The organism is Klebsiella sp. RCJ4 (assembly GCF_009025755.1).
In the GTDB taxonomy this organism is placed as follows: domain Bacteria; phylum Pseudomonadota; class Gammaproteobacteria; order Enterobacterales; family Enterobacteriaceae; genus Klebsiella; species Klebsiella michiganensis.
Genome location: NZ_WCIN01000042.1, coordinates 355,665 through 412,454, shown reverse-complemented (window position 1 = coordinate 412,454; position 56,790 = coordinate 355,665). Strand labels below are relative to the sequence as shown.

The following is a 56,790-nucleotide window of genomic DNA, read 5'->3' as shown; positions in this document are numbered from 1 at the left end:
CTGGGCTTTTTGGCAATCGGCGATGACCAGCGCCTGGGCCTGTTTCAGCGATGCGGCGGCTTCGTTAAACGTCGCGCGATAGCTTGATGGGTCGATTTGGTACAGCGCCTGTCCGGCTTTGACCATATCGCCCTCGGTAAACAGGCGTTTTTGCACGATCCCGCCGACCTGCGGGCGCACTTCGGCGCTAAGCGAGGCGGTGGTGCGTCCGGTCAGGCTGCTCACCACCGGGACAGGCTGGCCGTGCAGGGTAACGACACCCACTTCCTGCGTCATCTGCTGCGGGGAAGCGTTTTGCGCATTATCGCACCCGCTAAGGAGAAATAATGCTGCTGCGATGGGGGCTAAAGTATATTTCATTATATTTTCTCAGGATGAACGACGTCCGCCCCGCAAATTCAGTGGCGGGGTGATGGGCCGGGCGATGATGCATCTCCGGGCAAGCACAAATAACCCAATGGGAAATAAATATTCCTGTTTGCAGTAAATAACTCGGTGAATACCGCTATTGATTAAGCGGTTTTTCCGAGATTTTCCCGTGCGGCGAATACGGCATCAGACGGCGGTTACAGGCTCTGAACCGAGCGATAACGCCTGCTACAGGGCATTACTTGTGGGGTTCTCCATGGTTTTTGGTTTTGAGAATGATCGTTCTCATTTTTCCCCATTATACGTCTGTACCGAATGATGGGAAGGTTTTTTACACAAAATTTAGTGCAGGGAATTTAGTCAGGAAATAATGGAGAAAAAAAGGATATTTTGTGAAAGTAGGGTGGTGAATGGTCTGTGAAAAATAAAAGATGGAGATAATCAATGACATTAATAATAACAGAGAACATTAATCCCGCCGATCAAGAAGAGCTGCTGGCGGGACTGCGGGAATACAATCTGCGCTTTCTGGACCCGGCTCAGTTCGGCGAGCTGGGCGTTTATTCACGCGATGACGCTGGCGCGATGCGCGGCGGATTGATCGGTAAACGCAAGGGCAGCTGGCTGTGTATTGAATATCTGTGGGTCAGCGAAGCCTCGCGCGGCAGCGGCCTTGGCAGCGAGCTGATGCATGAAGCGGAAAACCAGGCGCGGGCGCGCGGCTGCAGCCACGTGCTGGTGGATACGTTCAGCTTTCAGGCGCTGCCGTTTTATCAGAAGCTGGGCTATCAGCTGCAGATGTCGCTGCCGGGTTTTCCGCACGTGGGCATGCAGCGCCACTATTTATCGAAAGCATTGTAAACCTGGCCTCAGGAGACCCTCCCGGAGGCGGCGCTGTGCGCCTGTCCGGGCTACCCGAACGCAGGCGGCTGTGAAGCGGATTGAATCCCCCGGATGGCGGCTGTCGCCTTATCCGGGCTACCCGATCGCAGGCGGTTGTGAACCGGATTGTATTCCCCGGATTGCAGACGGCTGTGAACCTGTAGCCCGGCTAAGCGCAGCGCGAGCCGGGGGAATTAGCCGCCGATCCCCCGGCCTGTCAGCGCCAGGGCGTGGCTGACAATCATCTTCCGGTCTACCGATTGCAACCGCGGATCGGTGTGGGTGCGGGAAAACGGCACCAGCACCAGGCTTATCAGGGTGGTAAACAGCAGCTCCGGGGAGAGCGCCGGATTAAGCTTGCCCTCCCGCTGCCAGCGGCGCACCGTCTCCAGCATCTTGTGGTACTTCTCATCGCCAAAACGCGCGTGCATATGCTGGCGCAGCACCGGCATCTCGCCGATGATCTCCTGCATCCACAGCGGCGCGAACCACGCGTTTTTCTCCGCCATGGCCGCCAGGGTTTCAATAAGCAGCGTAAAAGCGGTGACCGGATCGTCGCCGTGCGCGACAAAAATTTGTCCGATCTCGCTGCGTAGCGGCATAAAGCGCTCTTCGACCAGCTTTTCCACCAGCGCTTCGCGCGAGCTGAAGTAGTAGTGCAGCATCGCGGGCGTTACCCCCGCCTCTTTGGCGATGGCGTTCAGCGAAATGCGGGCGATCCCGTGGCGGGCAAACAGCGCCAGGGCAATATCCATCAGCTGTTCGCGGTTGGCGGAGCCGGATTTCTGCCCGCGCGGGCGACCGGGACGACGCGGGGCTTCGTTGTCTTTTTGTGCTGACATCCTGTGGCGATCCCTTGACCAGATTCATCATTTCCCTAAATATTAATTATGCATTTAATTAATTTCAAGCGAGTGATGCTATGACATCTGAAATCGCCAGCCAACCGGCGGTGCCCTCGATCCGCCTGCTCTTCAGCGCCCTGCTGCTGGTGATGCTGCTCTCGGCGCTGGATCAGACTATCGTCTCCACCGCGCTACCGACCATCGTCGGCGAGCTCGGCGGGCTGGATAAGCTCTCCTGGGTGGTCACCGCCTACATCCTGAGTTCGACCATCGCGGTGCCGCTGTACGGCAAATTCGGCGATCTGTTCGGGCGCAAAATCGTTCTGCAGGTGGCGATTGTGCTGTTTCTTGCCGGTTCCGCCCTCTGCGGGCTGGCGCAAAATATGGCCCAGCTGGTGCTGATGCGCGGCCTGCAGGGGCTGGGCGGCGGCGGCCTGATGGTGATCAGCATGGCGGCGGTGGCTGACGTCATCCCGCCGGCGAATCGCGGCCGCTATCAGGGTCTGTTCGGCGGCGTCTTTGGCCTGGCGACGGTAATCGGGCCGTTAATCGGCGGCTTCCTGGTGCAGCACGCCTCCTGGCGTTGGATTTTTTACATCAACCTGCCGCTGGGGCTGTTTGCGCTGCTGGTGATCGGCGCGGTTTTTCACAGCAGCAACAAGCGCAGCCAGCACCAGATCGACTGGCTGGGGGCGATTTACCTCAGCATGGCGCTGCTGTGCATCATCCTGTTTACCTCAGAGGGCGGCAGCGTCCGCGCGTGGAGCGACCCGCAGCTGTGGTGCATCCTGGCGTTTGGCCTGGTCGGGATTGTCGGCTTTATTCATGAAGAGCGGCTGGCCAGCGAGCCGATTATTCCGCTCTCCTTATTCCGCAACCGCAGCTTTTTGCTGTGCAGCCTGATTGGCTTTGTTATCGGCATGGCGCTGTTCGGCTCGGTGACCTTCCTGCCGCTCTATTTGCAGGTGGTCAAAGAGGCGACGCCGACCGAGGCGGGCCTGCAGCTGATCCCGCTAATGGGCGGCCTGCTGCTAACCTCGATCGTCAGCGGGCGCATTATCAGCCGCACCGGCAAGTATCGCGTATTTCCGATTATCGGCACCCTGCTGGGGGTCGTCGGCATGGTGCTGCTGACGCGCATCACCATCCACTCCGCGATGTGGCAGCTGTACCTGTTTACCGGCGTGCTGGGGGCGGGCCTGGGGTTGGTGATGCAGGTGCTGGTGCTGGCGGTACAGAACGCGATGCCCGCGCAGATGTACGGCGTGGCGACCTCCGGGGTTACGCTGTTTCGATCGATTGGCGGCTCCATCGGCGTGGCGCTGTTTGGGGCGGTGTTTACTCACGTGCTGCAAAGCAATCTCCAGCGCCTGCTGCCGGAAGGGGCGCAGCTGCCGAGGGCGCTGAACCCGGCGGCGGTGCAGAATCTCCCGGCGGAGATCCGCCTCGATTATCTGGACGCCTTCGGGTCCGCTATCCATGCGGCGTTTCTGATGGCGGCCTGCATTATGGCGGTGGCATTTGCCCTCTCCTGGCTACTGAAAGAAGCGCCGCTGAAAACCGGCACACGCTAGACGGCGGCGGCAATACGCCGCAGCGCCCGACGCAGAGCCGGCGCGGCGAAATCGATAAATTTACGCAGCTTAAGCGGAGCCAGATCCCGCGAGGTGTACAGCAGGTGCACCGGTGCAGGCTCTGGTTCCATCGCCTGCAGGAGCAGCTTCAGCTCGCCGCGGGCCAGGCCGTCGATCGCCTGGTAATGCAGCAGGCGCGCCACGCCGGCCCCCAGACGGGCGGCGTCGGCGGCGCTCTCCGGCGTGGTCAGCGACAGCACCGGCTGCAGCGCCACCAGCCGGTCCTCCGCCTCTTCGGCGTTAAAGCGCCAGCCGCGATAAGGCATTGGCGATTCAATACGAATGATCGGTAGCGCGGCCAGCTCGCGCGGGCGTTCGGGTATGCCGTGTTTTTCCAGCAAAGCCGGGTGCGCGCAGGTCACAATACGCATCTCGCCAAGCCGGGTGGCCACCATCCCGCTGTCCGGCAGCGTACCGATACGCACCGCTAAATCAATATGATCGCCCACCAGATCGGCGTTGCGGTCGCTAAGCAGTAAACGGACGCGAATCTGCGGGTAGCGGGCGAGAAAATCCGTCACCACCGGCAAAACATGCTGACGACCGAACATGGTGGGGGCTGAGAGAACCAGTTCGCCTTTTGGCTCCTGATATTCGCCCGCCGCCTGGCGCTCTGCGTTCTCCACCTCTTCGAGAATGCGCCGCGCGGCGGCGACATAATCGACGCCGGCATCGGTCAGCGTCAGCTTGCGGGTGGTGCGGATCATCAGGCGCACGCCGAGGGTATTTTCCAGTTCGCCAATCTGGCGGCTAACGGTGGTCAGGGGCATATTCAGCGCCCGCGCCGCCGCCGACATGCTGCCGAGTTCGGCCACTTTCACCAGCAGCGCCATCGCGCTGAGTCGGTCCATAATTATCCCGTTTTACGGAAAGATGATTGTCATATTGCCACTATTATCTTTTCTGCCAGCACAGTCCATGATGAGTTATGCCGCAACGCATCGGGAGGACCTATGCCAGCAGAATTTCTTGATATCGCCATGACGCCGGACGTGATGGATGTCCAGCATGAAATGGGCAGCGATGAGCTGTGGCAGTCGCCGCATCGCCAGCGCCGGGGTGAGCGCTTCGGCGCCAGCGAGGAGGCGATGATTGCCACCCGCGACAGCTTCTATCTGGCCACCCTTTCGCAAACCGGCTGGCCCTATATTCAGCATCGCGGCGGCCCGGTGGGCTTTCTGCATCTGCTGGATGAAACCACCCTTGGGATGGCGGATTTTTCCGGTAATCGCCAGTACATCACCACCGGCAACCTGCGCGGCAGCGATCGGGCCTGTCTGTTTTTGATGGATTACCCGCGCCGTGCCAGGCTGAAAATCTACGCCACCGTAGAGGTTGTAGCGGTGGATGCCGACCCGCAGCTGCTGGCGCAGGTCGCGCCGGAGAACTATCGGGCCCGGATTGAGCGCATCTACCGTTTCCACTTACAGGCTTTTGACTGGAACTGCCCGCAGCATATTATCCCCCGCTACACCGCCCGGCAGGTGGCGGAGTATAGCCAGACGCTGCAACAGCGTATTGACGAACTGGAGCGGGAAAATCAGCGCCTGCAGCAGCTTATATACCCAAAATAATTCGAGTTGCTTAAAGGCGGCAAGGGAGTGAGTCCCCAGGAGCATAGATAACTATGTGACTGGGGTGAACGAGTGTAGCCAACACATAAGCAACTTGAAGTATGAAGGGTATTCATACAGGAGATTCATGATGACCGAACAACGTCCGCCTCTGCCGCCGTTCACCCGCGAGAGCGCCGCGCAAAAAGTCCGAGCCGCTGAAGATGGCTGGAACAGCCGCGATGCCGCTAAGGTCGCGCTGGCCTATACCGTCGAGAGCGAATGGCGTAACCGCAGCGAATTTGTTCACGGCAGAACGCAGATTATCGACTTCCTGCAGCGCAAATGGCGTAAAGAGCAGGAGTACCGGTTGATTAAGGAACTGTGGGCGTGGAGCGATAACCGTATTGCGGTACGCTTTGCCTATGAGTGGCACGACGACAGCGGCAACTGGTTTCGTTCATACGGCAACGAGAACTGGGAATTCGACGAGCACGGACTGATGCAGACGCGCTACGCCTGCATCAACGATCTGCCCATTACGGAGAGCGAGCGTCTGTTTCACTGGCCCCAGGGCCGTCGCCCGGACGATCACCCGGGGCTGAGTGAGCTGGGGCTGTAAGGCGCCGTTCTGCGGAACGAGCCTCACCGTTGAAGAGATCCCCGGAGGCGGCGCTGCGCACCTGTCCGGGCTACTCGATCGCAGCCGACGGTGAACCCGTAGCCCGGGCAGGCGCATCGCGCCGCCCCCGGGAGAAAGGGGGAAGATGATTTTATTTCCGGTTGCGGTTTTTGCGTTTAAAACCCCAGCACAAAGTCGTTATAGTTTCAGACGAAAAAATAATAACGATTTCTATGGACTGACGGGGTGATAACAATGAAATTGCGTTTACGGACAGCCGCCGCCGTGGTGCTGGCGGGCCTGCTGCTGGCGGGCTGCGACCAGAAGGGCAGCGATGCGAAACACATTAAAGTCGGCGTCATTAACGGCGCGGAACAGGATGTGGCGGAAGTGGCGAAGAAAGTGGCTAAAGAGAAATATGGCCTCGACGTGGAGCTGGTGGGCTTTAGCGGCTCGCTGCTGCCGAATGAGTCCACCAACGCCGGCGATCTGGACGCCAACGTCTTTCAGCATCGCCCGTTCCTCGAACAGGATAATAAAGCCCACAACTATCGCCTGGTGGCGGTGGGCAACACCTTCGTCTTCCCGATGGCGGGCTACTCGCGCAAAATAAAATCCGTCGCCGAGCTGAAAGACGGCGCGACCATCGCCATTCCGAACGACCCGACCAACCTGGGCCGCGCGCTGCTTCTGCTCCAGCAGGAAAAGCTGATTACCCTCAAAGCGGGGACCGGCCTGCTGCCGACGGCGGTTGATATCATTGATAACCCGCATCACCTGAAAATTATGGAGCTGGAAGGAGCGCAGCTGCCGCGCGTCATCGACGACCCGAAGGTCGACGTGGCGATCATCAGCACTACCTACCTGCAGCAGACCGGCCTTTCCCCGGTGCGCGACGGTATCTTTATTGAAGATAAAAACTCGCCCTATGTGAACATCATCGTGACCCGCGAAGACAACAAAGACGCGGAAAACGTCAAAGCGTTTATCCACTCCTACCAGTCGCCTGAGGTGGCGAAGGCGGCGGAGACGATCTTCAACGGCGGCGCGGTGCCCGGCTGGTAATCACTCACACAAGGAGACGTGGCGATGACCCGGCAACGCCAGGCTGATTTGCTGCTCATAGCCGCGACGGTTATCGCCGCCTGCGGATGGATTTTTTCCCATGAAGCGATTGCCGGCATGCCGGTTTTCGCTTTCCTCGGCCTGCGTTTTTTCTTCGCCGCGCTGCTGCTGCTGCCTTTCTGCCGCGGCCTTCGCGTCGAGAGGCAGCAGTGGCCGCGCATGATTATCAGCGGCCTGTGGTTTGCGCTAAACCTGTGCCTGTGGATCTACTCGGTATCAACGACCCCATCGCTGGGCGAAGGGGCGTTTATCATGAGCCTGTCGATGCTGTTCGTGCCGCTTACCGCATGGGTGATGATGAAGGCGCGGCCGGCGCGGGCCTACTGGGAGTGCCTGCCGATTGCGGTTGTCGGTCTCGGCTTACTCAGCCTGCATATGCCGATTGCGTTTCACCCCAGCCAGGGCTGGTTCCTGTTGACCGCGCTGGTGCAATCGATCTGGTTTTGCTACACCAGCAAAAGCGCCCGCGAGGTGCCGCTGATCCCGCTGACCACCGTGCAGCTCGGCATTACCGGCATTGTCGGACTGGGGATCTCCGCCGCCGTTGAAAGCTGGACTCAGCCGTTTACCCTGCCGACCTTCGGCTGGCTGCTCGCCAGCATCGTTATCGCCACCAGCCTGCGCTTCGGCCTGCAAATGAAGGGGCAGAAGTACGCGGCGGTCGCCAGCGCGGCGATTATTATGGTGCTGGAACCGCTGCTCACGGTGATTGCCGCCGCGCTGTGGTACGGCGAACAGCTACCGCTGCAGAAAATTATCGGCGGCCTGCTGATCCTCGTCGCTCAGCTGTGGTTCCGCTGGCGGATGCTGAAGCCGCTACGCTAAACCGGTGCGCCGCTGCGCCATCAGATGCAGCAGCGGCACCAGCGATAGCCCGTCCGGCATCTCGCCGCGGGCGATCAGCTGGCCTATCTCTTCGAGGGTAAACCAGCCCGTTTCCATCACTTCGTCCTGATCTTCATCCATTCCCACCCAGGTCAAATCGTGGGCCAGCCAGGTAATAAACAGCTGGTCGCTGCTGCCGTAGGAGGGGTTATAGCGGATAATTTCGTCGGCGCGCTGCGCCTGCCAGCCGGTTTCTTCCCGCAGCTCGCGCAGGGCCGCCTCGCGCGGGTCTTCGCCTTCATCGACGCCGCCGGAAGGAATCGCCCACACCACCCGATCGATCAGGTAACGGTAGTGGCGAATCAGCAGCACTTTGTCATCCTGCATCGCCACAATTCCCACCGCCGGGCGAGGATAGTGAATGGAGAAAAAATCCCGCCGATCGCCGGGGGCCATATCAATTCCGACCTTGCGCATGCTGAACCATGGGGTGTCTGCCAGAACCTCGACATCGTGCATATCGGCGGAGGTGAGTTTCTTTTTCATCGTAGCCACTGTTCCTCAAAGTTGAGCGTTCAGCACACCATAGCCGGGAGCCGATGGCAACCGTCGCAGATTGGCCCGATTTCATCGTTCATTGCCCAAACGCCCATATTGCGCCAGGCTTGTGGGACGTACGATGTTCAGCAGATAACCGCGAAGAGGAATGAACATCATGAAAATCACCCATGTGCGTAATGCTACCCAGCTTATTGAATATGCGGGTAAAAAGTTTCTCATTGACCCGATGCTTTCTGACAAAGGCGCCTGTGCGGGCTTTGCCGGTACCGCGCGCAGCGAGTTGCGTAACCCGCTGGTGGAACTGCCTTTTTCCATCGAAACGATCGTTGACGTGGATGCCGTTATCGTCACTCACACTCATCAGGATCACTGGGACGAGGCGGCGATCGCCGCGATCCCCAAAACCCTGCCGGTTTATGTCCAGCATGACGCCGACGCCCAGCTGCTGCGTGGCCAGGGCTTTCGCGATATTCGTCTGCTCTCTGAGGACAGCGCGTTTGCTGACGTTGCGCTGGTGAAAACCACCTCGGGCCAGCACGGCAGCGACCGCACCTATGCGGTGCCGGCAATGGCCGAGCGCCTGGGCGAAGCCTGCGGCGTGGTGCTGCGCCATCCGCAGGAGAAAACCCTGTGGCTGGTGGGGGACACTATCTGGCGCGATGAAGTGGAAGCCGACATGCTCAGGCTGCGCCCTGACGTGGTGGTACTGAATGCCGGGTATGCGCACGTCATCGGTTTTGGGCCGATCATCATGGGCAAAGAGGATGTGCTGAAGGCGCACTTCGTCCTGCCGGAAGCCAAAATTGTCGCCAGCCATATGGAAGCGGTGAACCACTGTCTGCTGAGCCGCGATGAGCTGCGCCAGTACGTGGCTGACAATCAGATTGCCGAAGCGGTCAGCATCCCGCAGGATGGGGAAAGCATGGTCTTTTAGAAGCGGAGCGGGCGATGAAACTCACGGAAGTGGCGATTGTGGCGGTGGACGGGTTTAGCCCGTTTCACTACTCGGTGCCCTGTATGCTGTTTGGCGATACGGTCTCGGAAACCAAACGCTTTAACCTGCATATTTGCGCCGAACGGCCGGGGCTGCTCAGCGCCCGCGACGGCTTCGCGCTGAACGCCAGCGGCGATTTTTCCCTCCTGGCGCAGGCGGATATCGTGGTGGTGCCTTACTGGGGGGCGGTGAATCAGCGCCCATCGCAGCCGCTGCTTGACGGCCTGGTTCGCGCGCGCAATAACGGCGCGCAGATCGTCGGCCTGTGCCTCGGGGCGTTTGTACTCGGCTACGCCGGGCTGCTGGACGACAGGCGCGCGGCGACCCACTGGGAGTTCGAGCAGGATTTTCAGCGCCAGTTTCCGCAGGTGCGGCTGGATATCAACGCGCTGTACGTTGACGATGAGGGGATTATCACCTCGGCGGGCACCGCGGCGGCGCTCGACTGCTGCCTGTATCTCATTCGCCAGCGTTTTGGCAGCCTTGTCGCCAATCAGATCGCCCGGCGGATGATCGTCCCGCCGCACCGTGAGGGCGGCCAGGCGCAGTTTATCGCCCAGCCGGTACCCAAAAACACCCGCGACGCGCGGATAAACGGCCTGCTTGAGTATCTCCAGCAGCACATCCGCGAACCGCATAATCTCGACTCGCTGGCGCAGGTCGCGGCGATGAGCCGCCGGACCCTGACCCGCCATTTCGCCAAAGCGACCGGCATGGGCATCGCCGACTGGCTGGCCGCCGAGCGCCTGCGGCGCAGCCAGATCCTGCTGGAGGCCGGGGATTTACCGGTCGGGCAGGTGGCGGAGGAAGTGGGCTATCGCTCCGCCGTAACCTGGCGCCAGCAGTTTAAAGCGCGCTTTGGCGTCAGCCCGGCGGAGTGGCGGCGCACTTTTCGTCGCGGGGCTTAGCCGCCGAGCGTGGCGCTGTCGATGACGAAGCGGTATTTCACGTCGCCTTTAATCATCCGCTCCCAGGCCTCGTTAATCTGGTCGCCGCGTATCAGCTCTATATCGGCGACGATACCGTGCTCGGCGCAGAAATCGAGCATCTCCTGGGTTTCCGGGATGCCGCCGATCATCGACCCGGCAATTGACCGGCGGCGGAAGATCAGATTAAACACTTCCGGCGAGGGATGCGGCGTGGCGGGCGCGCCCACCAGCGTCATGGTGCCGTCGCGCTTGAGCAGGGTGGTGAAGGCATCGAGGTTATGCGGCGCAGCCACGGTGTTGAGAATAAAGTCGAAGCTCTTCAGGTGGGCGGCCATTTCGTTTTCGTTGCGCGAGACCACCACTTCGTCCGCGCCCAGCTCCCGCGCCGCGTCACGCTTGGATTCCGAGGTGGTAAAGGCCACCACGTGGGCGCCCATGGCGTGGGCCAACTTGATGCCCATATGCCCCAGCCCGCCAATGCCCACGATGCCGACTTTTTTGCCCGGTCCGACGTTCCAGTGGCGTAGCGGCGAGTAAGTTGTGATGCCCGCGCACAGCAGCGGCGCGACGGCGGCCAGCTGCTCTTTGGGATGGCGGACGCGCAGCACGTAGCGCTGATGCACAACGATCTGCTGGGAGTAACCGCCGAGCGTGTGGCCGGGCGCGTCCTGCGTCGGGCCGTTATAGGTGAGCACCATACGATCGCAATAGTTTTCCAGCCCGTCCCGGCACTCCTCGCACTCTTTACAGCTGTCGACCATACAGCCGACGCCCACCAGATCGCCAACGGCGTGGCCGGAGACCCGGCTGCCTACGGCGGTCACCCGGCCGACGATTTCATGGCCCGGCACGCAGGGATAGAGCGTCCCTGCCCACTCGGAGCGGGCCTGGTGTACATCCGAGTGGCAGACGCCGCAATAATCAATGGCGATCTGCACATCGTCCGGCCCCGGTTCGCGGCGGGTGATGGCCATAGACCCCAACGGCTGGCTGGCCGAGTTCGTTCCAATAGCGTTGATCTGCATAGCAAAACCTCTTCTACATAACGGCGTTGAATAAAACGGAGGGGGGAGAGCGTTTTTTGAGCGGCAGGATCAAGCGTAGCCTGGTTGAGGCGCGATGGGTGGGGGAGAGCTCAAAGGGTTAAAGATAGGCTCACCCCCGCAAATGGAATGTAGAAAATATCAGGGCGCGACGGGTGTCAGATAATCCAGCCGCAGCGGCCCGGCAAGCAGGCTATCCATCTGCGCAATAAAATCCTGGAAGTGCGGCAGGGCGATATGCGCGTCCAGCGCTTCCTGATTGCGCCAGGATTCGCGCATATAGAACGTATCCGGCGCATCGCGCAGCTGAAACAGGGCGTAATCGAGGTTGCCTGGCTCCTGACGCGTCGGCAGCAGCAGCGCCCGCAGGGCCTGACGCAGCGCGTCGCTGTGACCCGGTTTCGCCGTCAGCACCGCGAGAAGTGAAATCGCCTCGCCGCTCATCTTAAAAGCCCTCCAGCACGATTTTGCCCACCGAACGCCCGGTTTCCAGCTGCGCGTGCGCTTTTTGCAGGTTGGCGGCGGTGATGGCGCCGTAGTGCTCGCCGAGGGTGGTCTTAATGGTGTTGTCGTCAATCAGCGCGGCCACGCGGGTCAGCAGCTGATGCTGGGCGATCATGTCCGGCGTTGCGAACATCGAGCGGGTAAACATAAATTCCCAGTGCAGAGAGATGCTTTTCGCCTTCAGCGGCACCACGTCGAGGGTTTCCGGGTCGTCAATGAGCGCCAGCTTGCCCTGCGGTGCGAGAGCGGCGATCAGCTGCGGATAGTGCTGGTCGGTATTGGTCAGGCTGGCGACGTGGGTCACCGCTTTGACGTCAATCCGCGCCAGCTCTTCGGCGAGCGGTTTGCTGTGATCGATAACATGATGCGCGCCCGCTTCCCGTACCCATTTCTGGCTTTCCGGACGCGAGGCGGTACCAATGACCGTCATACCGGTGAGCTTGCTGGCGAGCTGGGTCAGTATCGAACCGACGCCGCCCGCCGCGCCGACGATCAGCAGCGTGTCGCCCGCGTTGCCGCCTTCCTCTACGCCAAGACGGTGGAACAGCAGCTCCCAGGCGGTAATGGCGGTGAGCGGCAGCGCGGCGGCGGCGGCATTATCCAGCGAACGTGGTTTGCGGGCGACGATGCGCTCATCCACTAACTGAAACTCGCTGTTGCTGCCCGGACGGCCCAGCGCGCCGGCGTACCACACTTCATCTCCTGCGGCGAACAGCGTCACCGCGCTGCCGACGGCTTTCACCACGCCCACCGCGTCCCAGCCCAGCACGCGCGGGGTATCGGCGTTAAACCCGGCGCGGACTTTGGTATCCACCGGGTTGACGGAAATAGCCTTCACTTCAACCAGCAGGTCATGCCCCTCGGCAACCGGCTGCGGCAGCTCGATGTCGGTTAAAAAAGGAATATTGCTGCCTTCTGCCGCCGCGCGGGTAATGGCGATCGCTTTCATACACTCTCCGGTTTTGAATAAGGTTCATCGTTTGAATGTATTGAGGATAGACCGCGGCACGCGGGGGAAAAATGGCCCGACGGCGATAACAGTTATATTGAAAACGTGAAAATCAGCGGACGCGATAAAAATCGAGAATCACGCCGTCCTGCGTGCGGCCGCCGGAACAGATAAACAGCGAGGTGGTCAGCCAGCGCAGCGCTGACGCATCCACTTCAAAAGTCGGTACGGTACGAAAATAGATATCTTCCGGCGGAATATCGCTAAAAAAGCGCATATCGTCGCCGAAAAGATGCTCTATGTACTCTTCGGGTAGGCGGCGAATGCCGTTGTTTTCGATGTATACCGTGCCTTCTTCCACGTGTAATGCATAGCGGGCGGAGAGGCGGCAGGTGCCGTCAGGTTCGACGATCTGGCTGTCGACGCCGCCGGGTAAGACGTGGCCGTTAAGCTCACCGCGTACGGTTCCGCTGAGGATTGGGATCAGCTGACGTTTCCCGCTCTGCGGGCTGCGGGAGACGATGACCGGTTTGTCGACCTGAATGGTGATAGAGAAGCTGTGTTCGAGTTCGGGTGTCATCATTGGTCTCCTTTCTAAGCCACGTTATCCCGTTAGTGTAAGGATTTAAAGGTGAAGGGAATAACGCAAACATTGGATGGAAATGATTGGCTGGGGAGATGGAAGTGAACAAAAAACGGCCGCGATCGCGGCATTATTTGGCGTATTCTGCTGACATAATGCTTTCACACGGACGCGAGGAATAAAGATGAATACGCTATTTCTGATTGGCCCCGGCGGGGTGGGAAAAAGCACGGTTGGAGCGCTGCTCGCGCAGGCGATGAGCTACCGGTTTATCGATCTCGATAGCGAATTTTGCGAGCAGATTTTAAATATTCGCCAATATATTCAGCGCAATGGATACGAGCGCTATGTGCGTGAGAACGCCGCACTATGCTCTCGCCTGCTGGCGGAGAATCCGCATGAAAAACGAGTGGTGGTGCTCTCCTCGGGATTTCTTGCCACCGATGTCTGCCCGGAGATTGTCGCCGGGAATCGACAGCTTGTGCGGCAGTCCGGGTACTCCATCCTGCTACTGCCTTCAGAGGATATCGATATCGCGACGCGCATAGTGGTCGCGCGCCAGCTGATGCGCGGCTTTGGTCTGGTCAGAGAAAAAGAAGAGATGAAGTTCCGTCAGCGCTTTAGGGAATATTGTGCATTAGACGATTGCCGGGTGGTTTCGTCTGAGGAGCCGGAGAGGGTGGCGGAGCTGGTGCGGGAGAAGGTGGCTGCGGAACAGCGGAAACAAAAAAGCCTGGCGGCGATGCGTGAACTGAGCGAGCTGTCACAGAAGCTGGGATTGTATAACTAAACGCCATGCAGAGCAGCTCTGTGGGTATTACACAGGCCCAAAGATAATCCCGGATCGCGTAGGCCGGGCAAGGCGCCGCCCGGCAGAAAGGTGAGCACAGCAGATAAAACAGGTTTAGCCAAATGATTTTATTCGTGAGAATCGGAATCCTCAGTGCTACTTTTTAGGCTCTGTTTTCCACTGTAGCAAAGCAGCAATATCCTTCTCACCCTCGGCTTCCTTTAAACGCCGCTGTTGCTCGGAAAACTGACTATATTCCGCCTGTGCTTTTTCATCTGCCATTTGCTTACTCACTTTACCTGCACCTTGCAGAACCTCGCGCTCGTTAAATTGCAGAAACTGATCCAGCTTATCCTGCCAGTCGCGTAAAAAGACCTGACGACGACGACGGGCCTGATCCTCAGCAAAATCCAGCCACATGTTAACCACGCGATTAAGTTCGCTGACCTCATCCTGAGTCAGATAATTTTTTGCCACCGTCACGTCACCCTTATGCACCTCTTCACCTTTATAGCTGGACAGTCCCATATGCGGTTGGCTGGCGTCAGCACGCTGATGAATGAGTTCAGCCGCGGTATGTCCGGTACAGGCAAAATGCAACTTGTTCTGGATGGTTTGAAAAAACTGCGTGGTTTCTTTTAGCGATGGTTGATAGTCAGCCGCTAATGCAAAAATCTCCCGCACTCGCAAATAAACCCGGCGTTCGCTGGCGCGAATATCTCGGATGCGCTCCAGCATCTCATCGAAATAATCGGGTACAGCCGATGTACCAACAGGCGGATTTTTCAGCCGCTCATCGTCCATCACAAAGCCTTTGATCAGATACTCCTGGAGCGTCTGGGTTGCCCACTGGCGGAACTGAGTGCCGCGAGGGGAGCGAACGCGATAGCCAACGGCAAGTATCAGAGGCAAACTAAAGTGTTGAACCTGATAATTTTTTCCATCACTGGCAGTTGTTCGATAAAACCGAACAACTGAATTTTCCTCAAGTTCGCCTTCTTCAAATATATGCTTTATATGCTCGCTGATGGTGGCTTTCGCTTTACCATAGAGTTTGCAGATCATTGCCTGCGAGAGCCAAAGCGTATCGCTTTCAAAGCGGCATTCAACACGTACTTTCCCATCACCGCTGGCAAACATAACGAACTCGCCTATGGGGGACGACGTTAAGTGTTCATTTGCCATATAGCCTCCGGGTGAACCTGCTTTGGCTCGCATAGTATGTCAGAAGAGCATAAATTTCATTAGACGGACGATTAACCCGGCGTCATTTGGCAGCGGCTATCCAGAAGGTGAAGATTTCCGGGCGTCAGACGAGATGAAGCGTATTGTTGACGCTTTTAAAGGATTGCTGAATTTGCAGTAGCTCCGCTTTAAGCATTTCTTCCTTATCGCTCTGCGGCAGCAGAACAATACAGCCATCCATTACCTTAACCGTGAAGCGCTTTCCGGTATCGAACCCCGCTGCGCGTAACCACTTGCCGGAAAGGGTAAGACTTACGAGCTGGTTTAAAGGCGCTGGCGAGAAGCGCGCTAAAAGCGAAAGGCATTGAATCGAAAGGCTGATTTTCTGGATAAGTTCACATGGGTGATCACAGGAGTAATATTATTGTCGTATCTTTTTGTTTTTATTTGAATTTATAAATATAAAATTATTTTTTATACATATACTTATACGCATTTGCTTGACTGACAAGCTATCTTATAGATAAAGCACCAGTGACCGTTCTTATCAAAAAATTTTTTTTAGAAAAACTGTTCACACTGTTCACTACGCATTTTTATCTTTATTATTCATATGGTTACGTGGTGAATAGTTGGTGAACAGTGAACACTTTACTGTTCACCTCCACAGGTTATAGGTACAAGTGTTGTAATCTACTATGAGCGTGAAGCCTACAATTTTCACATCTGTGTTATCCTACTTTGTAAGAACTGGTCATACTGGTATGGTATCTAATCAAATGTATCACTTATAATCATTCGATTATAAAAGGTGTTAGCTATGCTATATAAAAATAATGTTATAAATCTGTTTGCGAAGATGGTTTCTTTTTTCTTAAAAAAACCTCAGCTTTCTCTTTCATTAATATTGTTTTCAATCGGTACACTGATGCTTAATACTAAATTCAGTACATTGGCAGGAGCTGCATTCGGTGCGGGTGCTTCTTTTTTAGGTGCTTGGGTGACTGAATTAAATACGAAGAATGCAAAAAAAGAAGAAAATGAACGAAAAGAATTTGAAGCTAAAAACTTTCTTGCTCCTGAATTAAATCGAATAATAGAACGGGTGCTTTACATTCACTCTCGCTCAATTACAAATTTTAGTGCGGCATCTGTTGAATATTTTAAATCTCCAATAACCCATTCCATTAAACCTAACGACTTACAACAAGATTTTCTACCATATCTCCCAGTTCTATATCCGAATGTGGAGCAGTTTAAATATCTTAAAGGAGAGGATGCTGTTGCTTTGGTAATGTTTTATGACTCTCTACATCACTTAGAACATTCTGTAAGAGATTGGTGGGGGCGTGAAGGACAGCTTCCCGTAAATATTTTTTTGGATTTCATGAGTAATACTGAAAAAAGCCTTGAGTTAGCTGAAGTCTGTATTGAGTGTTTTGATATGGATAAGAGATTTCCGCCTCGATATTCCTCTAGCGGTACTTTGTCATCTCGAGTTAGCAACTCTAGAAAAAATTCAGCACTTAATTTAGATGCGCATATAGAAAGAGCAAGTAGAAAATAATTTTTGGATACTAGCTTTTATTACGTACTCCATACTTTGTCAGGGTTAATGTTTTTCGATAGTTGTAGTGTCAAACTTTCTGGTACGCAATAAGCGATTGGAGGAATTTACTTATACGTAACCATATATAAAATATTATTAATAACTAGTACGCTCGCCAATTTTTTAGGGTTTTGTCTTTATATCTAATTTATCAAAGACCTTACTTAATACCTCAACTAAACGTGAATCAATCTTTTCGACATCAAGATGTGATAAATCTGATGAACCAGAGGTATTCCAGTGTTGAAATACTTCCTTTATTTCTGTTTGTGAGATTTGTGTGGAAAATACACGCATATAAAATTTCCCGAAAGAAATGGCATGAAGACGATCAGCATTCTTAAGTGCTTCCAACTGATGGGTTTTTGCAAGTAAAAATGAATATCTGGCAAGTCCCAAAAGTAATGCAACAATCGTTACACCTTTTATTGCATCGAATACTATTCTATTGGTTTCTAATGAAGGTTGTGTAAATGAATTATCGACACTCACCCAAAGAATAAATACGAAAATGACAGACAATACCAACGCTGAATATCCAGCAAGGTGCCATCGTGAAGCAAGTCGTCGGCTAGTTTTTTCTCGTGTTTTTAGGTCATCAATTGTTTCATTGATGTAGTCGGTTGACTCATCCTCAAGAACCTTACCTCTAGACGCATTTATCTCTTCTTGAGCAAGTCTAACCCCCTCAAAACGACCAATGATATTTTCTATTTCGTGCACAAGTTTTTCAAAATCATCAGTTCGTCCAAATAATGCCTGGAATGCAGTAAGGTCACTATTACTGATTGATTCTTTATCCAAAACCACAGGTAAAATCAATTTTTCCCGATTGCTATGCGATAGATATGAAACGGCTGAAGAAACTTCATTATTAAAGATGTGGGAATTGTCGCTGTTTTTAGTAACCAATGCGAGAAATACATCCACATTTTTGAGTTTGTTTCTGATATCTTGCTGGAAAGGATCGCCAAGTTTAATAGATTGTTGATCCAAATAAACATCATGATTACCCTTAGTTATCTCTGCAATCAGTCTTTGTACAATTGAAAAGTCTTCTCTTGCGTAAGATATCAATATTTTAGCCATAATATAATTTCTTTTATTTATAGAGCCACGACGATGTGGCTGATTGTCATGACAATGTTTACCTCAATATACGTACTAAATCAAGAAGATAATATCATGTAAATAAAAGAGAATGTTATGAGGTTTTCTCATAAGTTAACGTAGCCAACATACAAGTACTTTCAGCTTTTGGAGCTCAGCGGCCAGATAGCTTTTGATGGTAAAAACTTTTTTTCTGGAAAAACTGTTCACACTGTTCACACTGTTCACACTGTTCACACTGTTCACACTGTTCACACTGTTCACACTGTTCACACTGTTCACACTGTTCACTCGGTATTTTTGTTGTTTATTTTCATAATATTAGCTGGTGAATACTCGGTGAACAGTGAACACTTTACTGTTCACTTTGCCTGGTGTGCAGGTAAAAAAAGACCGGCAATGCCGGTCCGGGTAGGTTATGTTGCGGTGGGTTCATCGCACTTCGGCAGCCAGTCGGCGTTGCTTTCCTCCCTGAGGGCGAGATTGGTCTGCATGCCCTGATTTGTGCGGCGCTTCTCATAATTCAGACCGTATTCTTTCAGCATGGCTGAGAGCCCCTTGCCGAACATGGTCAGGCTGAGCGCATTCCTGTAGCCGTGGGCCTCCATGTACACCAGATAAGCGTGATACAGATACAGGCGAGGCTGGCGCGGGATAATATTGGCGTTCCCCATATACATTCCGTCCGGCTCCGGCAATGCCTCCAGATAGCCGCAAAAATCAAACGTCGGGTCAGCGTCTCGTTTGATGCTGAGCGCCTCGTCGGAGTTCTGCTGCGACTGGAGCAGAGCGCGGGCGCTCATCGGGTCGCTGAACTGCTGCATTAACTGGCGGACAATCACGGCCAGCTCGCGGGCGATTTTATCCCTGAGCTGCGGGTCGCGCTCCTCCGGGGCTATCTGCTCCGGGAAGTGGATGATTACCCGGCGACGTGACACGCCCCCGCTGCGGTCGGTGAAGCGCATCGGGTTATTATTCACGGCCAGAATGACCGCCGGAATGTGCGTCGAGTAGGGATTCTGGTATTTCGGGTCAACGGAGACCGCATCGCCGCCGGTGATGGCCTTGAGTCCGGCACCGTCACCGCTCCATTTTTCCTGGTCAGGCAGACGAATAAGTGAGAAGCCAATCAGGGAGGCACGCTTACGGGGGTCTTCCAGCGTGTCGATATCGGCTGACGTGGCGTTATCCTCTCCGGCCAGCATCGTGGCGATTTCGGCGAGGATACTTTTCCCGCTGCCGCCGGGGCCGGTCACTTCGAGAAAGAGCTGCCAGTCGTAGCGGTTCGCCAGCACCATAAACAGCGCGGCCAGAATCACGTTACGTTTTGTCGGGTTGCCACTGGCCGCCCGGTCGAGCCAGCGCCAGAAGTTCGGCGCGTGGGTTTCCAGCGTTTCGCCCTCCACCGGCGGGGTGAAATCCACGTCGCACAGGGTGCGCAGCCAGTGCGATTTGCTGTGCGGGCTGAACAGGCCGCTTTGGGTATCGAGTACCCCGTTGCGAAAACCAATCAGACGGCGTGCCGGTGCCTCCTGCTGGGGAATAATCAGTTTCAGGGTTTCCACCACCGACGCAATTCTCCCCGACGAGAACGGGGCGCGCAGGCGCTGGAACAGCCCGGCCACATCGCGGGCAAAATCAGACGGCGGAATTACCTTCCAGATGCCGCTTTCATAGCGGGACAGAAGCTGGCCGTTGGCGTCCACGGCCAGCGCTTCGCCGTAATGTTCATGCACCCGCATTGCCTTATCGCTGGCGCTCATGGCGGTAAATTCCGCCTCGCTCATGGTGTCAAACGGGCTTTGTGCCGCTGGCCGGATGGCGGCATAAATGGCTTTCCGCGTGGCGTCCTCACCTTTCAGCATCATCGCATCATTCCAGTCCCCAAATACCGGCGGCAGGGCGACAACGCCCTCACAGGCTTCTGCGGCCGCGGTGGCTTTGTTCTGGCCGTCGCCGTTCAGGTCACGGTCAGCGGCAAGCACAATCTGACAGGCCGGATGTTTCTGACGGGCCAGGCTCGCCAGAGAAAGAAGGTTCACGGACGACAGCGCCACCATGACGGTTTCCCCGGTCAGGTGATGCACGCTAAGGGCCGTTGCATAACCCTCCGCTATCCACAGGCGTTTCCCGGCCTGTTTCTGCCCGTCGATGAGATGACATGCCCCTTTGACCTGCCCGCCCTTCAGGGTGCGCTTGAGCCCCTCAGCATTTATAAGCTGGAGGTTAACCAGCGCGCCGGTTTCGTCATACAGCGGCACCACCACATCACCGGCACGGTAAGCCACGCCGCCGGTTTTGTGCGACGTGGTCAGCGTCAGACATTCCAGAGCGGCAAAGCCCTTGCGGGTCAGGTAGGCGTTGCCGGTGGCCGGGCGGGTTTTCTCCAGCAGCCCGACGGCCAGCGCGGCCGCTGCTTTGCGGTCGGCCTCCGTTCCGGCGTCTGCGGCTGCCATCACCTCCGGGGCCACCGGCGGCAGGTGGCCGGTGACGGCGTTCACCTTCCCGGCGGCCTCGGATGCCGATATGCCGAACACCTTCTCAACCAGTTTCAGGCCGTCACCGGCGCCGCACTGGTTACAGAACCATGTGCCGCGCCCCTCTTTATCGTCAAAGCGGAACCGGTCAGCGCCGCCACACACCGGGCAGGCCTGATGGCGGTTTTTTATCACTTTCATTCCCAGCGCCGGGAGAATGCGCGGCCAGTGACCGCACGCCTGTTTTACCGTGTCCGTTACGTTCATTTTCATGGTTTTTTTCTCCCTCAGTGCAGTACAGGCGATGTCAGATGGCGGGCGCAGAGTTCATCCATCACGGCGAGCCCGAGGAAGGACAGCGACGGGGCGGCTTTCAGCGGCCCGGCCTCCATCAAATCTTCCAGTAATGCACAGGCAATCAGACGGCCTTTCTCTTCGCCGTGCTGGCGCAGGTAGAAGCCCTCCAGCTCGGCGGCGATGGCGCTTTCCAGCGCGTCGAGGGTGAGGTGAGGATAGCGGTGCTGACGTTCGCACAGGGTCAGCCAGGCACAGGCCACAGCGCGGCGATACAGGGCGGCGCGTAATACAGGCGGTAAAGGCGTTTTCATACGTTGCCCTCCCCGGTGAACCAGCAGTGGTTGCAGCGCTCGACCACGCCGTCGAGCTGGGCGGTCATCAGGTAAATCACGGAAGTGAGCTGTAACTGCTGAGTCGGGTCACGACGCAGGGAAGTACAGTCCTGCACCTGCATCAGCTCGCCGACGAACTGGCCGACGTTACGCAGGTGCTCCAGGCATTCGAGGTCTTTGACGGTGATGGCGGGCTGTTTCATGCGCGCACCTCCGCCACCGGCAGGCGACCGGCAAACGAGAGGACGTAGTCGCGAACGAGGGAAAGGCGTGCGGCGTGTTCATCCCCGGCGACGGCGCGGAGCATACAGATACGGGGCTGACGGTCTGCGCGACGAACAGCGGCAAACACAAAGACAAACTGCGGGTGTGACGGAGTGAGGGTCGTAGCCATAGGGGCAACCTCCTGTGAATAGCGGTTATTGCCACCACCGGAGTTCCTACGCTCATGGGTGGTGACCCGGACGGGGGTAGGAATACCGGCTCCACAGAATACCGGCCAGCCCGAAAGCTGCCCCGCCCGGACCACCATTATCTTGCCGGAGCTGCGGTGTACGCATAAACACCACAGCCCGAAAAATGGGTGTGCCTGAGCTACGACGTAAAAAAAGACGCATGGCGCGTCTGGTGTCGCCTGTGAATTACACGGGTTCCTACGCCCGGCTGCCGATTTTGCGACAGCGATAAAACTATACCTGGAAACGGCGAAGGGAGGCAAGCCAGAAAAAGGGGCTTTTTGCGGAACGGGCATCATCATGCGTCATAGCCCCGGTTGCGTTCGGCGATACGGTCGGCCATCCACCCGGTGATTTCCGACTGCGCCCACGCCACATTTTTTCCGCCGAGGGAAATTTGTTTCGGGAAAGCCTCCCGGCTGATGAGGTCGTAAATCGTGGAGCGGGACAGCCCGCACAGATGCATCACTTCGGGCAGGCGAATAAAGCGCTCCTGAACGGCATCAGAAACCGGCATCAGCGGCGTGGCAGGGGCAGAAGACGGGGATGAAAAAGCGGTGTGCATCGGGCTACCTCATAAAGTCCATACAGTGCCGGTCGTGTCCGTCCGGCCTCGGGTAGCTCTCTATTTTGTGAATATTTTCCCTGAGGGCAACAAGTCTTTTTGTTGTGTCCGACCACACAACATATTGATTTTTCGAAAGTGGAAAACACTGGCAACTGTTGGCAATCGTTGGCAATTGATGGCAAACCGATGATTACTTTTATTTATATATATTTATTTTTTAATCGCAAAAAAGACTAAAAGAGCAGGGCTTCGTCAAAACAGAAAGGTGAACAGTAGTGAACAGTCGGTGAACACTTCCACCCTCAACTGTTCACCACTTAACTTACTGTATTAATTATCTTTTTATTTAAAGTGAACAGTAGTGAACAGTTATATGTAAAAAAACAAACGGTGAGTATGCTTTTCCTGAGACCTTTCTCTGGCAAGCCGGGTTTTGACGTCCTGTTTGTGCCAGCACTGCCACAACCGCAACAGGTCGTGTTGTTGTGTGTGCCCCGGCAGAATCACCTCAAGTTGAAACCACGAGGAAACCTGCCATGACCGACACCACCTTTATCCCTGATTACCTGAAACCGGCGCTGGAGCGACTGGCCGCCGCCAGAACGGCCCATCTTGAACAGGCCCGCCGGATGGAGGACACCCTGACGGCCATCACCCGCGCGGAGGAGCAGAGAGCAGAGCTGGAGCAGGACAACGGCAGCGACACCCGCACCTGGCGCGCCGCTTTCCGTGCCGGGGGTGCCATGCTGACCGATGAGCTGAAAAGCGGCCATATCGAACGCGTGGCCCGCCGGGAGCTGGCGCAGGAATGTGACAACCTGACCGAAGTGCTGGCCTTTGAACGTGACCTGCTGAAAGTCGCCTGCAACAGCACCGCGCGGGCATTCCGCCAGGCGCATCATGCCGTACTGTCTGAATATGCGAAGGAAGAGCTCGACCGCGCGCTGAACGACACCCTCGGGCCACTGGTCCGGGCGATGGTGCTGAAAGCGGATGTGATGGCAAACCCGCTCGCCAACACCATCGGCCATCAGGGCTACATCGAGCCGGAGAAAGAGGTCATGCATCAGGTGGTGACCTTCCTGACCAGGAAAGTGAGCGACTTCTCCGTCACGCCAGCGGATGAGCCGGTGCTCTCCCTGACCGGCTTCCCGGCCGTCACCCTCCCGCACATGGACCACGACGCCGCCAGCACGCCCGGCGAGCGCAAGGTCTGGCAGGAGAAAATCCGTCAGCGCAAGGCTGACCTGAAAGCGCGGGGGCTGCTGCCATGATGCACTGTCCGTTCTGCAAAAAGTCGGCGCATGCCCGCACCTCCCGCTATCTGTCGGAGAACGTCAAACAGCGCTATCACCAGTGCACCAATATTGAGTGCTCGGCGACGTTCCGCACCACTGAAGCCATCGACGAGGTTATCCGGCCCCCGGCGGAGAAAGCGCCGCCTGTCGCGGAGCCGGTCACACCCCCGGCGCCCCGTAAAGTGCAGGGCTGCTACAGCTCGCCATACCGCCATTAATCAGGGGAGAACTGACCATGACCACCCTCACGCTACAGCAGGCCTTTGAAGCCTGTCAGAAGAACGAAACCGACTGGCTGAACCGTAAAGCCGAACTCGCGGCCGCAGAGCAGGAATATCAGGAACAGGTGCTGGCCGGGGATGACCGTATACCGGGCAGAATGCAGACACTGCGCGATATTATCGATGTCAAAAAATGGGAGATAAATCAGGCTGCCGGGCGCTATATCCGCTCCCATGAAGCGGTGCAGCGCATCAGTATCCGCAACCGGCTGAATGACTTTATGCAGGCGCACGGGACAGAGCTCGCCGCCACGCTCGCCCCGGAGCTGATGGGACTCAGCCAGCAGCCCGCACTCCTGACCGGCCATGCGCTCGACCGTTCGGCGCATTACCTGCGCGAAGCGCTGTCCGTGTGGCTGAGTACCGGTGAAGAAATTAATTATTCGGCAGAAGACAGCGATATTTTAACGGCCATCGGATTCAGGCCTGACGCGGCTTCGCGGGTGGATAATCAGGAAAAATACACCCCCGCACAGAGCCTGATTTATGCCCGCCGACGCACGGAACTGGCCAGTAAGTAGCACCGCAAGAAATCCCCGAAAATACCGCTATTTTTCCCGAATTAAGCCATGCATCCACAGGGTGCATGGTTTTGCATGCGCTTTCCCGTCCCGTCACTCCATTCGCAGCCCTTTTCCGGCGCGGCCTGAGCCCTCCGATGCACCTGCATGAAAACCGACCCATGAAGCGGGCAGGCGAGGCGGGGAAAGCACTGCGCGCCAGCGGTAAAGTATTTATTTAATGATATTTAATTTCACGGCCTGAACGCGTCGCTGCGCTGCGCGGGTTCGCGGGAGTGTCGGTGGATGGTGCGGTGCTGTTCGGGGGCGTGGTGAGCCTCTGAGGCGGTCAGGATAAGTGCAGGAAAAGGCCGCCCGGCGGATGAGGAAAATCAGTTATTTCGGCGTTGATACTGTTGCCTCTTAAAGCACTCACCTCCTGCCCATGCATTCATCTGATGCATTCGGGCCTGTTGCAGCTTGAGCCTCGCTATGCACCTGCATGAGAACAGACCCATGAAGCGTGTAGGCGAGGCGGGGAAAGCACTGCGCGCAAATACAGCTAAGAGCATTTATTACTTATTTTCAGACTCAGTCTGGGATTCAGGTTGTGGAATTGACATAATTTCCGTTTGCACCCCATTCACCCCATCTTCTTCCGCCTCTAAAGTCGCCTGTGCCTGTGCCTGTGCCTGTGCTTGTGCTTGTGCCTGTGCCTGTGCCTGTGCCTGTGCCTGTGCTTGTGCTTGTGCCTGTGCTTGTGCCTGTGCTTCAGCTTCAGCTTCCTTCGATTGAATATCCTCTTCACTTATCGTTACATTGATAGTTTCGTCCTTACCAAAGAGTTCATCATAAAGATCTTTAAATTCATCACTATTTTTGAAATGAATAAATAATGGCCATTGTTCAATATGTTCTTTCTTAAGAACACCCATCTGATACGCCTGCTTCATATATACTGCAGACTTTTTGTAATCCTCTTTAAGAATTCTTTCAGCCATTTGTAAAATTGGACTTGACGCAGACCAATCATAACTATCAAGAAGGTTGTCGGAGGCCTGTTTCTGGCCTCTTTCTCTTAATGCGATACAGTGATTTACCAATAGTGCTCGTCTTGTAACTTCACCTATTGAACTGAAAGGCTTTGATAAAAATAGAGTGGTCAGTGAGTTTAATAGCTCATATTTTTTTCTAGATAAAAGCTCATAAGATATATCATGAATGCTATCACCTATTTTCTCTGAGCTCTCTTTAAAAACTTTGTTCCAAAGTACATGTGTAAGTTTGATTGCCAATTCAGAAAATACATCTATTGCTTGGAAGATATAGCTATTTGTTGCATATAGCTTATTGCCAATCTTTAAATCATTGAGTTTTACACCGTTTTCAGTGCAGTTTTTTATATATTGCGATGAAACTATACCTTTGCAATGCACAAATAAGTTGCGTCGCTCGGTTATCTCAATGAAATTAGGAAGTAAGGATAAGTCTTTCGTAAGATCTATACTAAATTTTCGTTCTAGAGCGGTTAACTGCTCAAGATGACTTTTTCTCAATGTAGTTTCAATATCTTTTTCAATTACAAACTCCTTGATAGATTCCATGCTTCCAAATTCAATTATTTCCTTAAATGTAAATTCCTTCTCTAAACTATTAACTTTTTCTGGTTTATTCTTGTAGATCTCTCGAATAAGATCTCCAAGAAAAGCATCATACTCACTTACGATTGCTACCAAAAAATTACTCGGGATAACAAGGAGTAACTTTCTTGATTTATCTCTTTCTTTACGAAGTTTCCTTAACTCTGGTGTTTTGCTCCTGTGCATTAAAAAACTTACTATTTTCCCATCGTCCTTTCTTTCGATTTCTTTAGCATGAACCTCAATGAAGTTTTCATATGCAATGTTCTTATTATTATATTCTTCGACCAGATTCTTTTTTAAGGATGGTAAGGCATCCTCAATACTTTCAAGAATTTCTAAAAAATAGACAAGCTTTCCGTTGATTTCAAAGTCGCTCATTTATTATTCCTAGGGTATAAGTAATCGCTGTATGATTGCATCATTTTTTTTCTTTGTTCAAAATATTGCGCATGATTATAAATGCCTCTAATAGAGTTTTTATCAACATGTGCCAACTGCATTTCTATCCATGCGCTATCAAAACCTTGTTCATGTAAAATTGTGGACATGGTATGTCTAAAACCATGACCTGTAGCACGCCCTTTGTAACCTAGTAACTCAATCACTTGAGTCACACTTTCTTTGCAAATTGGCTTACTGCGGTTATTCCTGCCGATAAAAATGTAAGAATAATGACCGGTAATGGGCTTGAGCTGCTTAAAGAGTTCAATCACTTGAGTAGATAAAGGGACAATGTGAGGCCTACGCATTTTCATCCGTTCTGCTGGGATTTCCCAAATTGCCTTTTCTAAATCAATTTCATCCCACGTAGCAAAGCGCATTTCCTGCGTCCTCACACCAGTTAACATGACTATTTTAGTCGCATTTTTGGTGATGATGCTACCGGTATACGCTTCGAGATCCCGAATAAAATGAGGTAATTCTTCGGCAGATAGAAATGGATGATGTTTTTGCTTAGGAACGGCCAAAGCGATAGCTAAATCAGGTGCCGGATTATATTCAGCGCGGCCAGTTATGATTGCATAGCGATAGACCTCTCCGCATCTTTGGCGCACTTTTCTGGTCTTCTCTAGTGCTCCACGCTTCTCTATTCGTCGCAATACTTCAAGCAGTTCTAACGGTTTGATTTCACTGATAGGGCGTTTACCAATGAACGGGAACACATCTTGCTCAAATGTCTTAATGATTTCTTCGCGATAGGCCACTGTCCAGCGGTCAGCTTTGTTGGTGTGCCATTCTCGACATATAGCTTCGAATGAGTTTTCAGTGGAGAGTTGCTGAGCCAGTTTCTGCGCTTTGCGCTCCTCAACCGGATCAATGCTATTAGCAACTTGCTTACGGGTGATCTCGCGCTTTTCACGAGCTTCAGCGAGGCTTATCAAGTCGTAGCTGCCAAATGACATTAACCGCGCTTTTCCAGCGAGACGAAAACGGAACCGCCAGCCCTTCGAACCATCGGGATTGATAAGCAATGACAGGCCTTGCCCATCGTTCAAGGTGTATGGTTTGTCCTGGGGTTTTGCTCGTTTGATTTGTATGTCTGTCAGTGCCATGTGTATAAGCCAAAAATGTGTATAAAAAATCTATACACATCACTATACATATTTTTCACGGATTCAGGGAGAACTTGTCGGACGATTATGGATGAGAGATTAACTATGTATATTGAAAATTAAGGGATTTTTATACTTTCTCGGATGGCGGCGGAGCAATTTTGGCGGAAGATCACAGGAGTTGAACCTGCCCGGGACCGCTGGCGGCCCCAACTGGATTTGAAGTCCAGCCACCTCACCGGAGATGACGATCTTCCGCGCCTCGATTGCTACATGGAGGCGGGGCGCATTATAGCTACTTTCCTGCATTAACCACATCCCCCAACGCACTTTTTTACTGTTAAAACTGGACTTTACAGAACCTTCTTAAACAATTCCTTGCAAAATCCGTGGCTTACACTTTTACACACTCTTTCAGGCTACCGGGATCACATAAAACAAGAAACGTAATTTGAATATGAGATATCGCAATTCATCTTACTGCGCGGATGGTTTACAAAGCATGTAACCGGTACCAACCCGCGGCAGCGCTGAGAGAAGAGTGTGCGATGAAAGATCATATTTTGTCCGTCAAAGAGAAGATTGGCTACGGCATGGGCGATGCCGCAAGCCACATCATTTTTGATAACGTCATGTTGTATATGATGTTTTTTTATACCGATATCTTTGGTATTCCTGCCGGCTATGTCGGCACCATGTTCCTGCTGGCCCGCGCGCTGGATGCGATATCCGACCCCTGCATGGGGCTGCTGGCCGACCGTACCCGCAGCCGCTGGGGAAAATTCCGCCCGTGGATCCTGTTCGGTGCGATTCCGTTCGGCCTCGTCTGCGTGCTGGCCTACAGCTCGCCGGACCTGAGTCATAACGGCAAGCTGATTTACGCCGCGGTCACCTACACGCTGCTGACCCTGCTCTACACCGTGGTTAACATCCCGTACTGCGCGCTGGGCGGGGTCATCACCGACAACCCAACGCAGCGCATCTCCCTGCAGTCCTGGCGCTTTGTGCTGGCGACGGCGGGCGGCATGCTCTCCACCGTGCTGATGATGCCGCTGGTGAACTTTATCGGCGGCGAAGACAAAGCCTTTGGCTTTCAGGGCGGCATCGCGGTGCTGTCGGCGATCGCTTTCCTGATGCTGGCGTTTTGTTTCTTCACCACCAAAGAGCGCGTCGAAGCGCCGCCGAGCTCTACCTCAATGCGGGAAGACCTGCGCGATATCTGGCGCAACGATCAGTGGCGTGTCGTTGGTCTGCTGACCATCCTCAACATCCTCGCGGTCTGCGTTCGCGGCGGCGCGATGATGTACTACACCACCTGGATTATGGGGTCCGCTGGTCTGTTCACCGCCTTCCTCACCACCTACTGCGTCGGCAACCTGATTGGCTCGGCGCTGGCGAAGCCGCTCACCGACTGGAAATGCAAAGTCAGCGTCTTCTGGTGGACTAACGCCCTGCTGGCGGCGCTGAGCGTGGCGATGTTCTTCGTGCCGATGGACGCCGAAATCACCATGTTCGCCTTTATCTTCGTGATTGGCGTGCTGCACCAGCTGGTGACGCCGATTCAGTGGGTGATGATGTCCGACACCGTCGACTACGGCGAATGGTGTAACGGCAAACGCCTGACCGGCATCAGCTTTGCGGGCACCCTGTTCGTGCTCAAGCTGGGCCTGGCGCTGGGCGGCGCGCTGATTGGCTGGATGCTGGCGGGCGGCGGTTACGATGCCGCGGCCAAAACCCAGAACAGCGCCACTATCACCATCATCATCTCATTGTTCACCCTCGCTCCGGCGGTCTGTTATCTGCTGAGCGCGGTTATCGCGAAACGCTACTACACCCTGAAAACCCCGTTCCTGAAAAAGATGATGGCGGAGCTGGCTCAGGGCGCGCGCCGCAACGAACAGGAATTCATTTCAGCGCCGAACGGCAAAGAATTGCAAAACTAAGAGGAAGCTATTCATGAAAATCAGTGATGGAAACTGGCTTATTCAACCAGGGCTCAATCTGATCCAACCTGTACAGGTGTACGAAGTTGAGCAACAGGGCAATGACATGGTGGTCTACGTCGCGTCGCGCGAAGTGCGCGAGCGTGCCGCCCAGCTGGACGTTCCGCTATTTACCGTGCGCTTCTTCTCTCCGCAGGAAGGGGTGATTGGCGTACGTATGGAGCACTTCCAGGGCGCGTTGAACAACGGCCCGCATTACCCGCTGAACGTGCTGAAAGACGTCAAGGTGGAGATTAACAACGGCGCTGAGTATGCCGAGCTGAAGAGCGGCAATTTGACCGCTCGCGTCACGAAAGGCGACTTCTGGTCGCTGGATTTCCTGCGCGACGGCGTGCGGATTACCGGTAGCCAGCTGAAAAACGACGGCTACGTGCAGGATACCAAAACGCATCGTAACTATATGTTTGAGCGCCTGGATCTCGGCGTCGGCGACACCGTTTACGGCCTCGGCGAGCGCTTTACCGCGCTGGTGCGCAACGGCCAGACGGTCGACACCTGGAACGAAGACGGCGGCACCAGCACCGAACAGTCGTACAAAAATATCCCGTTCTATCTGACCAACCGCGGCTACGGCGTGCTGGTGAATCATCCTGAGCGCGTCTCTTTCGAAATCGGCTCCGAAAAAGTCTCTAAGGTGCAGTTCAGCGTCGAAGGTGAATACCTGGAGTACTTCGTTATCGACGGCCCGACCCCGAAAGAGGTGCTGAACCGCTATACCCGGTTTACCGGGCGTCCGGCGCTGCCGCCGGCCTGGTCTTTCGGCCTGTGGCTGACCACCTCGTTCACTACCAACTACGATGAAGCGACGGTTAACAGCTTTATCGACGGCATGGCGGAGCGCAACCTGCCGCTGCACGTGTTCCACTTTGACTGCTTCTGGATGAAGGCCTTCCAGTGGTGCGATTTTGAATGGGATCCGGTGACCTTCCCTGACCCGGAAGGCATGATTAAGCGTCTGAAAGAGAAAGGGCTGAAGGTCTGCGTGTGGATTAACCCCTATATCGGCCAGCGTTCGCCGGTGTTTAAAGAGCTGCAGGAGAAAGGCTATCTGCTGAAACGCCCGGACGGTTCGCTGTGGCAGTGGGATAAATGGCAGCCGGGCCTGGCGATTTATGACTTCACTAATCCGCAAGCCTGCCAGTGGTATGCCGACAAGCTGAAAGGCCTGGTAGCGATGGGCGTTGACTGCTTCAAGACCGACTTCGGCGAGCGTATCCCGACCGACGTGCAGTGGTTTGATGGTTCCGATCCGCAGAAAATGCACAACCACTACGCCTTCATCTATAACGAGCTGGTGTGGAACGTACTGAAAGAGACCGTCGGCGAGAAAGAAGCGGTGCTGTTCGCGCGCTCCGCCTCGGTGGGCGCGCAGCAGTTCCCGGTGCACTGGGGCGGCGACTGCTACGCCAACTATGAATCGATGGCGGAAAGCCTGCGCGGCGGCCTGTCGATCGGCATGTCCGGCTTTGGGTTCTGGAGCCACGATATCGGCGGCTTCGAAAACACCGCGCCCGCTCACGTCTACAAGCGCTGGTGCGCCTTCGGCCTGCTGTCGAGCCACAGCCGTCTGCACGGCAGCAAATCCTATCGCGTGCCGTGGGCCTACGATGACGAGTCCTGCGACGTGGTGCGCCACTTCACGCAGCTGAAATGCCGCATGATGCCGTATCTGTACCGTCAGGCGGCGCTAGCCAATGAGTTCGGTACGCCGATGCTGCGTTCGATGATGCTGGAGTTCCCGCACGATCCGGCCTGCGACTATCTGGATCGGCAGTACATGCTGGGAGATTCCGTACTGGTGGCGCCGGTGTTTAGCGAAGCGGGAGACGTCCAGTTCTGGCTGCCGGAAGGCCGCTGGACCCATCTGTGGCACAACGATGAAGCGCAGGGTAGCCGCTGGCATAAGCAGAATCACGATGTGCTGAGCCTGCCGGTGTACGTGCGTGACAACACTCTGCTGGCGCTGGGAAACAATGACCAGAAGCCGGACTACGCGTGGAACGAAGGTACCGCCTTCCAGCTGTTTAGCCTCGACGATGGTCGCGAAGCCGTCTGCCAGGTGCCGGCCGCGGACGGGTCGGTGGTCTTTACCCTGACGGCGAAACGCCAGGGCAACGTCATCACCGTCAGCGGTGACGGTGAGGCCAGCGGCTGGACGCTGTGCCTGCGCAACATCCAGCAGGTGGCGGGCGTGCAGGGCGGGACTCAGGCGGGTAGCGAGCTGGGCGTGGTGGTGACCGCGCAGGGCAATGCGTTGACGATTACGCTGTAAGCGCTTTGGAGCCGGACAGGCGCATCAGGCGCCGCCTCCGGGGAAGGTGCCAAACCTGATGCATCAGCGCAGCTGCTTCCCGGCTCGCGCTGCGCTTAGTCGGGCTACAGGTTTCCAGCCGTCTGCACGCCGTAGCCCGGACAAGGCGCGTCAAGCGCCGCCTCCGGGAATGCTGTCAGGCTAAAGGCGGTTAACCATTCCCGGGTATATTCTTATGGTGAATTGAGATCGCTATCACGTATATTTCTTCCTGAAATGTGATCTGAATTATAATTATTCCTTAATCCCTCTCCTCGTTTTATTTCTGTCCGGATGTCTGGACAAAATTTAGTATTGTTGTTTACGCCTCTGCTACTTATATTTATCCTCAATGATTTATGTAGCGCTCGCGTGGTATCGCGCTGGCCTCCAGACATTAATCTGGTATGCAATAAGGGTAAATAATGCAAATGATTACCTCACGACAGAACAGATTATTGAAATTTCTCCTGCCCCGCAGAGAATACGTTACGCTGATGAAAATTGCTGAATATTTAAATGTTTCAGAAAAAACGGTTCAGCGTGATTTACGCTTTTTAGAACAGTGGTTATCTGAGTGGAAAATGACTATCGACAAACGCTCAGGCGCCGGCGTGATGCTGATCGCTGATAATGTCACGGATCTGCTGCAATTAGACCAATTACTCGGTAACGAGGGGGAGGACAGCGATGTCATGATGAATAACTCCCGGCGTGTGAAAATTGCTTCGCAGCTCTTAAGTGAGACTCCGCGGGAGACATCAATTAATAAGCTCTCTGAGCGTTATTTTATCAGTAGTGCATCTATCGTTAATGATCTGAAAATTATTGAGTCATGGATTGCTCCGCTCGGCTTAACGCTGATTCGTAGCCAGAGCGGGACGCATATTGAAGGCAGCGAAAACAGCGTCCGCCAGGCGATGGCGTCGTTAATTAATGGGGTGATTAATCATAATGAGCCCGGCTGTATTATCCATTCCCGGCTGGACTCAGGAAGCTATAAAGCGCTGGTGCATTATTTTGGTGAGGATGACGTTTTATTTGTTCAGTCATTATTACAGGAAATGGAGCGCAAGCTGTGCTGGTCATTAGGCGAACCGTATTATGTGAATATTTTTACCCATATCCTCATTATGATGTATCGCATTACCCGTGGGAATGCCTTACCGCGGCGTGAACAGGGGCAGCAGATTTTTGATGAGACGATATTTAGCGTTGCCCAGAATATGCTGCGAAAAATTGAACACCGTATTGACCATTCGCTGCCGGAAGATGAAGTCTGGTTTATTTATCAGTACATCATCTCCTCTGGCGTTGTGGTGGAAGAGCGAGATGATGTCAGCATGGTGCGCTATATGCATTCTAGCGATGAGGCCCGACAAATTACCGATCGCCTGATTAGCGCTTTTTCCACCATGATTGATCTCGATTTAACCGCCGATCGCGCGTTATACGATGGTCTGCTCATTCATATCAAGCCGCTCATTAACCGCCTTAATTTTCGGATTTATATTCGTAACCCTCTGCTTGAGGATATCAAGGGCGAGCTGACGGACGTGTGGCCGCTCACCCAGCGGGCGGTCAATCAGGTTTTTAGCCGCTGGGGCGAGCGTGCGGTTTCCGACGACGAGATTGGCTATCTCACCGTTCATTTCCAGGCGGCGATGGAAAGACAGGTCGCCAGCAAGCGCGTTCTGCTGGTTTGTTCTACCGGAATCGGCACATCTCACCTGTTGAAAAGTAGAGTGTTGAGAGCGTTTCCTGACTGGACCATCGTCGGCGTGGTTTCGGCAAGCAGCCTGCATACCCTTCAGCCGCAGGACAAGATTGAACTGGTTATTTCGACGATCAATCTGCCGGAAATAGCTCTGCCGGTAGTCTATGTTAGCGCATTTTTTAATGATGCCGATATCCGGCGGGTTACGGAAAAAATCGTTACCGACAAATTACATCGCGCGGCAATATCTGCTGTAGATAATGAAGTTTTATATCCATGAGGTAAAGAATATGGACATAACCAGGATTTTAAACACCAAACGCGTTTTGTTAGATATGCACGCTACGAATAAAGCGGAAGCCATCGAGGAGTTAACCGACTTATTACAAAAAGACGGGGCGATAAGCTGTCGAGAAACCTTTATTCAGGATGTCTGGCAGCGTGAGTCGGAAGGCTCAACGGGGTTTGAAAATCATATTGCGATCCCGCATGGAAAGTCGTCCGCCGTTGTTAATACCACCCTTGCCATTGGTCGCACCCGGCAGGATATCGCCTGGGAAACGCTGGACGGCAGCCAGGTACGCTGCATTATTTTATTTGCCGTTCGTCTGGAAGATCAAAATACCACCCATATTCGCCTGTTGTCCCAGGTCGCCGGAGCGCTGGCGGATGATGACATTATTGAACAACTGCTCAAAGAAACCAGTCCGCAGAGGATTATTGATCTGTTTAACCAATATGCCGAGTCGGACATTTACTAACAATAACTAGCGGAGTCCGAGATGAATATTGTCTGTGTTGCTGCCTGTACCGCAGGTATTGCTCATACTTATATTGCACGTGAGAAGCTGATTAAAGGTGCGAAAGCGCTGGGCCACAATGTCAAAGTCGAAACCCAGGGAACCATTGGTACTGAAAATGAACTGGCGGCGGAAGATATTGACGCTGCGGATGTCGTTATTCTTGCCATTGATGTGAAAATTAAAGGCGAAGAGCGTTTTAAAAATAAACGGATTGTCAGAGTAAAAACGGAAGTCGTGATTAAGTCGCCGATTCAGTTTATCGAAAAGGTCGAAAAATCCTTAGCGAATGCCTGATCCTTAATCTGGAGGGATCTACCATGAGTGAGAATAAAATTCCCGTCTCACAGGAAATTAAGAAGCATTTATTAACCGGTATTTCATGGATGATACCGCTGATCGTCGCCGCCGGGATCTGTATCGCGCTGGGACAAGTCCTTGGCGGGACGAACGTTGGCGAGAAAACCGGCACCATTCCGTGGATGTTAAACCAAATCGGCGGCTGGGGAATGGGGCTGATTGTGCCCTTGATCTGCGCCGCTATCGCTTACTCCATTGCCGATCGTCCTGGATTCGCTCCGGGTTTGATCGTGGGTTTTGTCTGCGGGCAAATTCATACCGGTTTTATTGGCGGCATGCTGGGCGGCTTCCTCGTGGGCTACACGGTACTGGCGCTAAAACACTATATTCGGCTGCCGAAATCGATGCAGGGGCTGATGCCGATTATGGTGCTGCCGGTATTAAGCACCATCATTAGCGGTTTGCTGATGATGACCCTGATCGGCAAGCCCATTGCCTGGCTGCAGGACGCGCTGATTCACATGCTGGAGTCGATGCAGGGCGGCTCGCGTTTCCTGCTGGGCGCCATCCTTGGCGCCATGGCGACCTTCGACTTCGGCGGTCCGGTGAATAAAACCATGTCGCTGTTTGCCGATGGTCTGCTGGTCAGCGGCGTTTACGGCCCGGAAGCGGTGAAGTTTGTGGGTTCGATAATCCCGCCGTTCGGCATCACCCTCTCGTTTCTGCTGACCCGCCATAAATACACCCGTGCCGAACGCGAAGCCCTGAAGGCCGCGTTCCCGATGGGGATCTGCATGATCACCGAAGGGGTGATCCCCATCGCCGCCCGCGATCTGCTGCGCGTCGTGGGATCCTGCGTGGTGGCGTCAGCGGTGGCCGGTGGCCTGATCATGACATGGGGCGTGGAGAGTCCGGTGCCGCACGGTGGGATGTTTGTGGTGCCGCTCTTTACGCATCCCCTGCTGTTCTGCCTCTCTCTGGCGATTGGCACCGTGATTTGCGGTGTGATGCTCTCGCTGTGGAAAAAGCCGGTAACCGAGCGCGATGAAGAGTTTGATGAGCTGAACGACCAAAAGGTCAAAGACGACGAAATCACCTTTACCCTCGAATAAACGGAGGCCCTATGTTTGCCGATATGAAAAGTATGGTGATCAAAGCCTGGCGTGAACGGTATGCCCTGCTGGCGATTAACTGCATGAACCTGGAAAGCGCACGCGCGGCGGTGCGCGTGGCGGAAAAACATCGCGCGCCGATTATTCTCAACCTGTATCAGGGGCATCTGTCGCACTTTCCGGCGACGGCGGCGGCGGCGGTAGTCAGGGTTCTGGCGGAGGAGGCGAGCGTACCCGTGACGTTAAGTCTCGATCACGGCAAAGAGCCGATAAAAATACGTCAGGCTTTCCGCGCCGGATTTAGCGGGTTAATGATCGATGCTTCGGCGTTCGCGCTGGCGGAGAACATCCGCCAGACCCGAGAGGTCGCTGAACTGGCCGCCAGCGTTGGGCTGTGCGTGGAGGGCGAACTGGGGCACCTGGCGGATGCGCCGCGCTACGACCAGGCCAGCAATGCCGATTTAATGACCCAGCCGCAGGACGTCCCTCCCTTTATCGAACAGACCGGGATTGACCTGCTGGCGGTCTCCGTAGGAACCGCCCACGGTATGTACGCCCCCGGCGTAAAACCGATGCTCGATTTCGACCGCCTGGCGCAGATACAGCGCGCGTCATCCGTGCCGCTGGCGCTGCACGGCGGGAGCGGTACGCCGTTCGAGCAGCTGCAACGTTGCCCGGAATTCGGGGTCGCAAAAATCAACGTTGGGGCGGCGGTATTTGAAGCGGGGAAAGCGGCGCTGCTGCACACCCTGTGCCACGACAGCACCATTGAGCTGGCCGATGCGCTATCGGTGATGGAGCAGGCCAGCGCTGACGCCATCGTTCCCTATTTACACGCATCCGGCTCAATCAACAAAGCCTGATTAAATCTCAGTAAGGCCTTCCATGCCGGCGCCCGTATGCCCTGGCAGGGCTTACCACACCCTGAAACTGGAGAATAACGATGTTAGTTTCAATGCACGAATTACTTAAACCCACCCGTGAACATGGTTTTGCTATCGGCGCATTTAACGTGGCGGATAGCTGTTTTATTCGCGCCGTGGTGGAAGAGGCGGAAGCGACAAATACGCCGGCGATTATTTCCATTCACCCCAGCGAGCACGATTTTGTTGGCGACGCGTTTTTTAGCTACGTGCGGGATATCACCCAGCGCAGCCGCGTGCCTTTCACCCTGCATCTGGATCATGGCGCCTCGGTGGAACATGTTCTGCGCGCCATTCAGTGTGGCTTCACCTCGGTCATGATCGATGGTTCGCTGCTGCCTTATGAAGAAAACGTGGCCCTGACCCGCGAAGTGGTGCAGCTGGCGCACGCGGTGGGCGTGTCGGTCGAAGGTGAGCTGGGGACCATCGGTCAGACCGGAACTTCTGTGGAAGGCGGCGTGTCAGAAGTCACCTATACCGACCCGGCGCAGGCGGAAGATTTTGTCGCCCGTACCGGCGTGGATACGCTGGCGGTAGCGATTGGCACCGCGCACGGTATCTATCCGAAGGGGATGCAGCCGGAGCTGCAGATGCACATTCTGCGCGATATCGCCGGGCGTCTGTCGATTCCGCTGGTGCTGCACGGCGGCTCGGCTAATCCGGATGCGGAAATTGCGGAATCCGTTACGCTTGGCGTCGGCAAAATCAATATTTCCAGCGATATGAAATACGCCTATTTCCAGAAAGTGCGCGAAATTCTGACAAAAGAGACATGGTGGGATCCGAATGTCATTTATCCGGAACCGATTAACGCCGCGCGGAAGGTGATTCGCCACAAAATGAAGCTCTTTGGCTCTACCGGCAAGGCCAGCCTGTACTAATCCCCCGGCGGGGCGGGGAAACCTGCCTCGCTATGAATAAGGAGGCCGGTATGAAGTATTTGGGGCTGGATATCGGCGGGAGCAAAATCGCCGCCGTAGTGATGGATGAACAAGGCCATGAATGGAGGCGCTTTCGCGTTGAAACGCGAAAACAGACCCGGCAGCAGTTTATCGCAACGCTGGTGGCGTTAATCACCGCGATTGGGGATGAGCTGGCCCAGCCTTTGGCTATCGGTATTGCCCTGCCGGGGAGTATCTCCCCGCAGACCGGCAAGATCCGCAATGCCAATATTCAGGTCATCAACGGCTGCCGCTTACAGGATGAGCTTGAGCAGCGCCTGGGCCAGCCGGTTGTGCTGGCGAACGATGGCAACTGTTTCACCTTATCAGAAGCCTGTGATGGCGCAGGTGCCGATTATTCGCTGGTATTTGGCATGACGCTGGGGACCGGATGCGGGGGCGGTATTGCGCTTAATCGCCAGATTTTCCCCGGCGCGTCAGGGATTGCGGCGGAGTGCGGGCATATCACGCTGCCGGGATATCAGGAGGTCAACGATGGGCCGCCCGAGCGCTGCTACTGCGGAAAATATAACTGCGTCGAGTCCTTTATTTCCGGCACCGGGCTGAGCGCGCGCTATCGTTTGATGACCCGGCAGGCGCTCAGCAGTCAGGCTATTATCGCCCGGGCGCTGGAGGGCGAGCATGCCGCCTGCGAGCAGGTGCTGCGCTTTCGCCAGCAGCTGGCGCGGACGCTGGCGACGGTGGTGAATCTTATCGATCCCGGCGTGATTGTTCTCGGCGGCGGTCTGTCTAACGTGGCGCTGCTGGTGAACGACCTGGAGGCGGATGTCGCCCCGCTGGTGTTTACCGACCATTTCACCACCCCCATCGTGCCTGCCCGACATGGTGACAGCAGCGGCATGCGCGGCGCCGCCTGGCTGGCCGTCCGCAGCGGAGTCGAAAATGAAACGTTCACAGATTAACTACGCGATTGATAAAGCGCATGCTATCGCCGAGTCCTTTCGCATTTGCTTACCCGAGTTTGCCTGCTTTACCGCCGATATCTGGGCGAAAAAGCGGTTTGAAGAGTGGCGAGAAGTTCGGGATCTACAGCTTGGCTGGGATATTACCGATTTTGGCAGCGGCCGTTTTCAGGAAACCGGACTGACGCTGTTGACCCTGCGTAACGGCGCGCCGGGCGATTCGCGCTATCCCAAGCCCTACGCCGAGAAGATGTTGCAGATTCAGCAGGATCAGCAAACCCCCTGGCATTTTCATTATCACAAAATGGAAGATATTCTGAACCGCGGCGGCGGCCGGCTCTGTCTGCAGCTGGCATGGGCGACAGAAGATGAACGGCTGGATATGCAGCGCAGCGTGAGCGTCGCGGTTGATGGCCGCCAGCGCACGCTGAAACCGGGAGACACCCTGGTTCTTAACCCCGGGCAGGGCGTTTGCCTGCCGCCCACGCTGTACCACCGTTTTTGGGCTGAAAACGCGCTGGTGATGGGCTGGGAAATTTCGATGGTGAACGATGATAAGCGCGACAACCGTTTTCTGGAAGATAGCGGCCGCTTCCCGATGATTCAGGAAGATGAACCGAAAAAATGGTTATTGTGCAGTGAATACGGCGCTGAAAAGAGATAGACGTTGTCGAATCCATCACCCTCCTTACCGGAGGGTTTTTTTATTCCATTTTGTCTAAAAAAGTAACGTTCATTTCATTCTGGTGATTGATGCCACAGACGCCAGAGCCGCCGGGTGATAGCGTAGTTTAGCGCTGAGAGGAGCCCGGTATGGATTTAGAAAACATCTTTCGTGACGTTAAGCTAAGCAAAACGGAAATGACCGTGCTGCGTTTTATTCAGAACGATCCTGAGCAATGCGTTCGCGAAGGGATCCGCGCCGTGGCGGAGCACTGTTATAGCAATCCCTCTTCGCTGGTACGCCTGGCGAAGAAGCTGAAATTCAGCGGCTGGCTGGAGCTGGTCTATTTTATTAAATTCAATATCACTATGCCCAAACTCGATGTGACCAACGACATCGATTATATGAGCATTCAGCCGGTGGAGCGGATAACGCCATTGCTGGAAAGCCTGCAACATCACCGCATTTTGATTCACGGCAGTGGGTTTTCGCAGCTGATCGCCCAGTATATTTATAATAAATTTTTGGTGACCGGGGTGAATGCCAGCCTCGCGCTGTGGCCGGATTACGAAATCCTCGAGCAGAAGAACGCCGCCAAATTTGATTCGATCTGGATTATTTCCAAATCCGGACGCAGCAGTTCCGCGCTGAACTGGGTGAAGGCGCTGGAAGGAAAGGAGATTAACCTGGTCTGCTTTACCGGCGATTATCAAAGCCCGCTGGCGCAGGCGGCGGATACGGCGTTTATCATCCATGATCCGCAGAAGTTCGATGATGATATTTACTGGAGTAACCCCTTTTTTGGCTACTGCATACTCGGCTTTGAGCGGCTGCTGAAGATGTGGTTTATGCAGACGGGGATCCCCGGAGGCGGCGCCTGAGGCGCCTGTCCGGGCTACCGGCCCTCAGTCGGCGATGAACCCGTAGCCCGGTCAGCGTAGCGCCACCGGGATGAAACGGCGCAGATATCTCAGCCCGGTACCTTCCCCGGAGGCGGCGCGACGCGCCTGTCCGGGTTACCGATCCGCAGACGGCGGTGAATCCGTAGCCCGGTCAGCGCAGCGCCACCGGGATGAAACAGAGTAGATGTCTCAGGCCCGGCACATTTCCCGGAGGCGGCGCGACGCGCCTGTCCGGGCTACCGATCCGCAGACGGCGGTGAACCCGTAGCCCGGTCAGCGCAGCGCCACCGGGATGCAACAGAGTAGATGTCTCAGGCCCGGCACATTCCCCGGATAAGGCGTTAGCCGCCATCCGGGGGATTTCACCGGGCGTTTATTGCCAGTCGGCGAACTGCTTATCGTCGAGATAGGCTTCAACCAGCGTTTTTGCCAGCGAATAAGAGCCGACCAGCGGATGCGCCATCAGCGCCCGTACCGCCAGCGATTTATCGCGCTGCAGAATGGCCGCCACCGCCAGCCGCTCATACTCTTTCACGCTGGCGATCATATTCTTCTGCGCCGTCGGCACATGCTTCGGCGTCACCGGCTTCAGGCCCTCTTTGCTCAGGTCGCAGCTGATCTCAATCACATCATCCGGGCGCAGGAAGTCCAGCGTGCCGTTGTTGGGCATCGATACCACGATGCGCTTGGTGGTGGTGCTGTTCACCGCCTCCAGAATATCCAGCGCCACGCCCGCGTAGCCGCCGGTATCCGGCTCCTCGATAAACTGCTTTAAGGTCAACGGCTCGCGGGTATGGAATTTTTCCTGCTGCGACTCGTTCTGCATATAGCTATTTTCCCGGCGCAGATAGTGCTTCATCCAGATGGTAAACGCCGCTTCCGGGTTGGCTTTGACATCAACGGTCAGCAGCGCTTCGCGCATATCGTGATTGATGCGGGCAATTTGCTCGCCGCGGGTTTCCGGCGCGTTCTGAATCGCTTTCAAAGCCACTTCGCGATAGTAGTAGTAGTAAAGATATTCATTAAGCAGCTGCTTATCGCATAGCTGAACCAGCTCCGGCGAAAAGTACTGCATCGCCGTCTTGCGATACAGGTCCGGGCTGGCGATCAGGCGCTCGGTGACATCCTCGCCGCGCACGGTGAAATGGGTAAACCAGGAGAAGTGGTTCAGCCCGTAGCACTCGACGCCGAGATCGCGCTCGTCGCAGCCGAGGATCTCGGGCAGCTCGCGAATCAGCTCCGACGGGGCATCGCAGATGCCGTACACCCGACGCTTAAAGCCGGATTTGATAATCGCCTCGGTGACCAGCCCTGACGGGTTGGTGAAGTTAAACAGAATGGCATCTTCGGCGGCGTGCTCTTCAATCAGGCGGCAGTAGTGAAGAATCGCCGGAATGGAACGCATCGCCATGGCGAAACCGCCCGCGCCGGTGGTCTCCTGGCCCAGCGTGTTGTGCGCCAGGGCGATACGCTCGTCGCGGATCCGGCTCTCATCGCCGCCCACCCGCAGGGTGGTTATCACATAGTGGCTATTTTTTAGCGCCGGCACCGGGTCGCTGGTTACGCTGAAATGAATATCCGGGCGAATGGCATTAAACACATAGCGGGCGATCTCGCCGAATATTGTCAGATTCTCCGCGGAGCTGTCGAGAAAGACCACTTCCGTTAAACCAATGCGGTGCGCGTTATATGCCAGAGATTTCGCCAGAAACGCAGAGCGAACGCCGCCCCCGCCTAATACGGTTAATTTCATAAATCACTCCCAATTAATTTTCTGCTAGCCAGCTATCAACCCGGGAACGAACCTGTCCCACTTTGACGCCGTAAATAACCTGAACTTCATTTCGATTTCGTACTATGCCGTTTGCGCCGGTGCTTTTTAATATCGCATCGTCAACCAGATCCATATTATGAATAACGACGCGCAGGCGGGTAAAACAGTTGTCGACGGAAATAATGTTCTCTTTACCACCCAGACCATTAATAATTTCGTTGGTCACCGACTGCGGTTCGCCCATTTTTTTTCGGTAATCAGCTTTGCTATATAACTTCACGTTTTCATCGTCTTCACGACCCGGCGTTTTAAGATTCAACTTAACGACCAGCGTGCGGAAGATAACGTAGTAAACGGCGAACTGACCAATCCCGATAAGCACGTAGCCGGGCCAGCGGGTCAGGGAGACCGGCAGCGGCAGGTTGTAAATCAGGAACTCAATCAGCCCGGAAGCGCCCCAGGGACGCACGGTAAAGATGTCGCAAATCGCCTGCGAGGCCGCGGTTAACGTGGCGTGGATCACCCACAGCAGCGGCGAAACGAACAGGAAGGTAAACTCAATCGGCTCGGTGATGCCGGTGAGCATAGAGGTGATAATGGCCGGTAGCAGAATCGCTTTGGCCATCATTTTTTTCTCCGGTTTCGCCGTGTGGTAGAACGCCAGCGAGGCGCCGGCCAGGCCGAAGATAGTGGTCATCCCCTGCTGCGAGAAACGCAGCGCCTCGTTCATCACCGGGGTTAAATCCGGGTGGCGCATATAGGCGAGGAAAATCGCCTGGGTGCCGGAGACGACCTGGCCGTCGACGTTCAGCGTACCGCCGATTTGCGTGAGCTGGAACGGCGACCAGACGAAGTGGTGCAGGCCGGTGGGGATGAGGAATTTTTCAAAGAAGCCGTAGACGAAGACCCCCGCCACGCCGGCGTTTTTCATAAAGCCGGTCAGCGCCGCGATGCCGTGGGTCATAAACGGCCAGATCCAGGTAAAGGCGATGGCGTAGAAAATGACGACCGGGGTCATCGCCACCAGCGTCAGCTTGGCTCCGCCGTACATGGAGAGCGCGCCGGGTAGTTCAATCGTCGACACTTTGTTATGCACCCAGGCGATGGCGCAGCCGAGAATAATCCCGAGGAAGACCCCCATATCGACTACCACAAACCCCAGCAGCTGAGTCTGCCCGGTACCGTAATATTCGCCGTTAATTTTTTCCGCGAGTCCGTGGGTATGCTCCAGCCACGAGTGGTTGGCGCCAAGAAACATGATAAAACACATCACCGACACCAGCGCCACTTCGGTTTTTTTATCTTTTGCCAGGCCATAGCTGATGCCGACGCAAAAAAGTAATCCCAGATTGCCGAATAAAGGCCAGAAAGTATCGCCGAGCAGCTGGCCGAGCTGGTGTAAAAAGCTGGTCTCCGAAATTAATGTTGGGTTGGTTAAGACTGAACTGAGTGCCAAAATTAAGCCGATGACCGGCAAGAACAATACTGCACCGATCATTGCTCTGGAGAATTTTTGCATATTCTCCAGAATACGTTGACGTATTACAGACATGGTCGTTCCTTTATTTTTGTATACCCGTCATACTTCAAGTTGCTTATGTGTTAGCTACGCTCGCTCACCCCAGTCACATAGTTATCTATGCTCCTGGGGACTCACTCCCTTGCCGCCTTTAAGCAACTCGAATTATTTTGGGTATAGGTTCAGGGACTTTAATTATTTTTTTAACTTCCAGTATTTTTGTTATAGCAAGTCCGCTATTTGAAAGGAACAGGTTGCGGGAAATAGGTACAAACAGCCGCTTAATGGCAACAGGTTTCGCGAATGGAACAGGCCCCTCTCCCGTGGGGGGAGAGGGAGAGGAGAAGTCAGGGAGTCGTTGTCGCCGGCGCTGAAGGGGGCTGGGTGCTGGTGACCTCCCCGTTGCGCATCACCTGCGCCACCTGCTGTTTCTCCATATTTATCGCGCTCAGCTGGCCGTTGACGGTCGGCTTCAGCGGCGCATCCGCCAGCACGCTGCCGGTCGCCGTCAGCTGAAGGTTACCGTCGCCGGAAACCGGCAGCGCGGGCCATCCCCAGGCCTGCAAAATATTCAGCGGCACGCCGCGACCGTTGAGGCTCAGGTTGACCAGGCGCTGCGGGAGCTGCGACACCGCCGCGGTGGCTTGCAGGATCCCTCGCTCGGTAAAGGCGCTGAGCTCGTTAACGTTTACCGTTGAGGCATTGGCGCTCAGCTTCAGCGACGGGCGGCGGACATCAATACGATTAAAGGTCGCGGCGGCGGCGTTCAGCGTCGCGCTACCGCTCCACACGCCCCAGCTGCGGTTTTTCACCAGCTGCAGCTCGCCGCCGTAGCCGTCGAGCGCGGTGATTTGCCACGGGAACGCCGGTTCAATATCGATAATCAGGTTGCGGCTGGCGCTGAACTTTCTCAGCGTCAGGCTTTGCAGCCAGTCGGGCAGCGGCGCCATCCACAGCTGCTTCCAGTTGGTTGGCAGCGTATATTCCAGCCCGGCGAACGCCGCGTCATCCAGCACCAGCGCATGGCCGGCGCGCAGCCAGTTGCCGGACGTGCGCACCATGCCGCCCTCCCAGCGTGAGGTGAACTGGCGCAGCGCGATGCCCTGCGGCGAGAATCCGGCGTTAAGGATCGGGTCGAGGAAGTGCAGCGAGCCGTAAATAAACTCGTTGGCGTTCATCGACAGCGTACCCTCCTGGCTTTGCCAGTCGCCGCGGCTCAGGGTGAGGTTGCGCAGGTTAAGATCGAGGCCGGCGATCGCCCAGTCAGGCCCCTGCAGGCTGGCGTCGGTCACATCAAGGCGGCCAATCTGTAGTGACGGCAGGGTGGTCAGCGGCGCGAAAAAGTCGGCGAGTGATTTATCGCTTTGCAGGCGAATCTCGTTGAGCCGCAAATTATCGACCTGCCAGCCGCCGTCGGCGCTGCGTTTCGCCGTGCCGGTGAGCGTACCGCGGGCGACGTCCGCGCCAATGGTCGAGAGGGACACTTCGCCGTTATCAATATTCCCCTGAATCAGCACGTTGCTGGCTTCAATACCGTTGAGCGTCATCGACCCGGCGCTCATCTGAATCTGCGTTTTCTTGCCGAGCACGTTGCCCGCTTCCGGCGCCCACGGGCTGACGCCGCCGGTGACGCGCTGCGCGCTCAGATCCCAGTCGCTCTCCGGGCTGTTGAACGCCATATTGCGCAACTGGAGACGGTCGGCGGCGAATGGCAGCGCCGCGGAAGAAGGGGAGAAGTTCAGCGTGCCGTCGCTGAGGACGATTTCGTCAGCATGCAGCGGGTCGCTAAACTGGCGGCTGCTAAACCCGATATCCACCGTTTGCGCCACCAGCGTGGCGGGTTTGCCGTCGCGTCCGAGGGTGACGTTTTGCAGCTGCAGGTGCAGTGGCGAGGAGAAATTATGGTCCATCTTGTTGAAAGAGACCTTCCAGCCGGTACCGTCGCTTAGCCAGGCGCTGGCCTGGCGCCCGCCCCACTGGGTTTGCAGCAGGAAGTAAGCGGCAATAATCACCACCAGCAGGGCAATCAGCAGCCAGAGAATCAGCTTTCTGAGAAATTTCATGGTCTTCGATCCTGAGCGAGGCACATAAGGCTGTTATGCCCGAATTATGCGCAATCCTCAAGACAGGAATTGTGTAATGAGATGATGTGAGGTTGATGATGCTGACGCTCCGGCCAGCATCGCGTGGCCGGAGCGTCAGAGAGGATCAGTTTTTCTCTGGCGGGAAAATCAGATTCAGAATAATCGCCGTGATGCCGCCAGCAGCGATACCGGAGGAGAGCAGATTCTTCAGCCAGTCAGGGGCGAACTGCAGGATCAGCGGCTGCTGGGAAACGCCGAGGCCGACGGCCAGCGACAGGGCGATAATCAGGATCGCGCGGCGGTTCAGCGGCTCGCGGGAGACGATACGCACGCCGGAGGCGGCAATAGTGCCGAACATCACCAGCGTCGCGCCGCCGAGCACCGGCTCAGGAATATGCTGCACGAAGCCGCTTACCGCCGGGAACAGGCCGAGCACGATCAGCATCAGCGCGACCACGAAACCGACATAGCGGCTGGCGACGCCGGTCAGCTGTATCACGCCGTTGTTCTGGCCAAAGCAGGAGTTCGGAAAGGTGTTGAATACCGCCGAAACAAACGAGTTCAGACCGTTGGCCAGCACGCCGCCCTTCAGACGCTTCATATATAGCGGGCCGGAAACCGGCTGCTCGGAGACGTCAGAGGTGGCGGTAATATCGCCGATGGTTTCCAGCGAGGTAATCATAAACACCAGCATCAGCGGCAGCAGCAGATTCCAGTCGATGCCTAACCCGTAGTACAGCGGCGTGGGTACCATAATCAGGCTGCTTTCCGTCGGCGCGGTATTGGCCGGCAGCATATCGAGTAGCCATGCCGCCAGGTAGCCGGCCGCCATCGCGATAACCAGCGAAGCGATGCGCAGGTACGGGTTGCGCTGGCGGTTAAGGATAATAATCAGCGCCAGCACGATCCCTGCCAGCAGCAGGTTTTTTGGCGCGCCGAAGGTGTGGTCGGCCATGGCGGCATAGCCGCCGCCGATGGAGGTCAGGCCAACCTGAATCAGCGACAGGCCGATAATCATCACCACCACGCCGGAGACCAGCGGGGTAATAATGCGGCGGGCGAGATGCAGAACGCGGGAGAGAACCATCTCTGTGCAGCTGGCCAGCATCAGGGTGCCGAACAGCGCGGCCATCATGGTCGGAACATCGGCGCCGCCGGTTTTCAAGGCGGTCCCGCCCATAATCAGCGGCGCGACGAAGTTAAAACTGGTGCCCTGAATCGAGAGCAGACCAGACCCCACCGGGCCCCAGGCTTTAATTTGAATGATGGAGGCCACGCCGGAGGCGAACAGGGACATGCTGATGATGTGTTGCGTATCCTGAGCCGGAAGGCCCAGAGCCTGGCAAATTAACAGCGCCGGAGTGATGACCGCGACAAACATCGCCAGCAGGTGCTGGAATGCGGCGAACAGGGTTTGCGGTAGCGGCGGGCGGTCTTCAAGGCGGTAGATTAATTCGCTGGTTTGCTTATGCGCAACCGGTTGCGCATTTTCTGATTCTGCGGTGTTAACGGACATCACAACAATCCCAAAGGTGGCAAAGCGGGGATTTTATCGGACTGTAGACCAAAAGCAAACGTTTGCCACTCTTTAGCGGCAAATATTTAAGCAGGGAATAAGTGTCAAATATTTATTAACATTTTGTATGCTTGATCGCATCATTATCCCTACAAAATATCTTTTCCTGTCCTTTTTTCCGTACTTCTGCTTAAAATCCCTTCCCGATTACTCATGATGAGAAGCAATCGACACCGGGAATACCGTCGCGTGTGAATGGATCATGCGCCTATAAGGAGCTCTTTTTTATGTTTCATCTCGATACCTTATCGACGCTCGTTGCCGCAACACTCGTGCTGCTACTGGGTAGAAAACTCGTTCAAACCGTCCCTTTCCTGAAGAAATACACCATTCCTGAACCCGTTGCGGGCGGCCTGCTGGTCGCGCTGGCGCTGCTGGTATTAAAGAAAAGCATGGATATCGAAATCGATTTCGATATGAGCCTGAAAGACCCGCTGATGCTGGCTTTCTTTGCCACTATCGGCCTGAACGCCAACCTCGCCAGCCTGCGCTCCGGCGGCAAAGTGCTGGGGACGTTCCTGATCGTGGTGGTGGGGCTGCTGCTGCTGCAAAACGCGCTCGGAATCGGCATGGCGAAGCTGCTTGGCCTCGACCCGCTGATGGGGCTGCTGGCCGGTTCGATTACCCTTTCCGGCGGCCACGGTACCGGCGCGGCGTGGAGTAAATTGTTTGTTGAACGCTATGGCTTTGCCAACGCCACCGAAGTGGCCATGGCTTGCGCAACCTTCGGCCTCGTCCTGGGTGGCCTGATCGGCGGACCGGTGGCGCGCTATCTGGTTAAGCACTCTTCCTCCCCGGACGGTACGCCGGACGATCAGCTCGCGCCGACTGCGTTTGAAAAGCCGGATATGGGGCGCATGATCACGTCGCTGGTGCTGATTGAGAGCATCGCGCTGATCGCCATCTGTTTAACGGTAGGGAAGATCGTTGCGCAACTGCTGGCGGGAACCGTATTTGAACTGCCCACCTTCGTTTGCGTGCTGTTTATCGGCGTGATCCTGAGCAATAGCCTGTCGGCGCTGGGCCTGTACCGCGTGTTCGACCGCGCGGTGTCGGTGCTGGGTAACGTCAGCCTGTCGCTATTCCTGGCGATGGCCCTGATGAGCCTGAAGCTGTGGGAGCTGGCGTCGCTGGCGCTGCCGATGATTATTATTCTGGCGGTTCAGGCAGTGGCTATGGCGCTGTATGCGGTGTTTGTGACCTACCGGATGATGGGCAAAAACTACGATGCCGCGGTGCTGGCAGCCGGCCACTGTGGTTTCGGCCTCGGCGCGACGCCGACGGCGATTGCCAACATGCAGGCGATTACCGACCGTTTCGGTCCGTCGCACATGGCGTTTCTGGTGGTGCCGATGGTGGGCGCGTTCTTTATCGATATCGTTAACGCGCTGGTGATTAAGCTCTATCTGCTGCTGCCGGTATTTGGCTGATAAAAACCCGGAGGCGGTGCGCTACGGGGTTGTGCAGTCTGCGGGCGATAGCCCGGGTAAGGCGTTTACGCCGCAACCCGGGGATACCCCGGGTTTTATACATCGACGCGGTTTCCCCCCGGCTCGCGCTGCGCTTAGCCGGGCTACGGGTGTGTGCGGTCTGTGGGCTGTAGCCCGGGTAAGGCGTTTACGCCGCAACCCGGGGATACTCAGGGATTCATGACTCGACGCGGCTTCTCCCCGGCTCGCGCTGCGCTTAGCCGGGCTACGGGGTTGTGCGGTCTGCGGGCTGTGTAGCCCGGCTAAGGCGTTTACGCCGCCAGCCGGGAATACTTCCCCCATCTTACGCTTCGTCGTGCTCTTCCCACGCCAGCGCGCGTTTTACCGCCTTCTTCCAGCCGCTGTAGCGATAGTTACGCTCGGTGGTTTCAATCCCCGGACGGAACTCGCGTTCGATGACCGCTTTCTCCTGCAGTTCATCCAGGTTTTGCCAGAAACCGACCGCCAGACCGGCCAGATAGGCTGCGCCCAGCGCGGTGACTTCGCGGACTTCCGGGCGTTCCACGCGGGTGCCGAGAATATCGGACTGGAACTGCATCAGGAAGTTGTTGGCGACCGCGCCGCCGTCAACGCGCAGGGCGTGGAGACGGATCCCGGAGTCAGCCTGCATCGCTTCCAGCACGTCGCGGGTCTGATAGGCAATCGACTCCAGGGTGGCGCGAATAATATGGTTGGAGTTCACGCCGCGGGTCAGGCCGAAGATCGCGCCGCGGGCATACGGGTCCCAGTACGGGGCGCCGAGTCCGGTAAAAGCCGGAACCACGTACACGCCGTTGGTATCCTTCACTTTGGTGGCGAAATATTCGGAATCGAACGCGTCGCTAATCAGCTTCATCTCATCGCGCAGCCACTGAATAGAGGCGCCCGCCATAAACACCGCGCCTTCCAGCGCATAGTTCACCTCACCGCGCGGGCCGCAGGCGATAGTCGTCAGCAGGCCGTGCGTTGACGTCACCGCTTTCTCGCCGGTATTCATCAGCATAAAGCAGCCGGTACCGTAGGTGTTTTTCGCCATCCCCTCTTTCACGCACAGCTGGCCGAACAGCGCCGCCTGCTGGTCGCCCGCGATGCCGGCGATCGGAATACGCGTCCCGCCCTTACCGCCGATGTTGGTCTGGCCGTACACTTCGGAAGATTTGCGCACTTCCGGCAGCATGGCGCGCGGGATATCCAGCGCGTCGAGCATTTTGTCATCCCAGTCCAGCTCGTGGATATTAAACAGCATGGTACGCGAGGCGTTAGTGTAGTCGGTTACGTGAACGCGTCCCTGGGTCATTTTCCAGATAAGCCAGGTGTCTACGGTACCGAACAGCAGCTCGCCGCGTTTAGCGCGTTCGCGCGCGCCTTCGACGTGGTCGAGGATCCACTTCACTTTGGTGCCGGAGAAGTAGGGGTCAACCACCAGGCCGGTGGCCTTGCGGATGTACTCTTCCATGCCGTCGCGCTTGAGCTGTTCGCAGATCTCGGCGGTACGGCGGCACTGCCAGACGATGGCGTTATAAATCGGCTTTCCGGTTTCGCGCTCCCACACGATGGCGGTTTCACGCTGGTTGGTGATGCCGATCGCCGCGATTTCATCGGAGCTGATATCGGCTTTTGCCAGCACTTCAACCAGCGTAGAGCTTTGCGATGCCCAGATCTCCATCGGGTCGTGTTCAACCCAGCCTGGACGCGGATAAATTTGTTCGAATTCTCGCTGAGAAACGCTGACGATATTGGCATCGTGATCCATTACCACGGCGCGGGAGCTGGTGGTGCCCTGGTCGAGCGCTACGATATATTTTTTGTCGGTCATAGTATGAGTCCCGTAGTCAGATTACAGCGAAGCTTTGTGTTGCGTCGTAGAGGGGGATGCGGCTTCTTTCTCTTCGACGACGCAGGTGTCGCAAGGCAGGTGGCGGCCAATCAGCTTGCGGTAGCAGAATGCGCCCAGCGCAGCACCGACGATTGGCGCACACAGCGGCACCAGGAAATAAGGAATATCTTTGCCGCCGGTGAAGGCGACGTTGCCCCAGCCTGCCAGCCAGGCGAAGGCTTTCGGTCCGATATCACGCGCCGGGTTCATGGCGAAGCCGGTCAGCGGGCCCATGGATGCGCCGATGACGGCGATCAGCAGACCAATCAGCAGCGGCGCCAGCGGGCCACGCGGCACGCCGTTACCATCGTCGGTCAGCGCCAGAATGACGCCCATCAGGATAGCGGTAATCACCATTTCTACCGCGAAGGCCTGCACAAAATTGATATGCGGATTCGGATAGGTGGAGAAAATGCCTGCCAGCTCGAGACTTTCGACGCTACCGCGCACCATATTGTGGGTATGTTCGAAATCGAAGAAAAGATTGTAATAAAGCCCGTAAACTAAAGCCGCAGCGCAAAAGGCGCCAGCGAATTGCGCAACGATAAATGGAACAACTTTACGACCGTCAAAGCAGGCGAACAGCCACAGCGCGATGGTGACCGCCGGGTTAAGGTGCGCACCGGAAACCCCTGCGGTCAGGTAAATCGCCATGGCGACGCCCAGACCCCAGATGATGCTGATTTCCCACTGACCGAAGCTGGCTCCCGCGACCTTAAGCGCAGCGACGCACCCAACGCCGAAAAAGATCAACAACCCGGTACCGAGGAACTCTGCGATGCACTGGCCTTTTAGTGTTGATGTTTGGCTCATAATCGAATCCTGAAGCGTAGTGATGATTATTGTATGTGTGAAGGTCGCAGGCGACCACGCTGCCATGTAGGCATAGTGTTAATTTATCGTTAACGAACAAAAACGAGAAATATCGAAATTCAAATGTGTGTACCACGTCAAGAAAATGAGCGTTTTCGCGCCATAAACGCGTGTTCGGCCTTTTGCGGGAGCGTTTCACCGCACATTTTTTTACGTGTTGATTAACAATTACGAAAAAGTACCGGGTAAAAGCGGCGAACGGACCAGGTAAAGGCTGAAAAGTGTTGCAAACCGCAATCTACGCGGGTTGTCGCTGGACAGGGGAGGCGGGGCTTCATACAATCGACTACATCACCACTGTAGTGCGCTAATTTTCGTTAAGGCGTCAACGCGTATACGAAACGGACGGTTTCTATCAACGCCTTGCAAGTTCAGGAGAGGTATGACGATGTCATTAGAAGTGTTTGAGAAATTAGAATCTAAAGTTCAGCAGGCGATTGATACCATCACTCTGTTACAGATGGAAATCGAAGAGCTGAAAGAGAAGAACAACACGCTGGCGCAGGAAGTACAGAGCGCGCAGCACAGCCGTGAAGAGCTTGAGCGTGAAAACGGTCAGCTGAAAGAACAGCAGCAGGGCTGGCAGGATCGTCTGCAGGCGCTGCTGGGCCGCATGGAAGAAGTCTGATGCTTCCCGCCCCCTCCCGCTCGGGAGGGGGTAAACTCTCCCCCGCTCTATATACTCACAAGTTATAGCCAATCTTTTTTTATTCTTTAATCATCAGTCCGCTTTCTGGCACGCTTAATCCATCACAACACTACATAAAGAGAGCGGTGCGATGAATAAGTGGGGCGTGGGGTTAACTCTGTTGCTGGCATCCGCCAGCGTTCTGGCAAAAGACATTCAACTATTAAACGTTTCTTACGATCCAACGCGCGAGCTGTACGAACAGTACAACAAAGCCTTTAGCGCGCACTGGAAACAAGAAACCGGCGACAACGTGGTGATTCGTCAGTCCCACGGCGGCTCCGGCAAACAGGCGACCTCGGTGATCAACGGCATTGAAGCCGACGTGGTGACCCTTGCGCTGGCCTATGACGTCGATGCGATTGCCGAACGTGGCCGAATCGACAAAAACTGGCTGAAGCGTCTGCCGGATAACTCCGCGCCGTACACCTCCACCATCGTGTTCCTCGTACGCAAAGGCAACCCGAAGCAGATTCACGACTGGAACGACCTGATTAAACCGGGCGTGTCGGTGATTACCCCGAACCCGAAAAGCTCCGGCGGCGCGCGCTGGAACTATCTGGCGGCATGGGGCTATGCCCTGCACCAGAACAATGGCGACCAGGCGAAGGCGCAAGAGTTCGTAAAAGCGCTGTTTAAGAACGTCGAGGTGCTGGATTCCGGCGCCCGTGGTGCGACCAACACCTTCGTGGAACGTGGGATCGGCGATGTGCTGATTGCCTGGGAAAACGAAGCCCTGCTGGCGACCAACGAACTGGGTAAAGACAAATTTGAGATCGTGACCCCGAGCGAATCGATTCTCGCCGAGCCGACGGTTTCCGTGGTGGATAAAGTGGTCGACAAGAAGGGCACTCGCCAGGTGGCGGAAGCGTATCTGAAGTACCTCTACTCGCCGGAAGGCCAGGAGATTGCGGCGAAGAACTTCTATCGTCCGCGCGATCCTGAGATAGCGAAAAAATACGCGAATGAGTTCCCGAAACTGAAGCTGTTCACCATCGATGACGTGTTTGGCGGCTGGACGAAAGCGCAGAAAGAGCACTTTTCCAACGGCGGCACCTTCGACCAGATAAACCAGCGTTAAATAGCCTTTCCTTATCCCCGCTTGCGCTGCGCTTAGCGGGGATACAACTCTTGTCGCCCGGACAGGCGTAAGCCGCGACCCGGGGCTGAGAAGTCTGGTAGCGCCGCCTCCGGGAAAACACACCGAACCTCTTCCTGTTTTCATTTGGTCATCAAACTGCGTTACTCTTCCGTTTCTGGCTGAGACAGGAAAAAATAATGCGAAGAGTACGATACCTTTTATTAGCGCTGCTGGTGGTCGTTGTGGCGGCGATGGCCGGCGGCTACTACTGGCTTCATTCCGGCAACCCTGATGCGTTGCGCAAAATTGTTCTGCAACAGTGCGTCCCCAATCAACAGCAGCACCAGAATCCCGCGCCCTGTGCGGAAGTGAACCTCAAGGGCGGCTATGTGCTGTTTAAAGACCGCAATGGCCCGCTGCAGTATCTGCTGATGCCGACTTACCGTATTAACGGCACCGAAAGTCCGCTGCTGCTTAATCCCCTGACGCCGAACTTCTTCTGGCAGGCCTGGCAGGGGCGCGAAATCATGAGCCAGCATCGTGGTTCCGCCGTATCGGATGACGCGGTCTCCTTGACCATCAACTCGCGCAGCGGACGCACGCAAAATCATTTCCATATCCATATCTCCTGCCTGCGTCCCGATGTCCGTACCCAGCTGGACAAGGACGCGCCCGCTATCAGCAGCCGCTGGTTGCCGCTGCCCGGTGGACTACTGGGCCACGAATATCTGGCGCGTCGGGTCACCGAAATGGAGCTGGCGCAGCGCAGCCCGTTCCTGATGCTGGCCGAAGAGGTGCCGGAAGCGCGTGAACATATGGGCCGTTTTGCGCTGGCGATGGCAAAGCAGAGCGATGGCTCGCTGGTGCTGCTGGCGACCGAGCGTAACCTGCTAACGCTTAATCGCGCATCGGCGGAAGAGATTCAGGATCACAGCTGCGCAATCCTGCAATAACCCCACCATATCTGGCGTTTACCTGTCTTATCGTCCGTCGTATTCTTGCTGAAAAAATCGACAGGAGACAGGTATGTCGCTCTGGTTGTCCCACCCTCTGTTCCTTCCTTCTATCATCGTCGGCATCACTATTCTCCTCTGGGCGACTTCGCTACTGCCGGAGTTTATGACCGCGCTGCTGTTTTTTGCCGCAGCGATGATCGCCAAAATCGCGCCGCCGGAGGTCATTTTCGGCGGCTTTGCCTCATCGGCGTTCTGGCTGGTGTTCAGCGGATTTGTGCTGGGGATCGCCATACGCAAAACCGGGCTGGCGGACAGAGCGGCCCGGTCGCTCTCGTCGCGGCTGACCGACTCCTGGCCGCTAATGGTCGGCAGCGTGGTGCTGCTCAGCTATGCGCTGGCGTTTGTGATGCCGTCCAATATGGGGCGTATCGCGCTGCTGATGCCGATTGTGGCGGCAATGGCCAGGCGTGCCGGCATTGAAGAGGGGACGCGCCCGTGGTTTGGCCTGGCGCTGGCGGTGGGGTTCGGGACCTTCCAGCTGTCTGCCACCATCCTGCCCGCCAACGTCCCGAATCTGGTGATGAGCGGCGCGGCGGAGGGATCGTATGGTATCCATTTGAATTATCTTCCCTATTTACTGCTGCATACGCCGGTGCTCGGCTGGCTCAAAGGGGCTGTGCTGATCGCCCTGATATGCTGGCTGTTTCCCGGAAAACCGCACCCGCCGCGCGACATGACGCCGCTGCCGCCGATGAGCCGCGATGAGAAGCGCCTGGCGTGGCTGCTGGTGGTAGTGCTGACGCTCTGGGTGACGGAGAGCTGGCACGGCGTGGGGCCGGCCTGGACGGGGCTGGCGGCGGCGGTGATAACGCTGCTGCCGCGGGTCGGTTTTATCAGCGGCGAGGAATTTTCCAGCGGCGTGAATATCCGCACCTGTATTTACGTCGCCGGGATTTTGGGGCTGGCTATCACCGTGACGCAAACCGGTATCGGCGGCGTGGTGGGGAATGCCCTGCTGCAGATTATGCCGCTGGATAAAGAGAGCCCGTTCACCAGCTTTCTCGCATTGACCGGCATTACCAGCGCGCTGAACTTTATCATGACCGCTAACGGCGTACCGGCGCTGTATACCACCTTCGCGCAGAGCTTCTCCGATGCGACCGGCTTCCCGCTGCTGAGCGTGATTATGATTCAGGTGCTGGGATACTCCACGCCGCTGCTGCCGTATCAGGCATCACCGATTGTCGTGGCAATGGGGCTGGGGAAAGTGCCTGCAAGGGCGGGAATGCTGCTGTGTATTGCGCTGGCGGCGGTAAGCTATTTGATTCTGCTGCCGCTGGACTACCTGTGGTATCAGGCGTTGGGGAAACTGTAGGCTGCACCGCTCGGGGATTTTCCCGGAACCTGGCCGGGCAACCGGGCGATAACCCCGGTTGCAAAGCGCGACCGGGGAAAGGCCTTAAAGCGAATTACGCTTTTTTCGCGGCTTCTGCTGCTTTAACGATCACCGCGAAAGCGTCAGCTTTCAGGGATGCGCCGCCAACCAGCGCGCCGTCGATGTCCGGCTGGGTGAACAGCTCTGCTGCGTTGCCCGCGTTAACGGAACCGCCGTACTGGATGATCACTTGTTCAGCCACTTTCGCATCAGCTTTAGCGATGTGGTCGCGAATGAATTTGTGTACAGCCTGAGCCTGAGCCGGGGTAGCGGATTTGCCGGTACCGATCGCCCATACGGGTTCATAAGCGATAACTGCGCCTTCGAACGCCGCCGCGCCCTGGGTTTTCAGAACGGCGTCGATCTGACGCGCGCACACTTCTTCCGTTTTGCCCGCTTCGTTTTCCGCTTCGGTTTCACCGATGCACAGAACCGGGATCAGACCCTGCTCTTTCAGTACCGCGAATTTCCTGGCGATAAACTCGTCGGACTCTTTGTGGTAGGTACGGCGCTCGGAGTGGCCGATGATGATGTATTCAGCGCCGATGTCTTTCAGCATTTCGGCAGAGGTTTCGCCAGTGAACGCGCCGGACAGGTTCAGGTCAACGTTCTGCGCGCCCAGGTGAATGTGGCTGCCCGCAGCGGCTTGTTTAGCCAGGTCGATGTACATCTCAGGCGGAGCAATGGCAACTGCACAGCCGGTTACGCCAGCCAGTTCGGTACGCAGGTTCGCGACCAGTTCGTTTACCATGTGGCGGCTGCCGTTCAGTTTCCAGTTACCCATCACTAAAGGATGTCGCATTTTTATTCTCCACGCTTTAAAGCGAATTAAGGAATATAGCCGCCCCCGCGGGCAGCATGGTCTGTGAAACAGTATAGAGATTCATCACTGGAAAGGCTTTGCTTTTTGTCATTTATTGTTGTTTTCCAGCGTTTCAGATAGCGCCAGCTTAATCGGTTCAACAGCGAAGGTCAGCCCCTTTTCGCCGTTGTCCGCCACCACATAGCGCACAGCACCTTCCGTTTCGGAGAAGTAACGTTTGCCTTTTCCGGCGGTCAGCAGTTTCTGCAGCTTCTGCTGGCTTTGCGTCAGGCTGAGCGTGGGTACGAACGCGCGCATCACGGCGCTCATATACTCCTGGGCTCTCGCTTTCGCCGCTTTCTGCTGCGGCCCCTGAATCGGTAGCCAGGTGATCTGCATCGATTTAATTTTGAGCGTGCCGCGTTCAAGCGCGGTCGACGCGTAAAGGTTCTCATTGATCTTCGTGGCGGCGCGGGTCAGGTTTGCCTGGTCTTTGCTGGCGGCGACGGCGCGAAATTCATTGAGCGATAGCTTCGGGTTATCGTTGTTGAATTTTTCCCGAAACT

General features: G+C 55.7%; 54 protein-coding genes, 1 tRNA gene and 2 pseudogenes (2 of these 57 running past the window's edge). 29 read left to right on the top strand and 28 right to left on the bottom strand.

The window, feature by feature from the left end; all coding sequences use genetic code 11:
* Window positions 1-360 carry the beginning of an efflux RND transporter periplasmic adaptor subunit gene (locus F8562_RS22765; RefSeq protein ID WP_014839825.1) on the bottom strand. Its footprint begins 765 nt before the window's first position, so the window shows 360 of its 1,125 coding nt (coding positions 1-360); it begins with the start codon at window positions 358-360; its stop codon lies beyond the left edge, outside the window.
* Window positions 361-813: 453 nt separating this feature from the next.
* On the opposite strand from F8562_RS22765, the gene F8562_RS22760 reads away from it, so the two are divergent.
* Window positions 814-1,230, top strand: coding sequence for a GNAT family N-acetyltransferase (locus tag F8562_RS22760; protein WP_014227292.1), 417 nt, complete (start codon window positions 814-816; stop codon window positions 1,228-1,230).
* Window positions 1,231-1,445: 215 nt separating this feature from the next.
* Here the strand turns inward: F8562_RS22760 and F8562_RS22755 are convergent, their stop codons facing one another.
* Window positions 1,446-2,093: a TetR/AcrR family transcriptional regulator gene (locus F8562_RS22755; protein ID WP_014227291.1), complete on the bottom strand. Its 648-nt coding sequence runs from the start codon at window positions 2,091-2,093 to the stop codon at window positions 1,446-1,448.
* Window positions 2,094-2,173: 80 nt separating this feature from the next.
* On the opposite strand from F8562_RS22755, the gene F8562_RS22750 reads away from it, so the two are divergent.
* Entirely contained in the window at window positions 2,174-3,670 is a 1,497-nt protein-coding gene (locus F8562_RS22750; protein WP_089046399.1) for an MDR family MFS transporter, read from the top strand.
* On the opposite strand, the gene F8562_RS22745 is transcribed toward F8562_RS22750, so the two are convergent.
* Entirely contained in the window at window positions 3,667-4,581 is a 915-nt protein-coding gene (locus tag F8562_RS22745; protein WP_042946134.1) for a LysR family transcriptional regulator, read from the bottom strand. The two genes, F8562_RS22750 and F8562_RS22745, sit on opposite strands and share 4 nt — an antisense overlap.
* A gap of 102 nt (window positions 4,582-4,683) precedes the next feature.
* Here F8562_RS22745 and F8562_RS22740 point away from each other — a divergent pair, with 102 nt between their 5' ends.
* From F8562_RS22740 to F8562_RS22725, 4 genes are all read left to right on the top strand, one after another.
* Window positions 4,684-5,304, top strand: coding sequence for a pyridoxamine 5'-phosphate oxidase family protein (locus F8562_RS22740; RefSeq protein WP_014839820.1), 621 nt, complete (start codon window positions 4,684-4,686; stop codon window positions 5,302-5,304).
* A 130-nt stretch (window positions 5,305-5,434) separates the two neighbouring features.
* Window positions 5,435-5,905 (top strand): DUF1348 family protein, encoded by a 471-nt coding sequence (locus F8562_RS22735; RefSeq protein WP_014227287.1) that lies wholly within the window; start codon window positions 5,435-5,437, stop codon window positions 5,903-5,905.
* Window positions 5,906-6,160: 255 nt separating this feature from the next.
* Window positions 6,161-6,970, top strand: coding sequence for a lipoprotein NlpA (gene nlpA / locus F8562_RS22730; protein WP_014839818.1), 810 nt, complete (start codon window positions 6,161-6,163; stop codon window positions 6,968-6,970).
* 24 nt (window positions 6,971-6,994) lie between these two features.
* Window positions 6,995-7,855 carry a DMT family transporter gene (locus F8562_RS22725; RefSeq protein ID WP_094909559.1) on the top strand — a complete coding sequence of 287 codons (861 nt, stop codon included), beginning with the start codon at window positions 6,995-6,997 and terminating at the stop codon, window positions 7,853-7,855.
* Here the strand turns inward: F8562_RS22725 and F8562_RS22720 are convergent.
* Entirely contained in the window at window positions 7,847-8,401 is a 555-nt protein-coding gene (locus F8562_RS22720; protein WP_014227284.1) for an NUDIX hydrolase, read from the bottom strand. The two genes, F8562_RS22725 and F8562_RS22720, sit on opposite strands and share 9 nt — an antisense overlap.
* Window positions 8,402-8,570: 169 nt before the next feature.
* Between F8562_RS22720 and F8562_RS22715 the strand changes: the two genes are divergently transcribed.
* Both F8562_RS22715 and F8562_RS22710 read left to right on the top strand, forming a co-directional pair.
* Window positions 8,571-9,350 (top strand): MBL fold metallo-hydrolase, encoded by a 780-nt coding sequence (locus tag F8562_RS22715; RefSeq protein ID WP_014839816.1) that lies wholly within the window; start codon window positions 8,571-8,573, stop codon window positions 9,348-9,350.
* 14 nt (window positions 9,351-9,364) lie between these two features.
* Complete coding sequence (locus tag F8562_RS22710) at window positions 9,365-10,318, top strand: GlxA family transcriptional regulator (RefSeq protein ID WP_014227282.1); 954 nt, start codon at window positions 9,365-9,367, stop codon at window positions 10,316-10,318.
* Here the strand turns inward: F8562_RS22710 and F8562_RS22705 are convergent.
* The 4 genes from F8562_RS22705 to F8562_RS22690 form a co-directional block, all read right to left on the bottom strand.
* Window positions 10,315-11,364 carry an NAD(P)-dependent alcohol dehydrogenase gene (locus F8562_RS22705; protein ID WP_014227281.1) on the bottom strand — a complete coding sequence of 350 codons (1,050 nt, stop codon included), beginning with the start codon at window positions 11,362-11,364 and terminating at the stop codon, window positions 10,315-10,317. The two genes, F8562_RS22710 and F8562_RS22705, sit on opposite strands and share 4 nt — an antisense overlap.
* Window positions 11,365-11,523: 159 nt before the next feature.
* Entirely contained in the window at window positions 11,524-11,826 is a 303-nt protein-coding gene (locus F8562_RS22700) for a putative quinol monooxygenase (RefSeq protein WP_014839815.1), read from the bottom strand.
* Window position 11,827: 1 nt separating this feature from the next.
* Window positions 11,828-12,835, bottom strand: a complete 1,008-nt coding sequence (locus F8562_RS22695) for a zinc-binding alcohol dehydrogenase family protein (protein WP_014839814.1) — start codon at window positions 12,833-12,835, stop codon at window positions 11,828-11,830.
* Between the two features lie 112 nt (window positions 12,836-12,947).
* The gene (locus F8562_RS22690) at window positions 12,948-13,415 is read right to left on the bottom strand and encodes a DUF3237 domain-containing protein (protein ID WP_094909562.1); all 468 of its coding nucleotides are present in this window, start codon (window positions 13,413-13,415) and stop codon (window positions 12,948-12,950) included.
* A 187-nt stretch (window positions 13,416-13,602) separates the two neighbouring features.
* Here F8562_RS22690 and F8562_RS22685 point away from each other — a divergent pair, with 187 nt between their 5' ends.
* Complete coding sequence (locus F8562_RS22685; protein ID WP_014839812.1) at window positions 13,603-14,208, top strand: shikimate kinase; 606 nt, start codon at window positions 13,603-13,605, stop codon at window positions 14,206-14,208.
* A 156-nt stretch (window positions 14,209-14,364) separates the two neighbouring features.
* On the opposite strand, the gene F8562_RS22675 is transcribed toward F8562_RS22685, so the two are convergent.
* Window positions 14,365-15,393 carry a virulence RhuM family protein gene (locus F8562_RS22675; RefSeq protein ID WP_071886348.1) on the bottom strand — a complete coding sequence of 343 codons (1,029 nt, stop codon included), beginning with the start codon at window positions 15,391-15,393 and terminating at the stop codon, window positions 14,365-14,367.
* Between the two features lie 124 nt (window positions 15,394-15,517).
* A pseudogene (locus F8562_RS22670) lies at window positions 15,518-15,697 on the bottom strand (SymE family type I addiction module toxin); the annotation flags it as partial.
* Between the two features lie 516 nt (window positions 15,698-16,213).
* On the opposite strand from F8562_RS22670, the gene F8562_RS22665 reads away from it, so the two are divergent.
* The gene (locus tag F8562_RS22665; RefSeq protein WP_151891947.1) at window positions 16,214-16,960 is read left to right on the top strand and encodes a hypothetical protein; all 747 of its coding nucleotides are present in this window, start codon (window positions 16,214-16,216) and stop codon (window positions 16,958-16,960) included.
* Window positions 16,961-17,125: 165 nt separating this feature from the next.
* Here the strand turns inward: F8562_RS22665 and F8562_RS22660 are convergent, their stop codons facing one another.
* The 7 genes and pseudogenes from F8562_RS22660 to F8562_RS22630 all read right to left on the bottom strand — a co-directional run bounded on the left by F8562_RS22660 (window position 17,126) and on the right by F8562_RS22630 (window position 22,238).
* Window positions 17,126-18,091, bottom strand: coding sequence for a toll/interleukin-1 receptor domain-containing protein (locus F8562_RS22660; RefSeq protein WP_151891946.1), 966 nt, complete (start codon window positions 18,089-18,091; stop codon window positions 17,126-17,128).
* A 437-nt stretch (window positions 18,092-18,528) separates the two neighbouring features.
* Window positions 18,529-20,862, bottom strand: coding sequence for a primase-helicase zinc-binding domain-containing protein (locus tag F8562_RS22650; protein ID WP_151891944.1), 2,334 nt, complete (start codon window positions 20,860-20,862; stop codon window positions 18,529-18,531).
* 14 nt (window positions 20,863-20,876) lie between these two features.
* Window positions 20,877-21,197, bottom strand: a complete 321-nt coding sequence (locus F8562_RS22645; protein WP_014837515.1) for a DUF5375 domain-containing protein — start codon at window positions 21,195-21,197, stop codon at window positions 20,877-20,879.
* A complete protein-coding gene (locus F8562_RS22640) occupies window positions 21,194-21,421 on the bottom strand; it encodes a hypothetical protein (protein WP_151891943.1) in 228 nt (75 codons plus the stop codon). The genes F8562_RS22645 and F8562_RS22640 overlap by 4 nt, the downstream gene beginning before the upstream one ends.
* The gene (locus F8562_RS29660) at window positions 21,418-21,612 is read right to left on the bottom strand and encodes a host cell division inhibitor Icd-like protein (protein WP_004132556.1); all 195 of its coding nucleotides are present in this window, start codon (window positions 21,610-21,612) and stop codon (window positions 21,418-21,420) included. Before F8562_RS29660 ends, F8562_RS22640 begins: the two co-directional genes overlap by 4 nt.
* Window positions 21,613-21,636: 24 nt before the next feature.
* Window positions 21,637-21,969, bottom strand: a pseudogene (locus tag F8562_RS29655) (ash family protein); the annotation flags it as partial.
* Between the two features lie 2 nt (window positions 21,970-21,971).
* Window positions 21,972-22,238, bottom strand: a complete 267-nt coding sequence (locus F8562_RS22630; protein ID WP_151891941.1) for a helix-turn-helix transcriptional regulator — start codon at window positions 22,236-22,238, stop codon at window positions 21,972-21,974.
* 539 nt (window positions 22,239-22,777) lie between these two features.
* Here F8562_RS22630 and F8562_RS22625 point away from each other — a divergent pair.
* Genes F8562_RS22625 through F8562_RS22615 form a run of 3 tightly spaced genes read left to right on the top strand, consistent with a single transcriptional unit; the run spans window position 22,778 to window position 24,341 of the window.
* Window positions 22,778-23,515: a glycoprotein 3 gene (locus F8562_RS22625; RefSeq protein WP_151891940.1), complete on the top strand. Its 738-nt coding sequence runs from the start codon at window positions 22,778-22,780 to the stop codon at window positions 23,513-23,515.
* Window positions 23,512-23,757 (top strand): ogr/Delta-like zinc finger family protein, encoded by a 246-nt coding sequence (locus F8562_RS22620; RefSeq protein ID WP_004185270.1) that lies wholly within the window; start codon window positions 23,512-23,514, stop codon window positions 23,755-23,757. Before F8562_RS22625 ends, F8562_RS22620 begins: the two co-directional genes overlap by 4 nt.
* Before the next feature lie 17 nt (window positions 23,758-23,774).
* Complete coding sequence (locus tag F8562_RS22615; protein WP_151891939.1) at window positions 23,775-24,341, top strand: phage polarity suppression protein; 567 nt, start codon at window positions 23,775-23,777, stop codon at window positions 24,339-24,341.
* A 554-nt stretch (window positions 24,342-24,895) separates the two neighbouring features.
* Here F8562_RS22615 and F8562_RS22610 read toward each other — a convergent pair.
* The 3 genes from F8562_RS22610 to F8562_RS22600 form a co-directional block, all read right to left on the bottom strand.
* Window positions 24,896-26,341, bottom strand: a complete 1,446-nt coding sequence (locus tag F8562_RS22610) for a hypothetical protein (protein ID WP_151891938.1) — start codon at window positions 26,339-26,341, stop codon at window positions 24,896-24,898.
* Complete coding sequence (locus F8562_RS22605) at window positions 26,338-27,516, bottom strand: tyrosine-type recombinase/integrase (protein ID WP_151891937.1); 1,179 nt, start codon at window positions 27,514-27,516, stop codon at window positions 26,338-26,340. Before F8562_RS22605 ends, F8562_RS22610 begins: the two co-directional genes overlap by 4 nt.
* 162 nt (window positions 27,517-27,678) lie before the next feature.
* Window positions 27,679-27,773 (bottom strand) — tRNA-Sec (locus tag F8562_RS22600).
* Between the two features lie 291 nt (window positions 27,774-28,064).
* Between F8562_RS22600 and F8562_RS22595 the strand changes: the two genes are divergently transcribed.
* The 11 genes from F8562_RS22595 (at window position 28,065) to F8562_RS22545 (ending at window position 40,070) form a co-directional block, all read left to right on the top strand.
* Entirely contained in the window at window positions 28,065-29,459 is a 1,395-nt protein-coding gene (locus F8562_RS22595) for a glycoside-pentoside-hexuronide family transporter (RefSeq protein ID WP_014227274.1), read from the top strand.
* Between the two features lie 13 nt (window positions 29,460-29,472).
* Entirely contained in the window at window positions 29,473-31,791 is a 2,319-nt protein-coding gene (gene yicI / locus F8562_RS22590) for an alpha-xylosidase (RefSeq protein WP_014839807.1), read from the top strand.
* A gap of 443 nt (window positions 31,792-32,234) precedes the next feature.
* The gene (locus F8562_RS22585) at window positions 32,235-33,806 is read left to right on the top strand and encodes a BglG family transcription antiterminator (RefSeq protein WP_042934225.1); all 1,572 of its coding nucleotides are present in this window, start codon (window positions 32,235-32,237) and stop codon (window positions 33,804-33,806) included.
* A 10-nt stretch (window positions 33,807-33,816) separates the two neighbouring features.
* Window positions 33,817-34,287 (top strand): PTS sugar transporter subunit IIA, encoded by a 471-nt coding sequence (locus tag F8562_RS22580; protein ID WP_004126743.1) that lies wholly within the window; start codon window positions 33,817-33,819, stop codon window positions 34,285-34,287.
* Between the two features lie 21 nt (window positions 34,288-34,308).
* Entirely contained in the window at window positions 34,309-34,623 is a 315-nt protein-coding gene (locus F8562_RS22575) for a PTS fructose transporter subunit IIB (protein ID WP_004126741.1), read from the top strand.
* Between the two features lie 23 nt (window positions 34,624-34,646).
* On the top strand, window positions 34,647-35,738 hold the full coding sequence (locus F8562_RS22570; RefSeq protein WP_014227271.1) for a PTS fructose transporter subunit IIC: 1,092 nt from the start codon (window positions 34,647-34,649) through the stop codon (window positions 35,736-35,738).
* 11 nt (window positions 35,739-35,749) lie between these two features.
* Window positions 35,750-36,601, top strand: coding sequence for a class II fructose-bisphosphate aldolase (locus tag F8562_RS22565; RefSeq protein WP_014839805.1), 852 nt, complete (start codon window positions 35,750-35,752; stop codon window positions 36,599-36,601).
* Window positions 36,602-36,681: 80 nt separating this feature from the next.
* Window positions 36,682-37,542 carry a ketose-bisphosphate aldolase gene (locus tag F8562_RS22560; protein WP_014227269.1) on the top strand — a complete coding sequence of 287 codons (861 nt, stop codon included), beginning with the start codon at window positions 36,682-36,684 and terminating at the stop codon, window positions 37,540-37,542.
* A 50-nt stretch (window positions 37,543-37,592) separates the two neighbouring features.
* Window positions 37,593-38,525, top strand: a complete 933-nt coding sequence (locus tag F8562_RS22555) for an ROK family protein (RefSeq protein ID WP_014839804.1) — start codon at window positions 37,593-37,595, stop codon at window positions 38,523-38,525.
* Window positions 38,506-39,189, top strand: coding sequence for a D-lyxose/D-mannose family sugar isomerase (locus F8562_RS22550; protein ID WP_014839803.1), 684 nt, complete (start codon window positions 38,506-38,508; stop codon window positions 39,187-39,189). The genes F8562_RS22555 and F8562_RS22550 overlap by 20 nt, the downstream gene beginning before the upstream one ends.
* A gap of 149 nt (window positions 39,190-39,338) precedes the next feature.
* Entirely contained in the window at window positions 39,339-40,070 is a 732-nt protein-coding gene (locus F8562_RS22545) for a MurR/RpiR family transcriptional regulator (protein WP_014227266.1), read from the top strand.
* Between the two features lie 394 nt (window positions 40,071-40,464).
* On the opposite strand, the gene F8562_RS22540 is transcribed toward F8562_RS22545, so the two are convergent.
* From F8562_RS22540 to F8562_RS22525, 4 genes are all read right to left on the bottom strand, one after another.
* On the bottom strand, window positions 40,465-41,844 hold the full coding sequence (locus F8562_RS22540; RefSeq protein ID WP_014227265.1) for a glycoside hydrolase: 1,380 nt from the start codon (window positions 41,842-41,844) through the stop codon (window positions 40,465-40,467).
* Between the two features lie 13 nt (window positions 41,845-41,857).
* Window positions 41,858-43,417 (bottom strand): PTS transporter subunit EIIC, encoded by a 1,560-nt coding sequence (locus F8562_RS22535; protein ID WP_094909490.1) that lies wholly within the window; start codon window positions 43,415-43,417, stop codon window positions 41,858-41,860.
* Between the two features lie 314 nt (window positions 43,418-43,731).
* The gene (locus tag F8562_RS22530) at window positions 43,732-45,447 is read right to left on the bottom strand and encodes an AsmA family protein (protein WP_014227263.1); all 1,716 of its coding nucleotides are present in this window, start codon (window positions 45,445-45,447) and stop codon (window positions 43,732-43,734) included.
* Window positions 45,448-45,592: 145 nt separating this feature from the next.
* Window positions 45,593-46,984, bottom strand: a complete 1,392-nt coding sequence (locus F8562_RS22525) for a nucleobase:cation symporter-2 family protein (protein ID WP_004855527.1) — start codon at window positions 46,982-46,984, stop codon at window positions 45,593-45,595.
* Window positions 46,985-47,271: 287 nt separating this feature from the next.
* On the opposite strand from F8562_RS22525, the gene gltS reads away from it, so the two are divergent.
* The gene (gltS, locus tag F8562_RS22520) at window positions 47,272-48,474 is read left to right on the top strand and encodes a sodium/glutamate symporter (protein WP_014227262.1); all 1,203 of its coding nucleotides are present in this window, start codon (window positions 47,272-47,274) and stop codon (window positions 48,472-48,474) included.
* A gap of 343 nt (window positions 48,475-48,817) precedes the next feature.
* Here gltS and glpK read toward each other — a convergent pair whose 3' ends face one another.
* Together glpK and F8562_RS22510 are read right to left on the bottom strand one after the other, a co-directional pair.
* Entirely contained in the window at window positions 48,818-50,329 is a 1,512-nt protein-coding gene (gene glpK / locus F8562_RS22515) for a glycerol kinase GlpK (RefSeq protein WP_004126722.1), read from the bottom strand.
* Between the two features lie 21 nt (window positions 50,330-50,350).
* Window positions 50,351-51,202 (bottom strand): MIP/aquaporin family protein, encoded by an 852-nt coding sequence (locus F8562_RS22510; RefSeq protein WP_004855525.1) that lies wholly within the window; start codon window positions 51,200-51,202, stop codon window positions 50,351-50,353.
* Window positions 51,203-51,644: 442 nt separating this feature from the next.
* Here F8562_RS22510 and zapB point away from each other — a divergent pair, with 442 nt between their 5' ends.
* From zapB to F8562_RS22490, 4 genes are all read left to right on the top strand, one after another.
* Window positions 51,645-51,890, top strand: a complete 246-nt coding sequence (gene zapB, locus F8562_RS22505) for a septal ring assembly protein ZapB (protein ID WP_009652751.1) — start codon at window positions 51,645-51,647, stop codon at window positions 51,888-51,890.
* Between the two features lie 151 nt (window positions 51,891-52,041).
* Window positions 52,042-53,031, top strand: coding sequence for a sulfate ABC transporter substrate-binding protein (locus tag F8562_RS22500; RefSeq protein ID WP_004126718.1), 990 nt, complete (start codon window positions 52,042-52,044; stop codon window positions 53,029-53,031).
* A gap of 197 nt (window positions 53,032-53,228) precedes the next feature.
* Window positions 53,229-53,984 (top strand): CDP-diacylglycerol diphosphatase, encoded by a 756-nt coding sequence (locus F8562_RS22495; RefSeq protein WP_014839801.1) that lies wholly within the window; start codon window positions 53,229-53,231, stop codon window positions 53,982-53,984.
* Between the two features lie 73 nt (window positions 53,985-54,057).
* Window positions 54,058-55,362, top strand: a complete 1,305-nt coding sequence (locus tag F8562_RS22490) for an SLC13 family permease (RefSeq protein ID WP_014227261.1) — start codon at window positions 54,058-54,060, stop codon at window positions 55,360-55,362.
* 94 nt (window positions 55,363-55,456) lie between these two features.
* Here F8562_RS22490 and tpiA read toward each other — a convergent pair whose 3' ends face one another.
* Window positions 55,457-56,224, bottom strand: a complete 768-nt coding sequence (gene tpiA / locus F8562_RS22485) for a triose-phosphate isomerase (RefSeq protein WP_004855521.1) — start codon at window positions 56,222-56,224, stop codon at window positions 55,457-55,459.
* A 108-nt stretch (window positions 56,225-56,332) separates the two neighbouring features.
* A protein-coding gene (locus F8562_RS22480; RefSeq protein WP_004855520.1) for a DUF1454 family protein crosses the window boundary here: on the bottom strand, window positions 56,333-56,790 show its 3' portion. It continues 142 nt past the right edge of the window; the window shows 458 of its 600 coding nt (coding positions 143-600); the start codon falls outside the window, past its right edge; its stop codon occupies window positions 56,333-56,335.

Coding starts and splice junctions, on each gene's coding strand:
- F8562_RS22545 (WP_014227266.1), top strand. CDS start 39,339: ATGGATTTAGAAAACATCTTTCGTGACGTTAAGCTAAGCAAAACGGAA.
- F8562_RS22710 (WP_014227282.1), top strand. CDS start 9,365: ATGAAACTCACGGAAGTGGCGATTGTGGCGGTGGACGGGTTTAGCCCG.
- F8562_RS29660 (WP_004132556.1), bottom strand. CDS start 21,612: ATGGCTACGACCCTCACTCCGTCACACCCGCAGTTTGTCTTTGTGTTT.
- F8562_RS22630 (WP_151891941.1), bottom strand. CDS start 22,238: ATGCACACCGCTTTTTCATCCCCGTCTTCTGCCCCTGCCACGCCGCTG.
- F8562_RS22665 (WP_151891947.1), top strand. CDS start 16,214: ATGCTATATAAAAATAATGTTATAAATCTGTTTGCGAAGATGGTTTCT.
- F8562_RS22555 (WP_014839804.1), top strand. CDS start 37,593: ATGAAGTATTTGGGGCTGGATATCGGCGGGAGCAAAATCGCCGCCGTA.
- F8562_RS22695 (WP_014839814.1), bottom strand. CDS start 12,835: ATGAAAGCGATCGCCATTACCCGCGCGGCGGCAGAAGGCAGCAATATT.
- F8562_RS22595 (WP_014227274.1), top strand. CDS start 28,065: ATGAAAGATCATATTTTGTCCGTCAAAGAGAAGATTGGCTACGGCATG.
- F8562_RS22755 (WP_014227291.1), bottom strand. CDS start 2,093: ATGTCAGCACAAAAAGACAACGAAGCCCCGCGTCGTCCCGGTCGCCCG.
- F8562_RS22560 (WP_014227269.1), top strand. CDS start 36,682: ATGTTAGTTTCAATGCACGAATTACTTAAACCCACCCGTGAACATGGT.
- F8562_RS22570 (WP_014227271.1), top strand. CDS start 34,647: ATGAGTGAGAATAAAATTCCCGTCTCACAGGAAATTAAGAAGCATTTA.
- F8562_RS22500 (WP_004126718.1), top strand. CDS start 52,042: ATGAATAAGTGGGGCGTGGGGTTAACTCTGTTGCTGGCATCCGCCAGC.
- F8562_RS22690 (WP_094909562.1), bottom strand. CDS start 13,415: ATGACACCCGAACTCGAACACAGCTTCTCTATCACCATTCAGGTCGAC.
- yicI (WP_014839807.1), top strand. CDS start 29,473: ATGAAAATCAGTGATGGAAACTGGCTTATTCAACCAGGGCTCAATCTG.
- F8562_RS22715 (WP_014839816.1), top strand. CDS start 8,571: ATGAAAATCACCCATGTGCGTAATGCTACCCAGCTTATTGAATATGCG.
- F8562_RS22580 (WP_004126743.1), top strand. CDS start 33,817: ATGGACATAACCAGGATTTTAAACACCAAACGCGTTTTGTTAGATATG.
- F8562_RS22495 (WP_014839801.1), top strand. CDS start 53,229: ATGCGAAGAGTACGATACCTTTTATTAGCGCTGCTGGTGGTCGTTGTG.
- F8562_RS22660 (WP_151891946.1), bottom strand. CDS start 18,091: ATGGCTAAAATATTGATATCTTACGCAAGAGAAGACTTTTCAATTGTA.
- F8562_RS22725 (WP_094909559.1), top strand. CDS start 6,995: ATGACCCGGCAACGCCAGGCTGATTTGCTGCTCATAGCCGCGACGGTT.
- zapB (WP_009652751.1), top strand. CDS start 51,645: ATGACGATGTCATTAGAAGTGTTTGAGAAATTAGAATCTAAAGTTCAG.
- F8562_RS22490 (WP_014227261.1), top strand. CDS start 54,058: ATGTCGCTCTGGTTGTCCCACCCTCTGTTCCTTCCTTCTATCATCGTC.
- F8562_RS22525 (WP_004855527.1), bottom strand. CDS start 46,984: ATGTCCGTTAACACCGCAGAATCAGAAAATGCGCAACCGGTTGCGCAT.
- F8562_RS22675 (WP_071886348.1), bottom strand. CDS start 15,393: ATGGCAAATGAACACTTAACGTCGTCCCCCATAGGCGAGTTCGTTATG.
- F8562_RS22700 (WP_014839815.1), bottom strand. CDS start 11,826: ATGAGCGGCGAGGCGATTTCACTTCTCGCGGTGCTGACGGCGAAACCG.
- F8562_RS22565 (WP_014839805.1), top strand. CDS start 35,750: ATGTTTGCCGATATGAAAAGTATGGTGATCAAAGCCTGGCGTGAACGG.
- F8562_RS22510 (WP_004855525.1), bottom strand. CDS start 51,202: ATGAGCCAAACATCAACACTAAAAGGCCAGTGCATCGCAGAGTTCCTC.
- F8562_RS22620 (WP_004185270.1), top strand. CDS start 23,512: ATGATGCACTGTCCGTTCTGCAAAAAGTCGGCGCATGCCCGCACCTCC.
- F8562_RS22610 (WP_151891938.1), bottom strand. CDS start 26,341: ATGAGCGACTTTGAAATCAACGGAAAGCTTGTCTATTTTTTAGAAATT.
- F8562_RS22615 (WP_151891939.1), top strand. CDS start 23,775: ATGACCACCCTCACGCTACAGCAGGCCTTTGAAGCCTGTCAGAAGAAC.
- F8562_RS22535 (WP_094909490.1), bottom strand. CDS start 43,417: ATGTCTGTAATACGTCAACGTATTCTGGAGAATATGCAAAAATTCTCC.
- tpiA (WP_004855521.1), bottom strand. CDS start 56,224: ATGCGACATCCTTTAGTGATGGGTAACTGGAAACTGAACGGCAGCCGC.
- F8562_RS22605 (WP_151891937.1), bottom strand. CDS start 27,516: ATGGCACTGACAGACATACAAATCAAACGAGCAAAACCCCAGGACAAA.
- F8562_RS22735 (WP_014227287.1), top strand. CDS start 5,435: ATGACCGAACAACGTCCGCCTCTGCCGCCGTTCACCCGCGAGAGCGCC.
- F8562_RS22585 (WP_042934225.1), top strand. CDS start 32,235: ATGCAAATGATTACCTCACGACAGAACAGATTATTGAAATTTCTCCTG.
- F8562_RS22720 (WP_014227284.1), bottom strand. CDS start 8,401: ATGAAAAAGAAACTCACCTCCGCCGATATGCACGATGTCGAGGTTCTG.
- F8562_RS22685 (WP_014839812.1), top strand. CDS start 13,603: ATGAATACGCTATTTCTGATTGGCCCCGGCGGGGTGGGAAAAAGCACG.
- F8562_RS22550 (WP_014839803.1), top strand. CDS start 38,506: ATGAAACGTTCACAGATTAACTACGCGATTGATAAAGCGCATGCTATC.
- F8562_RS22740 (WP_014839820.1), top strand. CDS start 4,684: ATGCCAGCAGAATTTCTTGATATCGCCATGACGCCGGACGTGATGGAT.
- F8562_RS22745 (WP_042946134.1), bottom strand. CDS start 4,581: ATGGACCGACTCAGCGCGATGGCGCTGCTGGTGAAAGTGGCCGAACTC.
- F8562_RS22640 (WP_151891943.1), bottom strand. CDS start 21,421: ATGAAACAGCCCGCCATCACCGTCAAAGACCTCGAATGCCTGGAGCAC.
- F8562_RS22760 (WP_014227292.1), top strand. CDS start 814: ATGACATTAATAATAACAGAGAACATTAATCCCGCCGATCAAGAAGAG.
- F8562_RS22530 (WP_014227263.1), bottom strand. CDS start 45,447: ATGAAATTTCTCAGAAAGCTGATTCTCTGGCTGCTGATTGCCCTGCTG.
- F8562_RS22750 (WP_089046399.1), top strand. CDS start 2,174: ATGACATCTGAAATCGCCAGCCAACCGGCGGTGCCCTCGATCCGCCTG.
- F8562_RS22650 (WP_151891944.1), bottom strand. CDS start 20,862: ATGAAAATGAACGTAACGGACACGGTAAAACAGGCGTGCGGTCACTGG.
- nlpA (WP_014839818.1), top strand. CDS start 6,161: ATGAAATTGCGTTTACGGACAGCCGCCGCCGTGGTGCTGGCGGGCCTG.
- F8562_RS22705 (WP_014227281.1), bottom strand. CDS start 11,364: ATGCAGATCAACGCTATTGGAACGAACTCGGCCAGCCAGCCGTTGGGG.
- F8562_RS22645 (WP_014837515.1), bottom strand. CDS start 21,197: ATGAAAACGCCTTTACCGCCTGTATTACGCGCCGCCCTGTATCGCCGC.
- F8562_RS22625 (WP_151891940.1), top strand. CDS start 22,778: ATGACCGACACCACCTTTATCCCTGATTACCTGAAACCGGCGCTGGAG.
- gltS (WP_014227262.1), top strand. CDS start 47,272: ATGTTTCATCTCGATACCTTATCGACGCTCGTTGCCGCAACACTCGTG.
- F8562_RS22575 (WP_004126741.1), top strand. CDS start 34,309: ATGAATATTGTCTGTGTTGCTGCCTGTACCGCAGGTATTGCTCATACT.
- glpK (WP_004126722.1), bottom strand. CDS start 50,329: ATGACCGACAAAAAATATATCGTAGCGCTCGACCAGGGCACCACCAGC.
- F8562_RS22540 (WP_014227265.1), bottom strand. CDS start 41,844: ATGAAATTAACCGTATTAGGCGGGGGCGGCGTTCGCTCTGCGTTTCTG.